50 protein-coding genes (1 of these 50 running past the window's edge) are annotated in these 57,671 nt (G+C 70.7%); 20 read left to right on the top strand and 30 right to left on the bottom strand.

Translation table 11 applies throughout. The features are described 5' to 3' along the window. The 7 genes from VMV22_07100 to VMV22_07070 form a co-directional block, all read right to left on the bottom strand. On the bottom strand, nt 1-502 hold the beginning of the coding sequence (locus tag VMV22_07100; protein ID HUY22092.1) for a histidine kinase. It extends 1,697 nt beyond the left edge of the window; only the first 502 of its 2,199 coding nucleotides appear in the window; it begins with the start codon at nt 500-502; its stop codon lies off the left edge, out of view. Beyond that, nucleotides 499-1,215 (bottom strand): ABC transporter ATP-binding protein, encoded by a 717-nt coding sequence (locus VMV22_07095; GenBank protein HUY22091.1) that lies wholly within the window; start codon nt 1,213-1,215, stop codon nt 499-501. Before VMV22_07095 ends, VMV22_07100 begins: the two co-directional genes overlap by 4 nt. A gap of 132 nt (nt 1,216-1,347) precedes the next feature. After that, on the bottom strand, nt 1,348-2,697 hold the full coding sequence (locus tag VMV22_07090; GenBank protein HUY22090.1) for an adenylate/guanylate cyclase domain-containing protein: 1,350 nt from the start codon (nt 2,695-2,697) through the stop codon (nt 1,348-1,350). A gap of 139 nt (nt 2,698-2,836) precedes the next feature. Beyond that, nucleotides 2,837-4,384, bottom strand: a complete 1,548-nt coding sequence (locus tag VMV22_07085) for an NAD(P)/FAD-dependent oxidoreductase (protein HUY22089.1) — start codon at nt 4,382-4,384, stop codon at nt 2,837-2,839. Nucleotides 4,385-4,424: 40 nt separating this feature from the next. Then, nucleotides 4,425-5,420 (bottom strand): cyclic nucleotide-binding domain-containing protein, encoded by a 996-nt coding sequence (locus VMV22_07080; protein ID HUY22088.1) that lies wholly within the window; start codon nt 5,418-5,420, stop codon nt 4,425-4,427. 165 nt (nt 5,421-5,585) lie between these two features. Further along, nucleotides 5,586-6,785, bottom strand: a complete 1,200-nt coding sequence (locus VMV22_07075) for a cytochrome P450 (protein ID HUY22087.1) — start codon at nt 6,783-6,785, stop codon at nt 5,586-5,588. 21 nt (nt 6,786-6,806) lie between these two features. Beyond that, nucleotides 6,807-7,646, bottom strand: a complete 840-nt coding sequence (locus tag VMV22_07070) for an enoyl-CoA hydratase-related protein (protein HUY22086.1) — start codon at nt 7,644-7,646, stop codon at nt 6,807-6,809. Between the two features lie 238 nt (nt 7,647-7,884). On the opposite strand from VMV22_07070, the gene VMV22_07065 reads away from it, so the two are divergent. From VMV22_07065 to VMV22_07055, 3 genes are all read left to right on the top strand, one after another. After that, nucleotides 7,885-8,862: an oxygenase MpaB family protein gene (locus VMV22_07065; GenBank protein ID HUY22085.1), complete on the top strand. Its 978-nt coding sequence runs from the start codon at nt 7,885-7,887 to the stop codon at nt 8,860-8,862. A gap of 46 nt (nt 8,863-8,908) precedes the next feature. After that, on the top strand, nt 8,909-9,358 hold the full coding sequence (locus VMV22_07060) for a hypothetical protein (protein HUY22084.1): 450 nt from the start codon (nt 8,909-8,911) through the stop codon (nt 9,356-9,358). 263 nt (nt 9,359-9,621) lie between these two features. Next, the gene (locus VMV22_07055) at nt 9,622-11,877 is read left to right on the top strand and encodes an EAL domain-containing protein (protein HUY22083.1); all 2,256 of its coding nucleotides are present in this window, start codon (nt 9,622-9,624) and stop codon (nt 11,875-11,877) included. A gap of 35 nt (nt 11,878-11,912) precedes the next feature. Here the strand turns inward: VMV22_07055 and VMV22_07050 are convergent, their stop codons facing one another. The 3 genes from VMV22_07050 to VMV22_07040 form a co-directional block, all read right to left on the bottom strand. Next, nucleotides 11,913-12,890, bottom strand: coding sequence for a hypothetical protein (locus VMV22_07050; protein HUY22082.1), 978 nt, complete (start codon nt 12,888-12,890; stop codon nt 11,913-11,915). Nucleotides 12,891-12,892: 2 nt separating this feature from the next. Further along, nucleotides 12,893-13,267 (bottom strand): S-adenosylmethionine decarboxylase, encoded by a 375-nt coding sequence (locus tag VMV22_07045; GenBank protein ID HUY22081.1) that lies wholly within the window; start codon nt 13,265-13,267, stop codon nt 12,893-12,895. A gap of 178 nt (nt 13,268-13,445) precedes the next feature. Continuing rightward, nucleotides 13,446-14,060, bottom strand: a complete 615-nt coding sequence (locus VMV22_07040) for a helix-turn-helix domain-containing protein (GenBank protein ID HUY22080.1) — start codon at nt 14,058-14,060, stop codon at nt 13,446-13,448. A 58-nt stretch (nt 14,061-14,118) separates the two neighbouring features. Between VMV22_07040 and VMV22_07035 the strand changes: the two genes are divergently transcribed. Further along, nucleotides 14,119-14,781 (top strand): maleylpyruvate isomerase family mycothiol-dependent enzyme, encoded by a 663-nt coding sequence (locus tag VMV22_07035; protein ID HUY22079.1) that lies wholly within the window; start codon nt 14,119-14,121, stop codon nt 14,779-14,781. Nucleotides 14,782-14,842: 61 nt separating this feature from the next. On the opposite strand, the gene VMV22_07030 is transcribed toward VMV22_07035, so the two are convergent. The 4 genes from VMV22_07030 to VMV22_07015 all read right to left on the bottom strand — a co-directional run bounded on the left by VMV22_07030 (nt 14,843) and on the right by VMV22_07015 (nt 17,132). After that, a complete protein-coding gene (locus VMV22_07030) occupies nt 14,843-15,007 on the bottom strand; it encodes a hypothetical protein (protein HUY22078.1) in 165 nt (54 codons plus the stop codon). A gap of 76 nt (nt 15,008-15,083) precedes the next feature. Continuing rightward, nucleotides 15,084-15,875, bottom strand: a complete 792-nt coding sequence (locus VMV22_07025) for an SDR family NAD(P)-dependent oxidoreductase (protein HUY22077.1) — start codon at nt 15,873-15,875, stop codon at nt 15,084-15,086. Nucleotides 15,876-15,894: 19 nt separating this feature from the next. Beyond that, complete coding sequence (locus VMV22_07020; GenBank protein HUY22076.1) at nt 15,895-16,455, bottom strand: sugar O-acetyltransferase; 561 nt, start codon at nt 16,453-16,455, stop codon at nt 15,895-15,897. A 398-nt stretch (nt 16,456-16,853) separates the two neighbouring features. Further along, nucleotides 16,854-17,132, bottom strand: coding sequence for a hypothetical protein (locus VMV22_07015; protein ID HUY22075.1), 279 nt, complete (start codon nt 17,130-17,132; stop codon nt 16,854-16,856). A 214-nt stretch (nt 17,133-17,346) separates the two neighbouring features. Here VMV22_07015 and VMV22_07010 point away from each other — a divergent pair, with 214 nt between their 5' ends. From VMV22_07010 to VMV22_07000, 3 genes are all read left to right on the top strand, one after another. Beyond that, nucleotides 17,347-19,809 carry a bifunctional diguanylate cyclase/phosphodiesterase gene (locus VMV22_07010; GenBank protein HUY22074.1) on the top strand — a complete coding sequence of 821 codons (2,463 nt, stop codon included), beginning with the start codon at nt 17,347-17,349 and terminating at the stop codon, nt 19,807-19,809. Between the two features lie 83 nt (nt 19,810-19,892). Continuing rightward, a complete protein-coding gene (locus VMV22_07005; GenBank protein ID HUY22073.1) occupies nt 19,893-21,092 on the top strand; it encodes a cytochrome P450 in 1,200 nt (399 codons plus the stop codon). Further along, on the top strand, nt 21,089-21,289 hold the full coding sequence (locus VMV22_07000) for a ferredoxin (GenBank protein HUY22072.1): 201 nt from the start codon (nt 21,089-21,091) through the stop codon (nt 21,287-21,289). Before VMV22_07005 ends, VMV22_07000 begins: the two co-directional genes overlap by 4 nt. Here the strand turns inward: VMV22_07000 and VMV22_06995 are convergent. From VMV22_06995 to VMV22_06975, 5 genes are all read right to left on the bottom strand, one after another. Further along, nucleotides 21,286-23,571 (bottom strand): CocE/NonD family hydrolase, encoded by a 2,286-nt coding sequence (locus VMV22_06995; protein ID HUY22071.1) that lies wholly within the window; start codon nt 23,569-23,571, stop codon nt 21,286-21,288. The genes VMV22_07000 and VMV22_06995 overlap by 4 nt on opposite strands. 153 nt (nt 23,572-23,724) lie before the next feature. Further along, nucleotides 23,725-24,465 carry a dienelactone hydrolase family protein gene (locus tag VMV22_06990; GenBank protein HUY22070.1) on the bottom strand — a complete coding sequence of 247 codons (741 nt, stop codon included), beginning with the start codon at nt 24,463-24,465 and terminating at the stop codon, nt 23,725-23,727. 89 nt (nt 24,466-24,554) lie between these two features. Further along, complete coding sequence (locus VMV22_06985; GenBank protein HUY22069.1) at nt 24,555-26,921, bottom strand: GH92 family glycosyl hydrolase; 2,367 nt, start codon at nt 26,919-26,921, stop codon at nt 24,555-24,557. A gap of 74 nt (nt 26,922-26,995) precedes the next feature. After that, nucleotides 26,996-28,267: a sigma-70 family RNA polymerase sigma factor gene (locus VMV22_06980; protein ID HUY22068.1), complete on the bottom strand. Its 1,272-nt coding sequence runs from the start codon at nt 28,265-28,267 to the stop codon at nt 26,996-26,998. Beyond that, nucleotides 28,268-28,615 (bottom strand): YciI family protein, encoded by a 348-nt coding sequence (locus tag VMV22_06975; GenBank protein HUY22067.1) that lies wholly within the window; start codon nt 28,613-28,615, stop codon nt 28,268-28,270. A gap of 292 nt (nt 28,616-28,907) precedes the next feature. On the opposite strand from VMV22_06975, the gene VMV22_06970 reads away from it, so the two are divergent. Beyond that, nucleotides 28,908-29,459, top strand: coding sequence for a hypothetical protein (locus VMV22_06970; GenBank protein HUY22066.1), 552 nt, complete (start codon nt 28,908-28,910; stop codon nt 29,457-29,459). Here VMV22_06970 and VMV22_06965 read toward each other — a convergent pair. Continuing rightward, nucleotides 29,353-30,732, bottom strand: coding sequence for an MFS transporter (locus VMV22_06965; GenBank protein ID HUY22065.1), 1,380 nt, complete (start codon nt 30,730-30,732; stop codon nt 29,353-29,355). The genes VMV22_06970 and VMV22_06965 overlap by 107 nt on opposite strands. A gap of 386 nt (nt 30,733-31,118) precedes the next feature. On the opposite strand from VMV22_06965, the gene VMV22_06960 reads away from it, so the two are divergent. The 4 genes from VMV22_06960 to VMV22_06945 all read left to right on the top strand — a co-directional run bounded on the left by VMV22_06960 (nt 31,119) and on the right by VMV22_06945 (nt 36,763). Beyond that, nucleotides 31,119-33,269 carry an acyltransferase family protein gene (locus tag VMV22_06960; GenBank protein ID HUY22064.1) on the top strand — a complete coding sequence of 717 codons (2,151 nt, stop codon included), beginning with the start codon at nt 31,119-31,121 and terminating at the stop codon, nt 33,267-33,269. A 237-nt stretch (nt 33,270-33,506) separates the two neighbouring features. Next, the gene (locus VMV22_06955; GenBank protein HUY22063.1) at nt 33,507-34,469 is read left to right on the top strand and encodes a transglycosylase family protein; all 963 of its coding nucleotides are present in this window, start codon (nt 33,507-33,509) and stop codon (nt 34,467-34,469) included. Nucleotides 34,470-34,749: 280 nt separating this feature from the next. Then, a complete protein-coding gene (locus VMV22_06950) occupies nt 34,750-35,982 on the top strand; it encodes an SGNH/GDSL hydrolase family protein (GenBank protein ID HUY22062.1) in 1,233 nt (410 codons plus the stop codon). Between the two features lie 532 nt (nt 35,983-36,514). Then, entirely contained in the window at nt 36,515-36,763 is a 249-nt protein-coding gene (locus VMV22_06945) for a transglycosylase family protein (protein HUY22061.1), read from the top strand. 100 nt (nt 36,764-36,863) lie between these two features. Here the strand turns inward: VMV22_06945 and VMV22_06940 are convergent, their stop codons facing one another. Beyond that, entirely contained in the window at nt 36,864-37,934 is a 1,071-nt protein-coding gene (locus VMV22_06940) for a GNAT family N-acetyltransferase (GenBank protein HUY22060.1), read from the bottom strand. A gap of 267 nt (nt 37,935-38,201) precedes the next feature. Between VMV22_06940 and VMV22_06935 the strand changes: the two genes are divergently transcribed. Beyond that, a complete protein-coding gene (locus VMV22_06935; protein HUY22059.1) occupies nt 38,202-38,597 on the top strand; it encodes a hypothetical protein in 396 nt (131 codons plus the stop codon). Nucleotides 38,598-38,653: 56 nt separating this feature from the next. Here VMV22_06935 and VMV22_06930 read toward each other — a convergent pair whose 3' ends face one another. From VMV22_06930 to VMV22_06890, 9 genes are all read right to left on the bottom strand, one after another. Next, on the bottom strand, nt 38,654-40,981 hold the full coding sequence (locus VMV22_06930; GenBank protein HUY22058.1) for an EAL domain-containing protein: 2,328 nt from the start codon (nt 40,979-40,981) through the stop codon (nt 38,654-38,656). A 255-nt stretch (nt 40,982-41,236) separates the two neighbouring features. Continuing rightward, nucleotides 41,237-41,455, bottom strand: coding sequence for a hypothetical protein (locus tag VMV22_06925; protein ID HUY22057.1), 219 nt, complete (start codon nt 41,453-41,455; stop codon nt 41,237-41,239). 17 nt (nt 41,456-41,472) lie between these two features. Then, nucleotides 41,473-42,294: a hypothetical protein gene (locus tag VMV22_06920; GenBank protein HUY22056.1), complete on the bottom strand. Its 822-nt coding sequence runs from the start codon at nt 42,292-42,294 to the stop codon at nt 41,473-41,475. Beyond that, the gene (locus VMV22_06915) at nt 42,291-43,484 is read right to left on the bottom strand and encodes an ABC transporter ATP-binding protein (GenBank protein HUY22055.1); all 1,194 of its coding nucleotides are present in this window, start codon (nt 43,482-43,484) and stop codon (nt 42,291-42,293) included. The genes VMV22_06920 and VMV22_06915 overlap by 4 nt, the downstream gene beginning before the upstream one ends. Continuing rightward, nucleotides 43,477-45,144 carry an ABC transporter permease subunit gene (locus tag VMV22_06910; protein HUY22054.1) on the bottom strand — a complete coding sequence of 556 codons (1,668 nt, stop codon included), beginning with the start codon at nt 45,142-45,144 and terminating at the stop codon, nt 43,477-43,479. The genes VMV22_06915 and VMV22_06910 overlap by 8 nt, the downstream gene beginning before the upstream one ends. Nucleotides 45,145-45,327: 183 nt before the next feature. Next, nucleotides 45,328-46,419 (bottom strand): extracellular solute-binding protein, encoded by a 1,092-nt coding sequence (locus VMV22_06905; protein ID HUY22053.1) that lies wholly within the window; start codon nt 46,417-46,419, stop codon nt 45,328-45,330. Between the two features lie 279 nt (nt 46,420-46,698). Then, a complete protein-coding gene (locus VMV22_06900) occupies nt 46,699-47,862 on the bottom strand; it encodes an alpha/beta hydrolase (protein HUY22052.1) in 1,164 nt (387 codons plus the stop codon). Between the two features lie 264 nt (nt 47,863-48,126). Continuing rightward, nucleotides 48,127-48,429: a helix-turn-helix transcriptional regulator gene (locus VMV22_06895; protein ID HUY22051.1), complete on the bottom strand. Its 303-nt coding sequence runs from the start codon at nt 48,427-48,429 to the stop codon at nt 48,127-48,129. Further along, the gene (locus VMV22_06890) at nt 48,426-48,665 is read right to left on the bottom strand and encodes a type II toxin-antitoxin system RelE/ParE family toxin (GenBank protein HUY22050.1); all 240 of its coding nucleotides are present in this window, start codon (nt 48,663-48,665) and stop codon (nt 48,426-48,428) included. Before VMV22_06890 ends, VMV22_06895 begins: the two co-directional genes overlap by 4 nt. Nucleotides 48,666-49,524: 859 nt before the next feature. Between VMV22_06890 and VMV22_06885 the strand changes: the two genes are divergently transcribed. The 7 genes from VMV22_06885 (at nt 49,525) to VMV22_06855 (ending at nt 57,656) form a co-directional block, all read left to right on the top strand. Beyond that, on the top strand, nt 49,525-51,234 hold the full coding sequence (locus VMV22_06885) for an NAD(P)/FAD-dependent oxidoreductase (GenBank protein ID HUY22049.1): 1,710 nt from the start codon (nt 49,525-49,527) through the stop codon (nt 51,232-51,234). Beyond that, a complete protein-coding gene (locus tag VMV22_06880; protein ID HUY22048.1) occupies nt 51,234-52,895 on the top strand; it encodes an NAD(P)/FAD-dependent oxidoreductase in 1,662 nt (553 codons plus the stop codon). The genes VMV22_06885 and VMV22_06880 overlap by 1 nt, the downstream gene beginning before the upstream one ends. 38 nt (nt 52,896-52,933) lie before the next feature. Next, nucleotides 52,934-53,455 carry a hypothetical protein gene (locus tag VMV22_06875; GenBank protein HUY22047.1) on the top strand — a complete coding sequence of 174 codons (522 nt, stop codon included), beginning with the start codon at nt 52,934-52,936 and terminating at the stop codon, nt 53,453-53,455. Nucleotides 53,456-53,475: 20 nt separating this feature from the next. Then, nucleotides 53,476-55,053, top strand: coding sequence for an NAD(P)/FAD-dependent oxidoreductase (locus VMV22_06870; protein HUY22046.1), 1,578 nt, complete (start codon nt 53,476-53,478; stop codon nt 55,051-55,053). An 11-nt stretch (nt 55,054-55,064) separates the two neighbouring features. Continuing rightward, entirely contained in the window at nt 55,065-55,538 is a 474-nt protein-coding gene (locus VMV22_06865) for a hypothetical protein (protein HUY22045.1), read from the top strand. Next, nucleotides 55,531-57,126, top strand: a complete 1,596-nt coding sequence (locus tag VMV22_06860; protein HUY22044.1) for an NAD(P)/FAD-dependent oxidoreductase — start codon at nt 55,531-55,533, stop codon at nt 57,124-57,126. Before VMV22_06865 ends, VMV22_06860 begins: the two co-directional genes overlap by 8 nt. A gap of 89 nt (nt 57,127-57,215) precedes the next feature. Next, entirely contained in the window at nt 57,216-57,656 is a 441-nt protein-coding gene (locus VMV22_06855) for a hypothetical protein (GenBank protein HUY22043.1), read from the top strand. The last annotated feature ends 15 nt before the right edge of the window (nt 57,657-57,671 follow it).

Genomic DNA, 57,671 nt, shown 5'->3' with positions numbered 1-57,671 from the left:
ACAGGGCCACGCCGATGGCCGCGCCCACCACGTAGCCGCCCACGATGGCGGCCCGGCTGAGGCGGCAGCTCCCGTCGGGCAGGCCGAGCAGGAGGTGCATGGCGGCCACCGGCAGCAGAGCGACCGCCACCGGCTCGACGAACCGGGCGATCGACAGCGCCGTGGCGCCGACGGCGGTCCCGTGGGCGTGCGCCTGCACGACGGCCGCCATGAAGCCGGCGACGGCGCCCAGGGCGGTGCCCCCGAGCACGAGCACGCCCTGTCGTTCGAAGGGCCGGCGCACCACCGCGAAGGTCCCGGCGAGGGCGAAGGCGCCCACCAGGACGGCCCGGACGGCTTCGGTGGCCACGTTGCCGTGGCGGCCGAGCACGGGCGCGTAGACCCCGGCGGCGACGGCGACGACCGCCAGGACGGCGGCGGCCAGCGACGTGACGGGACGGCGCGCGGCCGCGACGTCCGCCACCACGCGCGGCCGGTCGGCGGCCACCTCCACGTGCGTCATGTGCCCGAGGGAGACCCCGCCGCCGCCGGCACACTGCTCACGGTGCCGGTCCCGTCGTCCTCGACGCGGCCGTCGCGCATCCGCACGATCCGGGTGGCGGCCTCGGCGACGGTGTCGTCGTGGGTGACGAGGAGGATCGCCTGCCCGCCCGCGTGCAGCCGGCGGAACAGCTCGAGCACTTCGAGCCCGCCCTCGGAGTCGAGCGCCCCGGTGGGCTCGTCGGCCAGCAGGAGGGTGGGCTTGTTGGCCAGCGCACGCGCGATGGCGAGGCGCTGGCGCTGGCCGCCCGACAGCACGCCCGGCGCGGCGCCGTGCTTGTCGGCGAGGCCCAGCATGTCGAGCAGGTCCCGGGCCCGGCTCTCGGCCTGACGACGCTTGGCGCCGGCGATCACCGCCGGGAGCGTGACGTTCTCGAGCACGCTCATCCCTTCGAGCAGGTTGAAGAACTGGAAGACGATCCCGATGTGGGCGCGTCGCATGCGGGCGAGGGCGTTTTCGTCCTTGTCGGCGAGCGACTCGCCGGCGACGAGGATCTCCCCCTCCGTCGGGGTGTCGAGCCCCGCGACCAGGTTGAGCAGTGTGGACTTGCCGCACCCCGACGGGCCCATGACGGCCACGAACTCGGTGTCGTCCATGGTGAGGTCGACGCCCCGGAGGGCCCGGACCGGGGCGCCGTCCGCCTCGTAGGTCTTGCGGACCCCTCGTGCCTCCATCACATGCATGCCTGTACTCCCTTGTCGGTGTCCGTGGTGTCCGTGGTGTCCGTGGTGTCGGTGTCCGTGGTGTCCGTGGTGTCCGTGGTGTCGTGGTGTCCGTTGGCCCGTTGGCGTGGTGCGCGTCGCGCCCTACGCCGTCCCCGCGTCGCCGGCCACCGCTTCCGGTGCCCTCGTGCCGGCGGCCACCTTCCACGCCGAGACCGGCGCCTCGCGCCCCTTCACCAGCGCCGGCGGGATGGCCACCGCCGGCGGCGGGTCGTCGAGCGCCTGGTAGGTGGCCTCGCTGAGCACCGTCTCCCCGGGCTCCGCCCACTGCTGCAGGCGCTGGGACAGGTTGACGGTGTCGCCGACCAGTGTGTACTCGAGGCGCTCCTCGGACCCGAGCAGCGCCGCCGCTGCCGGCCCCGTCGTGACGCCGATGCCGAGCTCGAAGGCGGGGAGGCCGGCCTCGGCCCACCGCTCGTTCACCTTCTCCTGGGCGAGGTGCATCCGCAGGGCGGCCTGCACGGCGCGCGCCGGGTGGTCGGGCAACGGCACCGGCGCGCCGAACACCGCCATGACGGCGTCGCCCACGAACTGCATCACCGTGCCGTCGGCGTCGAGGATGGCACGGTTCATCTCGGCGCGATGGGTGTTCAGCTGGCCGGCCAGCGCACTGGGGTCGGCGCGCTCGGCGATGGTGGAGTAGCCGCGGATGTCGGACATGAGCACGCTCACCACCAGCGAGGCCGTCTCGCCCACGCGCGCACCCTGGCGGACGAGGAGGTCGGCCACGCCGCCGGGGAGCAGACGGCTGAGCGTCTCGCCCTGCTCCTCGCGGTTGACGATGGCCTCGTGGAGCATGCGCAGGCGGCGCAGCGAGTTCTGCCCGCCCGCGCTGGCCTGCTGGGCGATGCGGAGGAAGAGCTTCTCCACGGCGTCGCCGGCGGCCGCCGGGGTGGTGCCCTGGGCCACGGCGATGGCCTTGATCGGACGACCCTCGGCCACCAGGCGCAGGAGGTCCTCCTCGACCTCGGTCAGCTCGCCGGTGTCGGTGACGGGGTGCACCATGGACTCGACGATGGTGGGGTCGAGCACCGAGCCCCCCGTGGCCACGGCCCGCACGGCCCGGATGAGCTGGTCCCCCTCGGCGATGTGGTCCTTCAGGAGGTACGCGCAGCCCGCCGCGCCCTCGTCGAGCAACGAGATGGCGTACTCGGGGTCGTCGAACTGCGACAGGATCACGATCCCGGTGCCGGGGTGCCGCTTGCGGATCTCGTGGGCGGCCTCGATGCCCTCCTGCTGGAAGGTCGGGGGCATGCGGATGTCGGTGACGACCACCTGGGGGGCGAGCTTGCCCGCGCCCGTGACGAGCTCGTCGTAGTCGGCGGCGGTGCCGACCACCTCCACGTCCGGCTCCAGGGCGAGCAGGGCACGCACGCCCTCGCGCACGATCAGGTTGTCGTCGGCCAGGAACACGCTGATGGCGCCCTCGGGCATGCCCCCTATTTGGCCGGACGGGACGGGGAGGGTCAAGGGTGCGCGCCCCCGGCGTGAGGGGGTGCCAGCCGGTGTGTCCCCGGGGTGCCGGCCCGGTCGGGCGCCGACCCGGTCACCCCGGCCCGGCGCCGGCCCGGCGTCAGATCCGGCGCCGGCGACGGTCGGACAGCACCCGGTGGGCGCAGTTGCGACCCACCATGCCGTGCACGCCGCCCCCGGGGTGGGCCGAGGCCGAGCACAGGTAGAGGCCCTTCACCGGCGTGGCATAGCGGAACCACCCCGGCACGGGCCGGAACACGAGCTGCTGGTCGAGCGCGGACGACCCCGCCCCGAGGTCGCCGCCCACCAGGTTGGGGTTCTCGTGCTCGAGGTCCTCGGGCGTGCGCACGGCCGTCCCCACCACCCGGGGCCCGAGCCCCGGGGCATGGTCCTCGAGCCGCGCCAGCACGACGTCGAGGAAGGCGTCGCGCGCCGCCGCCCACGACCCCGACGAGCGCGGCACCGGCGGCACGTGGGTCTCGATCCACAGGGTGTGGCCCCCGGCCGGGGCCCGGCTCGGGTCGGCCACCGACTGCTGGCCCACGATGAGCATCGGCCGGCCCGGGACGATGCCGTGCCGCGCCTCGTAGGCGGCCCGGGCCATGTCGTCGAGGTCGCCGGTGAGGTGGACCACGCCGCAGGCCGCCAGCTCGGGCGCGGACCACGGGGCGGGGCCGTCGAGGGCCAGGTCGATTTTGAACACCCCGGTGCCGTAGCGGAAGCGGCGCACCCCGTCGAGGTAGCGCGCCGGGAGCGCGTCGGCTCCCACCAGGCCGGTGAAGAGCGCGCCCGGCCCCGTGTCGGCGAGCACGGCCCGCCGGGCCCGCACGAGGCCGCCGTCGCGCGTCTCCACGCCGGTGGCGCGGTTGCGCTCGACCACCACCTTGGACACCTCGGCGCCGCAGCGCACCACCCCGCCGGCCTCCTCCACGGCGCCCACCAGCGCGGCGGCCAGCCGGCCGGCACCGCCGACGGGCACGGGCATGCCCACCTGCTGCGCGGCCATGGCCAGGATGAGCGCGGCGGGGACGCTCCCGGGGCTGTCGACGGCCACGTCGGCGTGGGAGGCGCCCGCGGCCAGCAGGGCCCGGGCCGCGGGGTCGGTGAAGCGCCCGGTGGCGAGCGCCTCCATCGGCGCCAGCATCAGCTGGGTCGTGTCGAACAGGCCGCGGCGACGCGCCCGGCGGGCGAAAGCGAGGCCGGGCCCCGGCGCGCCCACGGGGCCGAGCATCTGCCGCAGGAAGGCCGTGCCGACGCCCTGCCACCAGCCGTAGAGCTCCCGCCAGGCGGCGCCGTCGGCCGGGGCCCGCCGGGCCAGCCCCTCGGCGGTGCGGGCCACGTCGGCGTGCACCGTGGCGACGTGGTCGGGCGAGACCGCGGCGGCCACCGGCACGGAGAAGTGCGCCCACTCGACGGCGCGGTCGAGCCCCAGCTCGTGCAGGACGGGCGAACTGTGCAGCAGGCCGTAGAAGGCGGAGTAGGTGTCGTGCACGTAGCCCGGCACGCTGAGCGCGCCACTGTGCACGGCCCCGCCGGCGACCGCCGAGCGTTCGAGGACGGTCACGCGCCACCCGGCGCGGGCCAGGAGCGCGGCGGCCACCAGGCCGTTGGGCCCGGAGCCGATGACCACGGCGTCGACGTCGTCCACTGCGGGCCTGCCTAGGCGCGCCCGCAGGGCGAGGGCAACCTCAGCGCTGCTCCTCGCGCCGGTGCCCTGCGCTCAGCTCGGCCAGCGCCGCCCGGTCGATGCGGTCTGCGGGGGCGACGGCGAGCTTGCACGCCGTGACGGCGCGCACCGTCGACGTGCGGCGGCCGCCTTCGAGCACGGCGCGCTCGCCGTGCATCGACCCCGGCCCGTACTCCGCCAGGCGCTCGCCGTCGACCTCGATCCGCACCACGCCGTCGAGCACGAGGAACACGTCGTCCTCCTCGGCGCCCTGCTCGGTGACGGCGGCGCCCGCCTTGACCGTGCGGACCTTGGGCTTGGCGCCCCCCTGCATGAGCGTCAGCGACAACTGGCGCTCGAGCGCCGACTCCACCTCGGTGGTGAGCGCCTCGGAGTCCTGGTCGCCCCAGGGGCTGTGCTTGCCGAAGGCGCGCCGGTACCAGTTGGAGAAGTCGATCATCCCCGACTTGGCTGCCAGCTTGCCGCCGCCGTCGTACACCCAGTGGCGCGGGAAGCTGCTGGCGCCCGTCAGCGTGAACGACGACGTCCCGTCGGCACGGACCGTGAGGGCGAGCGTGGTCCACGCCAGCGGCGCCGCGAACTGCACGTAGGGCGCCCGACGCACCCGGCGCGGGGCGGGCACACCGGTGCGACCTCCCGCCGTCTGGAAGAACGTGACCTCGGTGGCACCGACCTCGGGACCGGGGTGCAGGTCGGGGAGGGCCACCGCCTCGAAGGCGACCTCCTTCTTCCCGAGGCGCAGCAGCGTCGAGCAGATGAGCCCCCCGCCCGACTGGCCGTGGCCCACGATGCGCCCGCCCTCGACCTCGATCCAGCCCTGGAGCCGGTTGGCGAACCGGAAGCGGCCCTCGCGCCGGAGCGTGTCCAGGTCCTCGATGACGTCGGGCGGCGGCTGGTCGTAGTGGGCCACGCCCGTCTCGAAGGGGAGCTTGGTGGCACCCCCGATGGCCTCCGAGGGGATCCACGAGATGGACGTCACAGAGGATTCGATGCGCATGGTGCCTCCCTGCCCGGCTTCCTGCTGGCACCATACCGAGCGGCGGCCGCCGACCCAAGGGTGAGGGCCGGTGTCCGCCGGGGGGGTTGGCACCACCGGGGCCCAGGCTTCGGGTCGGGCCTCTCCGTCAGGCTGCCGGTCAAGCCTCCCCGTCAAGGCTGCCGGTCAGGCGGGCAGGAAGCGCAGCTCGGCCCGGCGCATGCCGCTCACCACCGAGGAGGGGGTCCGCTCGACGGTGCCGGCCCGCTCCACGCCGGCGAAGCGGTCGAGCAGCTCCTCGAGGACGACCCGGCCCTCGAGCCGGGCGAGGGCGGCACCCAGGCAGAAGTGGTTCCCCTGTCCGAAGGCGAGATGGGGGTTCGGGGCCCGGCCCACGTCGAACACCGACGCCGTGGGCCCGAAGGCGTCCTCGTCGCGGTTGGCCGAGGCGAAGAGCATGAGGACCGGCTCCCCTTCGGCCACGGGCACGCCGCCCACCGTGGTGTCGCGCGTGGCGGTGCGCATGAACGACACCACCGGGGAGGTCCAGCGCAGCATCTCCTCGACGGCGCCGGGGACGAGCGAACGGTCGGCCCGCAGGCGCGGCCACTGGCCGGGATGGTCGGCGAAGGCCACGAGGCCCGAGTTGACGAGGTCGCGCGTCGTCTCGTTGCCGGCCACGAGGAGCTGCACGAGGAACATGCCGAGCTCGTCGTCGCTCAGCTGCTCGCCGTCGACTTCGGCCTGGGCCAACTGGGTCAGCACGTCGTCGCGCGGACGGGCCCGACGGTCCTTGGCCGCGCCCACGAGGTACGCCACCATCTCCGCCATGAGCTGCGCCCGACGCTCCTCGGGCCAGTCCGTCGCTCCGGGGATGACCGCCTCGGACCACTCGTAGCACCGCTCCCATTCGTCGTCGGGCACGCCCAGGATCTCGCTGATCACCTGGAGGGGCAGTGGCACGCCGAGCAGGGCGACGACGTCGGCGGGGGTGCCGGCGTCGAGCCGGTCGACGAGCGCGGCGGTGCGTGCCCGCACCACGGGCTCGAGGCCCCGCACGACCGACGGCTTGAACCCGGGCTGCACGAGCCGCCGGTAGCGGGTGTGGACCGGCGGGTCCGAGTGCATGATCGTGGGCGGCGACGCGTACGTCGTGCCGATCTCCTCGACCAGGATGCCGCGCCCGGCGCAGAAGGTGGCGTGGTCGCTCTCGATGGCGGACACGGCGGCATGGGTGGCGACGGCCCAGAAGCCGCGCTCGTCGTTCCACGACACGGGCGCCTCGGCCCGCAGCCGGGCGTAGAGCGGGTGCGGGTCGGTGACGTAGAGCTCGGGGTCGAGCAGCCCGGCCGCCAGCGCCGTCCCCGGTCGTCGCCACTCGGACACGGCGACACCCTATCGAGCGGGCTATGGAGCGGCCGGGTCGGCGAACCGCGGCGGGCGGCGCTCGGCGAGTGCGGCGACCCCCTCGGCGAAGTCTGCGCCGGTCATCATGGAGCGCAGGAGGGCTTCGGCGTCGCCCACGGCCGTGGCGGCGTCGCGGTGGAGGTCGGTGTACATCTGCAGCTTGGTGGCCGCCAGCGACGCGGGTGAGACCTCGGTCGCCAGGGTGCGGGCATACGCGACCACCGCCTCCATGAGCTCGTCCGGCGGCAGGACGCGGTTGACGAGCCCGATCTCGAACGCCTCCTCCGCCAGCAGCACCCTGCTCGAGAACAGCACGTCGGCGGCGCGGGTCAGGCCCACCAGGCGCGGCAGCAGCCACGACAGCCCGAACTCCGCCGGCAGGCCCAGCCGCCCGTGGGCGGTGGTCAGCTTGGCTCCCGCCGCTGCGAAGCGAAGGTCGCAGTAGCACGCCAGGGCGAACCCGACGCCCGCGGCGGGCCCGTTGACGGCGGCGATGATCGGCTTGGGCACCCCGAAGTGGTACGCCAGCTCGGCGTCGAATTCGGGCCGGACCCCGTAGCCGGGCGCGGCCAGGCCCGGCCCCGTCCCCGGGTCGTAGGCGCCCCGTTCGACGTGGCCCTCCAGCGCGCGCGTGTCGGCCCCGGCACAGAAACCCCGGCCGGCCCCCGTGACCACCACCACCCGGACCGACGGGTCGGCGGCGGCGCGCGCCACCAGGGCCCGGTACTCGGTGTTCATCCGCCCCGTCCAGGCGTTGAGACGCTCGGGACGGTGGAGGGTGATGGTGGCGACGGCGTCGGCCACCTCGTAGCGCGTCACCTTCAGGTCGCTCAGCTCCACGCGCCCATTCCTATCGGACTTCGCTCCGGTTCCGGTCGTCCGGTCGGACCGGCCGTTGTCGGAATGTTGGGCGCTGCGGGCCTCAAGTTCCGGCCGGGCCGGCCGATGTTGTTGTCGGACACCTTCAGTTCCAACCCCACACTCCAGCAATCCCCAAAGTCGAGAACCCCCACCGAACGGTGGGGGTTCTCGCGTGGGGGGCCCGGGCGCACGGCGGCCCTCGCGTACCATCGCGGCGATGCCCGGCCCGCCGCCCGTGCTCGGAACGCTGGACCCGAGCGCACCCTCGCCGTTCGGGCGCGACAGCATCGTGCGGACGGTGGTCGCCCAGCCCGTCACGGCCCTGCTCGTCCAGCGCGCGCTGGTGATGGAGGTGGCCCACCCCGCCGTCGCCGCCGGGGTCGAGCACCACAGCCGCTTCCAGGCGCGCCCGCTGCGCCGGGCCTGGGCCACCGCCGACGCCGCCGTGCGCCTCGTCTTCGGGGACGACCGGGTGGCCCGGGGCGCGGCGCGCCAGATCTACCGGGTCCACGACCACATCCACGGGAGCCTGGCCGTCCCGGCCGGTCCGGGGCAGGCCGGTCCGGGGCAGGCCGGTCCGGGGCAGGCCGGTCCGGGGCAGGCCGGCGTCTACGGGGACCCTGCCGATGTCTACACGGCGCATGACGCCTCCCTGCTGACATGGGTGTGGGCCACGCTCGTGGACACGGCCGAGACCGCGTTCACTCGCTGGGTGCGCCCGTTCACCGCGGCCGAAGCCGAGTCCTTCCACGCCGAGATGCGGGCCTTCGCGCTCTTCCTCGGTATCCCCGACGTGCTCGTTCCCGGCGACCGGGCGGCGTTCGCGGCCTACCTCTCGGGCATGCTCGCCGACGAGCGGCTCGGCACGAGCGCCCGCAGCCGGGAGGTCGCCCGTCAGGTGTTGTGGTTCCGCCACTGGAGCGTGCCGCCACCCGTCGTGCGCCTCGAGCGGGCGCTCGCCCTGGCGACCCTCGACGCCCGCCTCGGCGACCGCCTCGGCCTCGACCCCGGTGTCGACCTCGCGCTCGGGCGTCGACTCGATGCCCTGCTGACCGAGCACTACCGGCGCCTCCCCCGGTTCCCTTCGGTGCTGCCCGGCCTCTACGTGGGGTTGCGCCGGCCCAGCATCGGGCTCACCCAGCGGCTCCGTACCGGCCACCGGCGGGTCGTGCGGGCCGAGTTGGACGAGGGTTGAGGCCCCGTTGGCCTCTGGCTGAGATGAGGCGCCCACTATGGGTGGCATGTGCCGCCTCGCCGCCTCGGGTGTCTCGTTGGCCGTGTTGACCGTCGGTGTCGTGGTCGGAGCGGTGTCGGGCGTCTCCGGAGCCTCGGCGTCCACGGTGGGATCGAAGACCCAGGCCGTCGTGTGCCCCGGCAGCGGCCTCGTCCTGACGCTGCGCTCGTCGTCTCGCTCCCGGGCCCACTCCTCGGGCCCCGGCGGGCCGGGGTGGGTGTCCGGGCAGGTGCTCGTCACCGCGGCCGACCACCGCTCGACCCGGTTCGTCACCCGCTACCGGCGCCAGGGCGCTCCGGCAGGCGGGGAGGGCACAGTGGTGACGGGCCAGTCCGTGCAGATCTCCCCTGGTGGGGGACCATTCTGGGTGAACGGGACGGCCTATCTCGCCCCCGATGGGCTCCTCGGCCGCACCACCGGCTCGACGACCTCCATCTGCGCCGCCCTCGGCGGTTGACCTGAAGGCGAGGCCGCCGGCAGGAAATTGCCACTCTGCACGGTTATCTACCCACTACAAGCAGTGATAGTGCCGAGTTTCTCTTGTAATACCGTGTCAACGTGGCAATATTCCCACTGATGCCACATGCGCCGGCACTAAGAGTGATTCCCGGGGGAGCGGCTTTACCGGAGGCCGGCGACGCCCCGACCTCCAGACGCACCCGCGCACCGGACCCGTGGCGCCCGGCGGCGTGGCGATGGTTCCTGGGCGGGGGGCTCGTCGTGCTCCTCCTCGGCTCCACCGGGCTTCTCGGCGCGGCGGAGCCCACCTCGGTGTTCGCCCTGGGGGCGGCCACCCTGCTCGCCCTGGTCCTGTCGGTCCGCCACAACCACCCGGCCCTGCCCTGGCCCTGGTGGGCGATCGCCGCATCGGTGGGTCTCTTCCTCGTCGGCGGCGCCGCCCGCATGGACCTCCACACCCTCGGCAACCTCTCCTCGAGCCGGTCGCTCGTCCCCGACCTCGTCGCCCTGCCCGGCTACGCGCTGGGTGCAGCCGGCCTGCTCGGCTTCTCGCGCGCCCGGCACCAGGGCCGGCAGCGCCACTTCGGCGTCGTGCTCGACGGCGTGATCGCCGCGCTGGCGATCCTGGCTGTGGCATGGGTGTACGTCATCGACCCCGTGCTGTTGCACCGCCAGGTGCCGATGGCGGTGCGCCTGGTGCTCGTGTGCTACCCCGCGATGTCGATCTTCCTGGTCGTCGTCACCGTCCGGATCGCCTTCAGCCCCGAACAGGAGCGGGTCCCGTCGTACTGGTTCCTGCTTGCCGCCATGACGTGCATGTTCGCCGGCGACACGCTCTACATGTTCGCCGACATCGACCTCGTGAACGTGGCCGGCAGGTTCCTGGACCTGCCCTACGGCCTCGCCTTCGTGGCGACCGGCTCCATGGCGTTGCACCCCTCGATGCGCGCCCTCACCGAGTCCGCCGGGCACCGTCCCCAGGCGTCGTCGCCGGGCCGCATCATCCTGGTGGCGGTGGGGCTGCTCGTCCCCGCGGTGCTCACGCTCCAGCACCCCTACAGCTCCATCCGCGACCGGGTGGCGCTGTTCCTCATCATCATCATGCTGACCGCCGCAGCGGTGATGCGCATCGTCCAGGCGCTGCACCTCGCCGAGCGCTCCGAGGCCCGCCTCGCCTACCAGGCCATGCACGACAGCCTGACGGGGCTGCCGAACCGGCGGATGATGCAGGAGCACCTCAAGCACGTGCTGCGCCGGGCCTCGGTCGACGAGACCCACGTGGCGCTGCTCTTCCTCGACCTCGACCGTTTCAAGCTCGTCAACGACACCCTCGGCCACACGCACGGCGACGAGCTGCTCGTCGCCGTGGCGCGCCGCCTGCAGGAGCACGTGCGGCCGACCGACCTCGTCACGCGCATCGGCGGCGACGAGTTCATGATCGTGCTCGGCGAGGTGGTCGGCGTCTCCCAGGCGCTCGAGCTGGCCAACCGGCTGCGTTCGTGCCTGCGGGCCCCGTTCGTCGTGAACGAGATGGAGTTCTACGTCTCCGCCAGCATCGGCCTCGCCTTCGCGTCGGGCGACGACCCCGAGGCCGATGCCGAGATCCTCGTGCGCGACGCCGACACCGCCATGTACCAGGCCAAGGACGCCGGCCGCGACGCCGTGGCGGTGTTCGACGAGTCGATGCGGACGAAGGTGTCCGAACGCGTCGAGCTGGAGCACGACCTCCGCCGCGCCGTCGAGCTCGGGCAGCTGCATCTCGTGTACCAGCCCATCGTCCGGATCCCCCACGGCCCGATCGAGGGGGTCGAGGCGCTCGTCCGCTGGGCCCATCCGACCCTGGGGGTCATCCCGCCGCTGAAGTTCATCCCGCTGGCCGAGGAGAGCGGGCTGATCATGGGCATCGGGGAGTGGGTGCTCGAGGAGGCCGTCCGGCAGCTGGCCTCGTGGCGCCACCAGGCGCCCGGGTTGGAGGACCTCTACGTGGCCGTCAACCTCTCGGCCGCACAGCTCCACGACGAGAAGTTGGTCCGGCGGGTGCGGACCGCGCTCGAGAGCCACGGGCTCGAGGGCAGCGCCCTGTGCCTCGAGCTCACCGAGTCGGTCGTGATGGAAGAGCCCATGGCCGCGGCGGTGGTCCTCACCGACCTCCGCCAACTCGGCGTCCGCCTGGCCATCGACGACTTCGGCACCGAGTACTCGTCGCTCGCCTACCTGAAGCGGTTCCCGGTGACGAGCCTCAAGATCGACAAGTCGTTCGTGGACAGTCTCAACGACGAGGACAGCTCCGACGCCACGCTCATCGCGGCCGTCGTCGCCATGGCGCACGCGCTGGGCATCTCCACCATCGCCGAAGGTGTCGAGACCCCCTCGCAGGCGCAGCGGCTGGTGGAGTTGGGCTGCGACGCCGTGCAGGGATACCTGTTCTCGAGGCCGGTGCGGGCCGAGCAGCTGCCGTACGTGGTCAACACGCTGTGGAAGCAGGGCAACGACGTCCTGCAAGGGTCGGCGTCCTAGCCACCAGCCGGCCAACGCGCCGTCGAGCGGCTCCGTCAGGCGACGAGGTCGACGGCGGTGCTGACGTCGAGCGGCCGGACGGCGGGCTCCAGCCCGACGCCCTTGAAGTAGAGCGCGTGCAGGGCGGGGTCCGAGGCGGCGATGCGGCGCTCGGTGTCCGACACGTTGCACCACACGGGCATGCTCGCCGGTGACCCCAGGTAGGGCTGCGCGGGGACATCCTTGAAGCCGGCCATGGGCATGCGCAGCTTCCAGCGGATCATCCGGAACACCGGCACGTCGAGGATGGCCACCAGCCATTCGATGCCGCACGGCGGGGTGGCGAGCGCCAGGGCCTGGTACAGGCCCATGCTCACCAGGCCCATCGTCGCCTTCCCCCGGTAGTCGGGGGCGACGGCCAGGGTGGCGATGTCCCACGTCCTCGCCAGGTCGATGTCGAGGCCGGTGCGCGTCGCCATGTCCCGGAGCGGTTCCCCCCACAGCGGCTCCACGTCGTCGGACGACTTGAACCCGGCCTTCGACGGCAGCAGCACCCGCATGGTGCCGGCCGGCACCATGCGGCGGTGGTCGATGACGCAGAAGAAGATGCTCGAGTCCTCGTAGGGCCCGTACTCCTTGGCGAGGAGCTCGGCGGTGTTGCCGAAGGTCTCCAGGAACACGACACGCTCGACATGCCGGGCGAGCTCGGCGCCGGGGTCGGCGGAGCGGAACAGGTAGACCCCGAGCGGTGCGGTCGCCCCGGGGGCGGCCACCCGGCGTGCCAACCGTCGTAGGTCGCCCTCGCCCGGTTCCGACGTCCGCGCATCGTGCGCATCGTGCGCATCGTGCGCATCGTCCATGTCGTCGAGCGGTGCGGCGCACCCGGTGCCCACTCGCTCGTGGCGCCGCCCCGCGCCGAGGTCGTCGAGCACGTCGTCGCGCACGTCGCCCCGCACGTCGTCGCGCACGTCGTCGCGCACGTCAGGGTGGAGGGCGACGCCGGGCCCGGTGCGCACGGCGGGGTGGGCGACCATCGTCAGAACGCCTTGGCGACGATCCGGTGGGCGCCGAAGAACTCGCGGGTGTACTCCACGGCGCGCGGCATGTCGAAGGGCTTGCACGTGTACACGTCGACGCTGAAGAACAGCACGGGCGTGTCCCAGGCGTAGAGGTGTGCCCCGGAGTTCTCCCAGTGGATCCAGCCGGCCCACCCGAAGCGGTCCGAGCGGTGGGTGACCGGTTCGAGGAGGACCGTCATGTCGCACACCTCGGACAGCCCCATCAGGTACCGCTGGATGGCGCCGTCGGAGATGGGGTCGGCGCAGGTTCCCTCGATGACCAGCCGCTGCCGGCAGATCATCGGCGCGAGGTCGGGCATGGCGTGGGCGAAGACCGACGAGGGGAGTCCCATGGGGAAAAGCGTACGGATTGCCGACGGAAATGGGCAAGGGGCGTTCGGCCTCTCACATAGGGTGACGACTTAGCGCACAGTGTGGTTGGAGAGGCTGATGTGAAAGTCGGCTCGGCATCGACGTGTCCCGGGAGGGTATGCCCGCGACCAGGCACGCGACGCGCGTCGCCGACGCGCGTCAGAGCGTCGCCAGGAGGTGCTCGACCTCCGTGCCGACGAGGGCGCGCGTCTGCACCGGGTCGTCCGCGTTCGCCACGAGCATGGCGGCTTCGTTGAGCGCGGCCAGGAGGAGGTGCGCCAGCGGTTGGACCTGGCGGCGGGGGATGAGCCCGGCGTCCATGCACTGCTCGAGCGCCTCGGACACGAGGCCCAGGCCGTACACGGTGTCCATGTCGCGCCACGCCTGCCACCCGAGCACCGCCGGGGCGTCGAGCAGCACGATGCGGCGCACGGCGGGATCGAGCGCGGCGTCGAGGAACGCCAGGCATCCGGACCGGAGGTGCTCGACGGGGGTGTCCCCCTGCATGGCGGCGACGGCGATCCGCTCGGTGAGGTCGCGCTCGACCGACTCCACGACGGCGTGGAACAGCCCCTGCTTGGTGCCGAAGTGATGCGAGAGCGCGCCGCGCGTCACTCCGGCACGCTCGACGATCTCCTCCTGGCCGGCCCCGGCGAAGCCGCGCTCGGCGAACAGCTGCCGCCCCGCGTCGAGGAGGGCCCGGCGGGTGGCCGCCCGACGCTCGGCCTGGCTGCGCCGCCGGTGTGCCGCCGTGGGCTCCCCGTTGACATCCATCCTGCCTCTCAGTATAAATGCGGGTAACCTGCATGTAAGTGATCCCAGGAGGGAACCCATGACGCTGCCCCGTACCGAGGTGACATCGGGACTCGTGACCGAGCTGGAGTCCTTCGGGGACCTCATCCGCCCGCTCGACGCGGAGTCGTGGGCGGCCCCGACCCGCTGCGAAGGGTGGGCGGTCTGCGACGTCGCCGCGCATGTCGTCGGGTCGATCGCCGACGTGGTGTCGGGGCAGATGGAGGGCCTCGGCTCGCCCGAGGTCACTGCCCGCGAGGTCGCCGAGCGCAAGGGCCGCACATCCGGTGAGCTGGCCGACGAGCTGGACAGCGTCACCAAGCAGGCTGCCGACCTGGCCGCCGTCTTCGACGACACCACCTGGGAGCTGGCTGCACCCGGCGGCTACGACGGCACCTTGGGCCAGGGGGTCGAGGCCCTGTGGTTCGACACCTACCTCCACGCCGACGACATCCGCGCCGCGCTCGGCCGCCCGTCTCTGCGCGGGACGGGCCTGCGGGCGAGCGTTCACCACGTCGCCTTCGAGCTCGGGAAGCTGGGGTGGGGGCCGGCGACGCTCGCCTTCGACGGCGTCGAGGAGGTCGAGGTGAATGCCGGCGGCGCCACGCACTCCGGGGACGCCCTGCAGTTCGTGCTGGTCGCCACGGGCCGCGCCGACCCGGCGGCGCTGGGCCCGGAGGGCCCGATCGACATCTACGCGTGACACGCGGTGCGGTGCGGTGCGGTGCGCGCCCCCGGCGACGGGGCGCCGCACGCCGCACGCCTCAGCGGCGTCGGCCGCCCCCGTGGCGCTGGCCCCGGGCGAAGGCGAACCCGGCCAGCCAGCACACGAAGAACACAAGGGCTGCGATCCACAACAGGTGGACGGCGAACCCCGCGCCGGCGAAGACGAGGGCCAGCAGAAGAAAGACCAGGACGAGGCACCCCATGGCTGCACGGTAGCGGTCCGCGGGGGCGCCGCCACCGCGGGCCGCGGCGCGCGCCGACGCGCCGGTACCCGCCCCTCTACGGGCGCCGGTAGCGGTCGGGGAGCTCCGTCGCCCGGGAGGCGCCCAGGAGCTCGGCACCGGCGGCGTCGAGGTGCTCGAGCGGGCCCGGCCCCGCCAACCCGGGGATCGACACCACCACGCCCGCCGCCAGGTCGGCCAGGCTGGCGGCGACGACGGCGTCGGGCTCCATGCGCGGGACCTGGCTCAGGTCGAGGCCCTGGCGGCTGTGGAACTCGGAGCGCACGACGCCGGGACAGACGACCTGGACGTCGACGCCGCCGGGTCGCACCTCCGCCGCCAGGATCCGGCTGAACGTGACCAGGAACGACTTGGTGGCCGCGTACACCGCCCGCTGGGGCAGGTGCGGCGCGTCGGCCGCCGCGCTGAACGCCAGCAGGGACGCCACGTTGACGATCGCCCCGTGGCCACGCGCCAGCATGCCCGGGACCGCGGCCCGGCTGAGCAGGACGGGGGCCAGTGCGTTGACGTCGACGAGCTCGCGTGCCCGCGCCGCCGGGAGCTCGCCGAACGGCATGTAGTGCGCCAGGCCGGCGTTGTTGACGAGCATGTCCGGGGCGCGCTCCTCGACGACGGCGCACAGCACGTCGACGTCGTCGGCGTCGCCGAGGTCGGCGGTGACCGGCCGCACCCGCACGCCGTGCGCGGTGCCGAGCTCGTCCGCCAGGGCGTCGAGGCGCTCTGACCGCCTCGCCGTCAGGACGAGGTCCCAGCCGTCGGCGGCCAGCCGTCGGGCATAGGCCGCACCGATCCCCGACGACGCGCCGGTCACGATCGCCGATCCGGCCATGGTGCGCTCCCTTCCCCGATCAGGCGCCCGTGCCGTGGCGATCCCCGGCGTCGAGCGTCCGGAGCACTCGGCACGGGTTGCCGGCGGCGACGACACCGGCGGGCACGTCGCGCACCACCACACTGCCCGCGCCGATCGTCGTCCCGTCCCCGATGACCACGCCGGGGCACACCACCGTCCCGCCCCCGATCCACACGTCGGGCCCGATGGTCACGGGCGCGGCGCGCTCGAGACCGCTCCGGCGCTCCGTCGCGTCGAGGGGGTGCGTGGCGGCATAGAGGTGGACGCCCGGGCCGATCTGCACGTCGTCGCCGATCTCGACGCGGGCGCAGTCGAGGATCACGCAGTTGGTGTTGAGGAACACCCGAGACCCCACATAGATGTTCCTGCCGTAGTCGCAGAAGAACGGCGGCACGATCTCCACCCCGCTGCCCACGGCGCCCAGCAGCTCCAGCAGGACGTCGTCGCCTTCCGACAGCCGTCGCGCCAGCAGGCGGGCCCGGGCGCGCTTGGCCACGAGCTCGGGGTCGGCGGCGCGGTAGGGCGCTCCCGCCAGCATCTTGTCCTCTTCGCGTTCCACGGCCGACCTCACGCTATCCGGGGCCGGGCCGGGGACGCAGGCGCTACTCCGGCCAGAACCCCAGGTCAGGGGCCTTTCACCCTTCCGAGAGAGAAATATCGGGAAACCGCTCAAGTCGGGGCGTCCCCGTGCCGATACACAACGGGGAGGTGGCGGCGTCCGCGCCGGCTGGTTCCCGGGCCGGGTCGGCGACGGTGCGGGCCGTCCGGCGACCGCACTCCCAGGACTGCCCCCGTGGCCGTGTCGGGTCTCTTGACGTGGGGGCTAATGGCGGCGGCAGCTTGTGTCGATGTTCCTGCCATGTGGTCACGCCGCAAGTCCGATGTTCCCGACGCGCCCGGAGCGACCCCTACGCCAGGGTCGGAGGACACGTTCTTCGCGGTAGCGGCACAGAGCCCTCATGACACCGTCGCCGAGGCCGGGCACCCGGCGGGCGCCAGCACCCTTTTCGTGAACGCATCGCGCGAGGCCATCGACCCCTCCGGGGCCGGTACGTCCGAGGACGCCGGCAGTACGGCCGTCACCCACGCACCGGACTCGACCGGCTCGACCGGCTCGACCGGCTCGACCGACGCGTCCAACGCAGTGCGCAGGTTCGTGGCCGGGGCCAGGGCCAGGGCCAGGGCCCAGGCGACCGCCTCGTCCACGGCGACAGGTGGGTCCGAGGCGATGCGCACGCCCGACTCGACCCCCGGGCTCGAGGCCTCGCACCCACCCCAGCCGGAGCCCGCGCCGAAGGCTGTGGTCCCGTTCGAGGGCGCTGACGGCGCCGGGCCCACACCGGCGGCGTCGATCCCGGCGGCAGAGCCAGAGCCAGAGCCAGAGCGGGAGCCAGAGCCCGGTGGGCCCGGGCGCGTCCGACAGGACGAGGAGCAGCCCGGCGGCGTCCGGTTGCCGCGGCGCGGCACGGCGCGGGCACTGCTGGCGTTGTTCCTCGTGATCGGGCTGGCGACGGCCGCCGGCGCCGGTTGGCAGTGGAGTCGCACCGTCGACCGACAGACCCGACAGACCTTCCACCACCAGGCGTCCACGGTGGCCGCCGCCGTGACCACCGCAATCAAGCGCGACGCGGACCTCACGGTCACGACGCGTGCCGTCATCGAGCAGAACCCGCTGATGACCAACGCCGGGCTGGCCCGGTGGTTCTCGGCGCTCACCTCCTCGCGGCACCCCGACGCCCTGGGGACCGCCTATATCCAGACGGTGTCCCACGCCGAGCTCTACTACTTCCTGTTGGCGATGGCGGCCGATCCCACCAGCGCGCTCGAGGCAGACGGGCCGTTCGCCGTCACCCCGGCCTCGGCGCGGGCCCCATACTGCTTCACCCGGCTCCTGGCCCTGAGCAGTGCGGTGCAGAGCGCCGGTGACGCCGCCATGCCCCCCGGGCTCGACTGGTGCGCGACGGCGGCGGCCGGTGCGCTGACGGCGGCGCGCGACTCGGGCCAGCCCTCCGTGGCCCGCGTCCTCGTTCCCGACGAGAGCGCCCTGCTCGGCCTGCACCCCTCGGGGGGCGCCGCGCCGGGCACGCAGGTCGAGAGCCTGAAGTCGATCGACCAGGCGCTCGGGTCGGCGATCGTGGTCTTCACCCCGCAGTACAACAGCCCGTCCACCCCGACGACCGTGACGGCCCGGCGTGCCGCCTTCGAGGGGTGGGTGGCCGGCATCTTCGACACCGGCAGGATCCTCACCGCCGCGGTGGGATCGCATCGCGACTTCCAGGTCGTGCTGGCCCGGCAGACGCCCGGGACGGCGCCGCTCGTCGTCGCCACCCACGACACCACGGGCAAGGCCGCCGGCCTCACCGCCACCATCCCCGCCCCGGCCGACGGGCTGTGGAAGGTGACCGTGCGCCGTCCGGCCGTCACCGGATGGGCCACGGGCCGCATGCAGGGTCTGGCCGTCGCCGGCGCGGTGGTCCTCGGCACGCTGCTCCTCTTCTTCGTGCTGCGGTCGCTCGTCGCCTCGCGCCGTCGGGCACTGGTGCTGGCGGCGGCCCAGGACGACGAGCTGAACCACATGGCGATGCACGACGTGCTCACCGGCCTGCCCAACCGCATGCTGGTCGTCGACCGCGCCGAGCAGATGCTGGTCCGCAGCCGTCGCAGCCAGATGCCCTCGGCGGCGCTGGCCCTCGGCCTCGACGACTTCCGGAAGTTCAACGACCTCCACGGCCGGCAGGCCGCGGACGAGCTGCTGAGAGCGGTCGCCGACCGCCTCACCACGCTGCTGCGCGAGGCGGACACCGTGGGCCGCCTCGGCGGTGACGAGTTCGTGGTCCTGACCGACGGCGCCTCCCTGGCGGCGGGGCCCGAGCTCGTGGCGGAGCGGATCCTCGACGTCATGGGAGAGCCCTTCTACCTGGGGGAGGGCCACCCCAACCCCTACACCGTGACGGCGTGCGTCGGGATCGCGCTCGGCCCGCGCATCGAGGCCGAGGACCTGCTGCGCGACGCCGACGCGGCCCTGACCCAGGCCAAAGCGGCGGGCAAGGCCCGCTTCGCGCTGTTCGGGCAGGACATGCCGCAGGCCATCGAGAGCCGACTGGCGTTCGAGACCGAGCTGCGCACGGCGGTGGCGGCCAACCAGTTCTTCCTGCGGTACCAGCCCATCTTCGACATCGAGTCCCGCACCACCACCGGCGTGGAGGCCCTGCTGCGCTGGCAGCACCCCACCCGCCGCGTCATCCCGCCCGACCACTTCCTCCCCCTGCTCGAGGAGAGCGGGCTGATCGTTCCCGTGGGGCGGTGGGTCCTGCGCGAGGCGTGCCGGCAGGGATCGCTCCTGCACGGGAACGGCTACCGGATCGCCATGTCGGTCAACGTCTCGGCGTGCCAGCTCGAGTCCGACATGCTGGTGAACGACGTCAGCGACGCCCTGACGGCGTCGGGCTTCGACCCGCACGCCCTGGTGATCGAGATCACCGAGACCACGCTCACGCGCGACACGGCGCTCATGGTGGAGCGCCTCGTCGCTCTGAAGGCGCTCGGCGTGCGCATCGCCATCGACGACTTCGGCACGGGCTATTCGTCGCTGGCCTACCTGCGCCAGTTCCCGATCGACATCCTCAAGATCGACCGGTCGTTCATCAGCTCGATGGCCACGACGCGTGACTCGTCGATGCTGATCCACACGCTCGTGCAGTTCGGCAAGACCCTCGGGCTCGAGACCATCGCCGAGGGGATCGAGGAGGAGGGACAGCTCGACCCGCTCCTGGCCGAGCAGTGCGACACGGGTCAGGGGTTCCTCTACGGACGACCCCTGTCGCCGACCCAGCTGGACATCTTCCTCCGGACGCACATCACCCAGGAGCCTCCGCTCTGGGTCGTCACCCCCAAGCTGCGGGCCAAGAGCTGAGCGCCCGTCCTCCCGGCGCGATGGTGCCATGATTGGCGCCTGACGCCGGTCGCGGCCGGCGGCGGTGACGGAGGGGGAGAGCAGTGGCACGGACACCGGTCAGCCTGTGGGCGAGCGATTTCGACGTCCTCGCCCCCGAGTACGTCGCCGACCCCTTCAGCGTGTGGGACGAGCTGCGCACGACGTGCCCGATCGCTCACACCGACCGGCGGGGCAGCACGTGGCTGCCGACCCGCTACGAGGACGTCACCGCGATCGCGCACGACATCGAGCACTTCAGCTCCCTCGAGGTGGCGGTCATCCCGTTCGAGGGAGAGGAGCCCGAGGAGCCGATCCTCCCCTACGGGCTCCCGCCCATCTCCGCCGACCCACCCCTGCACACGTGGACGAGGCGGTTGCTCCTGCCGTGGTTCTCGCATCGCCGCGTCGAGGGCTACGAGGCGATGACGCGCTCGCTGTGCTCGTCGCTCATCGACGGCTTCATCGACGACGGCACGGCGGACGCCGCCTCCGACTACTCCCAGCAGATCCCCGTGCGAGTGATCGCCCACATCCTCGGGGTGAGCCCCGACCTGGCAGACACCTTCACCGGGTGGGTGCGCGACGTGCTCGAGTTCGCCGACGACCCCGAGCGCCGCGCCCACGGGGTGCACGGCTTGCTCAACTACTTCGTCGAGGAGATCGGCACGCGCCGGGATCATCCCGGGGAGGACCTGCTGAGCGCACTCCTGCACACCGAGGTGGACGGCGCCCCGCTCGAGACGAGCCTGGTGCTCGGCTCGGCCGCGCTGGTGCTCATCGCCGGCGTCGACACGACGTGGAGCGCCATCGGCTCGTCGCTCTGGCACCTGGCGACGCACCCGGCGGACCGCACGCGCATGGTCGAGGACCCCGAGGTCATGGCGCTCGCCGTCGAGGAGCTGCTGCGGGCCTACTCGCCGGTGACGATGGCCCGCGTGGTCACCTCGGACGTGGAGTTCGCCGGGTGCCCCATGCGCGCCGGCGACAAGATCCTGATGAACTTCCCGGCCGCCAACCGCGACCCCGAGGTGTTCCCCGACGCCGACACCGTCGTGCTGGACCGGGCCCACAACCGCCACGTGGCGTTTGGCTCGGGCATCCACCGGTGCGCAGGCTCCAACCTGGCCCGGATGGAGCTGCGCGTCGCGCTGGAGGAATGGCTGCGGCGTATCCCCGAGTTCCGCCTGGCCGACGGCCGGGAGGTCACGTGGGCGGGCGGCCAGGTCCGTGGGCCCCGGCTGCTCCCGGTCGTGTTCCCATGAGGATCCGCGTCGACCCCGACAAGTGCCAGGGCCACGCCCGCTGCTACGGGCTCGCCCCCGAGCTCTTCGAGATCGACGACTACGGCTTGTCCACGGTGGTCGGCGACGGGACCGTGCCTCCGGGCCTGGAGGACAAAGCCCGACTGGCCATCGCCAACTGCCCCGAGTTCGCCATCGAGGAGGACGCCGGCGGCTAGTGCTGGTTGCCCAGGGCGGCGTAGGGGCGGCACGGCTCCCCCCGCAGGGCCCCGCAGGCGGGCATCGCCGCCGTGGGCACGACGCCGCTCACGACGTTGACGGCGAGCGACGACGCCTGGGCGCCGCGGAGCGACACCGTGTCGGTCACCGACCCGTGCGTGGCGGGGGTCTCGAACGCCCACGACGGCCGGTCACCGCCGGGCGCCGAGATCACGACTCGTAGCCGGGTGCCCGCCCGGAAGGTGTGCGCGATGGGGTCGATCGGGATGCGCACCAGCGTGAAGCGCCCGGCCGGCAGGTCCCGCTCGTCCTTGCCGCGATAGGTCGGCACGGGGTCGAGGGTCGTCGACGCGGCGGTGAGCGTGCGGTCGCGGCTGCGCAGGAACCCCGAGGTGACGTACTCCTCCTCGGTCGAGCCCGGGCGCACCTCGGTCACCGTGGCCTGCAGGTCGGTGCTGTGCGCCGCCGACTCGAGCCACAGGTCGAGGCTGGCGGGCCCCACGATCGTCGTGGGGCCCGTGAACGCCGGCGTCTCGAAGGCGATGCCGTTGGCGGCCGGGACCGGCGCCCACCGGTAGGGCGGCTGGGCGGCCCAGGCGTTCCCCGACGGCAGGTCGGTCGTCGGTCGCACCGAGGGGTCGGGTCGGAACGACACGGGGGCGCCGCCGCCGCGGGTGGGGGAGAGGGTGCCGCCGGCGCCGAGGAACCAGCGGGTGACGGCCCCGCGTGGCGGCCACGACGCGTAGTCGGCCTCGAAGGCGGGCTGGAGCGCCCCGGCGCCCAGGTCCCCGCCCCCGTTGTCGAAGAGCACCCGGACCCGGGGGTCCTGGGAGGCGAAGGACGCCTTGGCGTCCTTGACCGACGACGCCGTCATGAAGCGCAGGGCCGGCGGGGCCATGGACGCCGCCCCGCCGGTGGCGTTGGCGTACACCGCCGGCGCCAGCAGCGACAGGAACGGCGCCGGTGTCGGCACCCTCCCGGCGACGAAGATGTCGAGGAACTCGAGCCAGCGCGAGACCGTGTCGGGGCCGAGCGAGTCGATATGCGTCCCGTTGAGCATGGTGGCGTAGACGTTCTTGTCGCGGCGCAGGGCGGTGATGAGGGCGGGCCACTGCGGGCCCGTCTGCTCGTCCTGGAGTGCGCCCACCAGGAACACGGGCACGGTGATGTGCGACGCCCACACCGCCGGGGAGCGGCGGTCGAACAGCGCGGGGTCGCGTGCCAGCCCTGGGCCCACCAGCGCGGCGAGCTTCTGGGCCTCCAAGTGCAGGCGCTGGTTGGCGAGACACGTGGTGTCACCGGCGTCGATCTCGGCCGCGGCCCACGGTTGGCCGCCGTGCGGTGCGGCCTGGGCGTCGTGGATGCGCTCGGCGATCCAGCTCTTGGCGAACCCGTTGTTGTAGATGCCCCCCGGGTAGCCGGTGGAGAACAGGTCGTCGGTGGCGCTGAGCGGGGCGATGGCCGCCAGATCGGGCGGGTCGGTGCCCGCCACCTCGAGCTGCGAGATGCCCGAGTACGAGATTCCGACCATGCCCACCTTGTGGTGCAGGGCCCAGGGCTGGGCCCCGACCGTCTGGATCACGTCGTAACCGTCGTAGTCCGAGGGCAGCCCGAAAAGGTCGAAGGCGCCCCCCGAGCAGCCCGTCCCGCGCATCTGCACGCTGACCGAGGCGAAGCCGAGCAGGGGGGCGATGGCCCCACCGACGATGGTGGCGGAGTCGGGGACCAGGGGGTCGTTCGCTTGGCCCTGGCCCTCGAGCGAGGCGATGAGGCTGTGGGGCGCGGCCGTGGCGTAGCCGGAGTACTCGATCACCGTCGGGAACGGCCCATCGGCCAGGGTCTTGCCCGGCGGGAGGCGCACCGTGGCGGCGATGGTGATGCCGTCGCGCATGCGCACGTAGTTCAACCCCGCCTCGAGGTGCTGCGACGAGTAGAACGACGCCGGCGGCGTCGACTTCGTCGACAGGACCGAGAACGGTGCCGTGGCGCGACGCTTCCCGTTCGACTCCTCGAACCGGAACCCGCCGCCGGGCGTCAGGTTGCGGACGATGAGGCTCCCGAGGCGGTCCACGACGCCCGAGCCCACGGTGGAGCCGGCACCGTTCACCAGGGTGAGGTGGGCCCCGGGTGTGGCCCCGAGCACGTACGCCTCCTCGATCGACCCGTGGCCCTTGAACGGTGCGAGGCCCGAGGCCCCCGACGCACCGGTGGTGCCCACGCCCGTCACACCGAGCGCCACCGCGCCCGCCAGCAGTGCAGCCGCGAGTCGCGTCGTGGTCAACCCTCGCACCGCACACCCCCGTCGCGCCCGCCACCCGCCCTGGGCGGCGCGAATCGCTCGGCCAGGGTAGTCGTGGTGCGGACCCGGAGCCGATCACGGGCACCCGGGTGGCGAGGCCGCCCCCGCGGGCACCGCGCTCGGGCGCCGGGACCTTCAGGTGCTCGTCGGGACCTTCAGGTGCTTGCCGAAGAATTCGACGATCCGCCGGCGGGCGTCGACGGCGGAGGGCTCGTGGTAGCCGGCGGCCATGAACTTCCCGGTCACCACGAACAGCGCCGGCGTGCGGTCGCCGGCGGCGTCGTGGTCGTTGAGGAAGGAGTGCCCCGCGTCGGGGTACTCCTTCACGTCGTGGTCGACCCCCACGGCCGAGAGGGCCTGCTCGAGCCGCCCGGCGGCGCCGCGCAGCGAGCGGTCCTTCGCCCCGTAGCTCCCGACGATCGGGCACGCCCCGGCCAGGAAGCGCTCGGTGTATGCGTCCTTGGGGGCGGCGCCGTAGTTCACGCTCGACGCCGCGAAGCCGTGGTCGGGGGCGAGCAACAGGGCGAACCCGCCGCCCATGCAGTACCCGATGACGCCGATCGTCCCGGTGCAGCGCTCCTGGCCGGCCAGCCACGCGCGCGCCGCCTCGATGTCGTCGAAGGTCCGGCCGCGCCGGTTGCGCACGTCGCGCATGACCGTCCGGAGGCAGGCCATCATCCCTCCCCAGTAGAAGAGGTCGGGGGCCACCGTCAGGTAGCCCTCCGCCGCCAGCCAGTCGGCCTGACGCCGCAGGTCGTTGCCCATGCCCAGGGCGTCGTGGATGACGACGACACCGGGCCAGGGCCCGTCGCCCGTCGGTACCGCCAGGTAGCCCGGCATGGCGCCCTGTCCTGTCTGGATCGTCACCTCGGCCATGGCCGCCTCCCGTCGCGCCCGTCGTCGGGGGCGCCGGAGCCGGTTCTAGTCCGTGCGGCCGGACGGCGCGAGCCGGATCCCTCCGCGGTTCAGCCGCCGAACGACGGCGGCGCCTCGGCGGCCGCCGTGCCCCACGCGGTGTCGGGTGCCGGGCCCAGCGTGAAGTCGAGGCGCCCCCCGCCCGAGACGACCGACGACGGCAACCACGGGCAGGTGTAGGCGGCGGACCCCGTGCCGGCGGACGACGACGTGCACGCCTCGGGCACGCCGGTGACACCCTGCACCTGCAGCCCCTGCACGTAGCGGTCGGCGGCCGACGCGCCCGGGGCATCGATGACGATGCTGTCCCCGTTCGAGAGGGTCACCGTCACATGGGGGAAGAGGGGGCTGGCGAGCACCAGCTCGCCCCGGCCCGGCACCTCGGGGTACAGGCCCATCGCCGCCCATACGTACCACGACGCCATCGCCCCGAGGTCGTCGTTGCCCGGCTCGCCGCCCGGGCTCGCCGAGTACAGCGACGTGGCGATGCGCCGGACGACGTCCTGCGCCCGCCAGGGTGCGCCCGCGTAGTCGTACTCCCAGGGGATGCCGAGCGCGGGCTCGTTGCCCGCCCAGTCGTAGGGCTGCTTGCGGCTCGTGTCGAGCTCGGTGAAGAAGGTGTCGAGCTTGCCGACCACCGCCGCGTTGCCGCCCAGGGCGTCGAACAGCCCACGGAGGTTCTGGGGCACGCTCCACGTGTACTGGATGGCGTTGCCCTCCTCGAAGCCGTCCTGGCCGATCCCCGGCACCGGCGAGCGCTGGAAGGCGGGCCCGGGCGGGAAGCTCCCGTCGGCGCGCCGGGCGGCGAGGTAGCCGGTCGCCGGGTCGACCAGGTTCCGCCAGTCCTGGGCGCGCGCCTCGAACGTCCTGGCCGTGCCCGCCTGGCCGGTGGCCAGGGCCAGCTGGGCGAGGGCGGAGTCGTCGATGGCGTACTCCAGGGTCTCGGAGGCGCCGACGGTGTAGTCGAGCGACGTCAGGTCTCGCCGGTCGGCCGCGACGTAGCCATGGGCGAGGTACTCCGGGAGGTCCTGGCGCTCGGGGAACCGGTCGGTGGTCACGCCGGGTACCGTCGCCCCCTTGACCATGTCGCCCAGGGCGGCGGCAGCGTCGAAGGCGCGGGCGCCGAGGGCGTAGGCGGACGCGATGACGGGGTCGGCGGAGTCCCCGTTCATCTGGGCGCTCTCGACGTTGGCCATGGGCAGCTTGGGGAGGCCGCCGCCCTGTGCGGCGTCCGCCAGGAGGGACGTCACCATGTCGCTCGTCTGCGTCGGCGCGATCAGGGCCAGCAGGGGCACTTCGCTGCGGTAGATGTCCCAGTTCGAGAAGTTGGCGTACTGCGTGTACCCGCTCGACCGGTGGACCGCACCGTCGAAGCCGATGTAGTCCCCGTTGTCGTCGCCGAAGACGTTCGGATGGAGCAGGGACCGGTACAGCGCCGAGTAGAAGGTCCGCTCGTCGGCCGCGCTCCCGCCGGTGGCGGCGATCCGACCGAGGTACTGGTTCCACACGGCCGTCGCCCTGGCCCGCAGGGCGTCGATACCCCAGCCGGGCCGTTCGGCGGCCAGGTTCCCGAGGGCATCGGCGGTGCTCACGAACGAGACACCCACCTGCATGTCGACCACGCGCGTGGAGCCCGCGAACGACACGTAGGCCCCCGACCGCGGCTGTGCGCTCTTCCTGGCGCCGGGGTGCACGGCGGGGCCGTGCCACGTCCCGAACGAGCGGAAGGGGCGGTCGAACCGGGCGGCGAAGTAGAGGCGGTAGGCGCCGCCGGTGCCGCAGAAGCCCCCGCTCGTGACCGACCCCTCCACCGTGGAGTCGCCGACGACGGAGACGTCCGAGCGCGATGACCCCGCGGCACTGTTGGCCACCTTGAGCAGAACGTTGGCCGGTCCGGTCCCGGGGAAGGTGAAGCGACCCAGGCCCGTCCGGGCGGTGACAGCCAGCTCGACGCGCACCGGAGGGTCTCCCACGGTGACGGCGTAGCTGCCCGGGTTCGCCACCTCGGTGTGGTGCGAGAAGTGCAGCCGGGTGGCCGCCGGGTCGGTGCCGATGGCGCCCACGGTGGGCAGGATCGGGATGTCGCCGTACACCGGGCACCCGGGCCCGCTCATGTGGGTGAGGCTGAAGCCGCTGACAGAGGAGTCCCGATAGGAGTAGCCCCCGCCGGGCGCCCGGTCGGGGGAGGTGTCCGGGCTCCACTGCAGCATCCCGAACGGGACGTCGGCACCGGGGAAGGTGTCGATGTTCCCCACACTGGGGCCGCCGACGCCGGTGCCCATGAACGGGTCCACCAGCGCGCTCGGGCCACTGGGTGGCGGCGGCGCCGCCAATGTCGGTGGCGTGGCCGCCGTCGACGAGTCCCCGCCGCATCCGGCCAACGTCGACGCCAGCGCGCCCAGGGAGGCTGCCACCACCCATGCACGCGAGCGTGTCGTCACGGTGCAGCCACCGCCCCTGGCACGCTGCGCAGTGTAGGAGCCCCGGCCCGTCAGGGCGCGGGGAGCACCTCGGCCAGGCGGCGTTCCAGGTATCGCCGCTCTGTCTCGCCCACCGCCATCGCCAGCGCCCGGCGGTAGGCGGCGGCGGCCTCGTCACGCCGGTCGAGCCGGCGGAGAAGGTCGGCGCGCGTCGCCGGCAGCAGGTGGTAGTGGCCCAGGGCGCCGGAGGACTCGATCCGTTCGACGAGCGCCAGGCCGGCCGCCGGCCCGTCGGCCATGGCGACCGCCACGGCGCGGTTGAGCTCGACCACGGGGGACGGGGCCAGCCGCCCCAGCTCGCGATAGAGGCGGGCGATCTGCCCCCAGTCCGTGGCCGCGGGGTCGGGGGCCGTGGCGTGGCAGGCGGCGATGGCGGCCTGTACCTGATAGGGCCCGTGCTCGCCCCGGCGCAGCGCCGACTCGAGGACGGCCACGCCGCGCTCGATGCCGGTGGCGTCCCAGCGCGACCGGTCCTGTTCGTCGAGCGGCACGAGGTCACCGGCGGCGTCGACGCGCGAGGTCCGACGGGCGTCGTGCAGCATCATGAGCGCCAGCAGGCCGAGCGCCTCGGGCTCGTCGGGCATCAGCTCCGCCATCGTCGATGCCAGGCGGAGGGCCTCGGCGCACAGGCCGGAGCGCACCAGGTCCGCGCCCGAAGAGGCGGCGTAACCCTCGTTGAACAACAGGTACAGCACGGCGAGCACGGCCGACGTCCGGTCGGGCAGCAGGTGCGCAGGTGGTACGCGATAGGGGATGGCGGCGTTGCGGATCTTGCGCTTGGCCCGGACCAGCCGCTGCGCCATGGTGGCTTCGGGGACCAGGAACGCCCGGGCGATCTCGGCCGTGGTCAGGCCGGCCAGGGTCCGCAGGGTGAGCGCCACCCGGGCCTCCAGCGACAGCGCCGGGTGGCAGCACGTGAAGATGAGCCGGAGCCGCTCGTCGACGATGCCGCTGTCGTCGTCGTCGTTGTTGCCGTCGTTGTCGCCGTCGCCGTCCGTGAGCCCGCCGGGCGGTGCCGTCACCGCGGCCTCCCGTGCCTTGGCGGCGCCAACCGCCTGGCGGCGCAAACGGTCGACGGCCCGGTGGCGCGCCGTGGTCGTGAGCCACGCGCCGGGGTTGTCCGGGATGCCCGCCCGGGGCCAGTGGGCCAGCGCCCGGGCGAAGGCATCCTGGGCGCACTCCTCGGCCAGGTCCCAGTCCCCCGTCGTCCGGATGAGCGTGGCGACGACACGGCCCCACTCGTCTCGGAAGGCCCCAGCCACCGCGGCCTCGACGTCGTCCAACTACATCTCCCAGATGGGCCGGACCTCGATGGTCCCGATGCGCGCCGAGGGGATCTTCGAGGCCACCTCGATGGCCTCGTCGAGGTCCTTGCAGTCGACGACGTAGTAGCCGCCGATCTGCTCCTTGGTCTCGGCGAAGGGGCCGTCGGCGGTGAGCACCTCGCCGTCGCGCACGCGCACGGTGGTGGCGTCGCTGGTGGGGCGCAGCCGGTTCCCGTCGCGCAGCACGCCGCGAGCGGTCATCTCCTCGCCGAAGGCGCCGTACTCGCCCAGGAACTCGGCGTTCTCCTCCGGTCTGCGGGCCAGCAGGGCGGCCTCGTCGTCGCAGATCATCAGCACGTAGCGCATGGTGTCTCCTCGGTCGGTGTGCCCGTACGACGGACGGCACCCCGCCGGATCGACAGGTTGCCGCGAAATTCTCCCCTCTCCGGGCGCCGATGGTCGAGCCGGGTCGGCGATGCGCCCCGGGACGGCCCGCCGGCGCGAGATCTTTCCCGAGGCGCGCACCCCTTGTCACCTGCGAACTCTCCGGATGGTGCGACGACCTCGATCCTCACGTTCACCGGGCGTCACCGCGTGCGCCAGCGCCTCGTCTCCGATCACCTGCGTCGGCAACGTCGCCAGCTCGATCAAGGCGAACGTGCCCACACTGACCCAGGACCTGCGCACCGCGCTCCTGACCGGGGGCAAGGCGGGCAAGAAGGTGCCCGTCATCGGGCTGACCTACCCCGACGTCCTGCTCGGGGACTGGGTCGATCTCGGCGGCACACCGGCGTTCCCGCCCAGCACGGCCAGTCAGACGCTGGTGAACGAGTCGCCGGTGGCGTTCAAGGTCATCATCAACCCGTACCTGAAGACGGCGAACAAGGTCGGCGGGAAGGGCAAGTTCATCGACGTCACCAAGAAGACGGGCGCGTACACCGCCTTCAAGAAGACGGCGACGATCACGCTGGCGCCCTTCGGGTCGATCACCGTCCCGGAGGCCGTCGCCCAGGTGTGCAACCTGACGTGGTACTGCCAGCTCGGCAACATCCACGCCAACACCACCGGCTACGACCTGATCGCCACCTTGATCGACAAGATGGTCAAGGAGGACCGGACCCCCGGGTCCCTGCCGGTCGTCCCCTTGGCGCCCCGTCCCGGCCGGGGATCGCCGGTCCGGTGTCACCGACGCCTTCGGCCGGAGCCCTGACGTCGGCGTACCCCGCCAGGAGCAGGGCGACACCGGCACCGAAGAGCAGGACGGCCGTGATCCCGACGCCGGCCACGACCGGGCCGATGATCAGGTTGCCGAGCGCCACGGTCCCACCGAACCCCATGATCCACAGGGCCATGACGCGGCCGCGCACGGCGTCGCTCAACCGGGTCTGCAGGGCCGTGTTCAGCGCGGTGATGAAGGCGAAGTAGAAGGCGCCGACGACCGCCACCACGAAGTAGGCGGGCAGCGCGGCGCGCAGCAGGGCGAACGCCGCCAACGATGCCGAGTAGCACAGCAGGCAGATCCGCACGATCATCGCCTTGGAGGTGCCGGCGAACACGGTGCCGATCGAGATGGCGCCGACGAGGGCGCCCACGCCGAACGAGGCGTAGAGGATGCCGTAGTCTGCGGACCGGGGGTCGATCCCGAGGTTGTGCGCCGCCACGACGGGCATCTGGCCGATGAAGGCCAGCGCCAGCAGTGAGAAGGCGAAGACGGTGACCAGGCACCGCCCGACGACCCGGTCCCGGCGGGCGGTGGTGATGCCCGCGGTGAGCTCGCGCCAGTGGCTGGCGTGCTGCGACCGGGGCAACACGGGCAGTCGCACGGCCATCAGGGCACCCACCACGAAGAGGTAGGTCACGGCATTGCCGGCGAAGACCCACGCCGGACCGGCCGCGTGGAAGACGACGCCCCCGACGGCGGGGCCGATGACGCGTGACGCGTTCATCTGGGCCGAGTTCAGCGAGATGGCCCCCCCGAGGTCGCTGCGGGGAACGAGGCCGGGGAGGATGGCCGAGTAGGCGGGACCGAACATGGCGCTGCCGACGCCGACCATGACCACCATCGCCACCAGCAGGACGTGGGACGGTGACGCGGCGCGGACCACCTGGGCCAGGACGAGCGAGAAGACCAGCTGCTCGAGCGACAGGACGATGAGCAGCTTCTTCCGGTCGACCCTGTCGGCCACGAGGCCACCGACCATGGCGAGCAGCAGCGCGGGGCCGAGCTGGGCGAAGATGATCACCCCGACGAAGGTGCTCGACCGGGTGATGTCGTAGGCGTAGGCGCCGAGGACGACGTTCTGCATCCAGGTGCCGATGTTGGAGGCGAAGGCCCCGAGGAAGACCACCCGGAAGGTGCGGTTGCGCAACGCCGAGATCGCCGTCCCCGCGGCCAGCGGGCGGTCACCGTCGACGACGGCGTCCTCGATCTCCTCGATGGAGGGGACCGCCCGGTCAGGCTCGTCCGCCGACTCGGATCGCACCCGTGCATAGTACGGGGGCCGTCCCTCCCCGGACCCGGGCCTCCCGTCCACGAGTCCGACCCGGCATGGCCGCAGGGCCCGTGGAGGTGGTCGACTGGCGGACGGGCGCGGTCCTGTGGCGCAGCGCCGCCGTCGTGGGTGGCGGGCCCTGGGCGAGCGCCTTCGACGAGCCCGGTGGGGACGGTCTCGTGCTCACCGTCACCGTGAACACGTCCCTCGCACGGGGGCCGCCAACGGCTGGTTCGTGCGGCCCGGGTCCCCGCCCGTCCACCTCGCCGGGACGGTGGACCAGGGAGTGGAGTAGTCCGGTCCGTCACGCTGGGCCGGGGTGTCCTGTGGGATCAGGCGGCGTAATCTTGCGCCTCTCGATGGGGGGTCGACAGGGCATGACAGGCACCGACGCGCGCGTCGCCGACGCAGAGCGCTCTGCCGACGCGGCGCGCCTTCGATTCCTGGCGTCTGGCGACGAGGCGGGCACCGCGCCCGAGGACCGCGCCTTCCGTCCCGACGTCGAAGGCCTGCGGGCCGTCGCCGTGCTGCTCGTGGTGCTCTATCACGTGGGCATCCCGCACCTCGGGGGAGGGTACGTCGGGGTCGACGTCTTCTTCGTCATCTCGGGCTACGTCATCACCGGCCTGTTGCTGCGGGAACGGACCGCCACGGGCCGCACCAGCCTGCTGGCGTTCTACGGCCGGCGCGCCCGGCGCATCATCCCGGCCGCGGCCCTGGTCATCGTGGTGAGCGTCCTGGCCACCCGCCTCCTCCTCGGCGTGGTGGCGACCAGCCAGGTCGTGGGTGATGCCCGCTGGGCGTCGGTGTTCCTGGCCAACTTCCACTTCACAGCCACCGGGACCGACTACTTCCTCTCGCAACGCCCCCCGTCCCCGTTGCAGAGCTTCTGGTCGTTGGCCGTGGAGGAGCAGTTCTACGTCGTCTACCCGACGATCTTCCTCCTGGTGGCGACGGTGGGCCGTCGCCTGTCGCTGCGGGCCAAGCTCGGCGCGTTCCTCACCCTGGCCGTGGTGACGTCGTTCGTGTGGTCGGTCGCCCAGACGTCCTCGGATGCGACGGCGGCGTACTTCTCGCCCTTCACCCGGGCATGGGAGCTGGCGCTGGGGGCGCTCGTGGCCGTGGCCGCAGGGAAGCTCCGGCGCCTCCCACCGCCCCTGGCCGCCGCGATGACGTGGGTGGGCCTGGCCGGCATCGTGGGCGCCGCCGTCGGGTTCACGAACACCACGCCGTACCCGGGCTCGTGGGTGGCCGTCCCCGTGGTGGCCGCCGCCCTCGTGATCGCCGGGGGGACGGCCGCCCCGCGGGCGGGGGCCGAGGCGCTGCTGTCGTTGGGGGCGTTCCGATGGCTGGGGCGCTGGTCGTACTCCTTGTACCTGTGGCACTGGCCGATCCTGGTGATCGCCGCCCAGTACCAGGGGCGCCGCACCCTGCCGGTGATCGACGACGTGCTCCTGGCGGTGATCGCGCTGGGGCTGTCGGTGCTCACCTACTTCATCGTGGAGAACCCGATCCGTCATGCCCGGGTGCTGGCGCGTATCCGGTGGGCGAGCGTCGGCACCGGTGTCGTCGCCAGCGCGTTGTGCATCGGTGTCGTCACGGTGATGGCACCTGCCGCCGGTGCCGGGGCGGCCGCCCAGGGAGCGGTGCCCGGCTCGGGCCTGGCGCCCGCAACGGCGGCGGCGGTACAGCGCGCCGTGGCGCGCGCCCGCCTCATCACGACGGTCCCCGCTGACGTCAGCCCCTCGGTGGCGGCCGCGCCCGACGACTGGGGAGGGTTGCCGGCCGACGCCTACGGCTGCGAGGCGCATCTGGCCGTCACCACCGTCCCCTCGTGCGTGTTCGGCGACCCGCACGGCGCCCACACCATGGTCCTCTACGGCGATTCGTCGGCGCTCATGTGGTTCGAGGCGTTCGACGCCATCGCCAAGCAGGCGGGGTGGCGACTGGTGGTGCTGGGCAAGGACTGGTGCCACGCGGCGTTGGTGGCGCGCACCAATCCGCCCGGGTTCGGGGCCCTGGGTGGCCGCTTCACGCAGTGCGACGTCTGGCACCGGTACGCCACGCAGCGCATCAACGCCATGAACCCCGACCTGTTGATCGTGACCGGGATCCCCCGGGGGCAGGTGTACCCGAGCGGCAAGCTCACCCCGGCGCTGTGGGAGCAGGGCCTGTCGCAGGCGCTGACCGCGGTGAACGCGCCGAGGACCCGCAAGGTGGTGCTCGGGGACATCCCCATCACCCCCCACATCAATCCGAATTGTCTCGCCCGCCACGTCGACAATGTGCAGGCGTGCTCCGGAGTGCCCAGTCCGTACTACCGAGCGATGGATGCGGCCGAGCAGACTGCCGCCGCCGGCGCGGGTGCGCGCTACGTGAACGTGACGCCGTGGTTCTGCTCGACGACGTGCACCGACATCATCGACAACATCGTCGTCTACAAGGACGACGACCACATCACGGCCACGTACAGCCGCTACCTGGAGAACGTCCTCGCCTCGGCGCTCGGCTTCGGGCCCGTGCGCTGAGCTCGGCCCCGCAACCGTCTCCGGAGCGTGCGCTCGGGAGCGATTTCACCGTGCATCGAATGGATGTTCGTAGTGATCCCCGTCCTGCTCGAGCATGGCCGAGCCAGCCCGAACCGGGTTTTGTCCTTCATGGGGGGGGTCAGTAGCGTTCACCTCACCGTGTTTCGCGCCCGACGCATACCCTCAGCATGCCGTCCCCGACGCTCACAACGAGGTCGCGCCGCCGCGGCCGGTTTCGTGTCGACGCTTGTCGCCGCGACCTCGCTGACCATGGTCATCGGCCCCCGGACCGCGGCGGCCAGCCAGATCTCGGATCTCCAGGCGCAGGCGGCGTCGATCTCACAGAAGCTGGTGCAGCAGCAGCTGCAGATCGGCGCCGAGCAACAGCAGTATTCGGTGGCGTCCGAGAAGGTGGCCGCCGATAACCGGGCGATCACCGCCACTGCACAACAGCTCAGCCAGGACCAACAGCAGATCGCCGTGGATACGAGCGCGGTGCGCCAGTTGGCGATCAAGTCGTACATGAACGGTGGCAAGCTGTCGGGATCGGGGACAGCGCTGTTCACCGGCAACGCCGAGCAGGCGCAGTTGGTCAACGAGTACGCAGCCATCGCAGCCGGCGGCATGGAGTCGGCTCTCGACCAGCTGCACACCGCTCAGCTCACGCTCCAGGCGCACGAGGAGACGCTGCAGCAGCAGCAGGACCAGGACAGGTCGGAGCAGGAACAGCAGGCCGCCGACCTCGCCCAGGCCCAGAGCACCGAGCACCAGATGGAGGCCGTGCAGCGTCAGGTGACCGGGCAGCTGGCAGCCGCCGTCGCCGCCCAGACCACCGCGCAGGCCACCGCGGCCGCGGCCGCCGTGGCCGCCGCCACGCGGTCGGCTCCGCAGACGGCGGTCAACGGGACGACCTCCACGCCGGCGTCAGGCGCGGACCCCGCCCTCAATCCCTACCTGCAGTGTGTCGTGCGGGCGGAGTCGGGCGGTAACTATGCAGCGGTGTCCCCCAACGGGATGTACATGGGGGCGTTCCAGTTCAGCCAGGCCACGTGGAACAGCGCGGCGCGGGCTGCCGGCCGCCCGGACCTGGTCGGCGTGCCGCCGAACCGTGCGTCCAAGGCCGATCAGGACACCGTGGCCGTCGCCCTCTACGCCCTCGACGGTCAGCAGCCGTGGCTCGGAGACCGCTGCAGCTCGTAGGCGCGGGAGCGGATGCCCCTGGTCGCGGCGTCGGAAGACCCCGCTCACCCGAAGTGTCGAGCGCGGCGAGAACAGGGTGCCCGCTCCAGGCTTCCCGGTGACTCTGGGGAACCCGAGGGACCCTTGACCGCTGTGAGCAGGCAATTCGCAGTGGTGTCGACCGGGGCCGCCGGGGGCACGGCACGAGACCGTCAGTTTTGACGAGGCAGCGTGGTCCGGAAAGGGTTAGGAAGGCAACCACCGAACCTTGGGGGCACCGATGAAGCATCGTTCCACGGCCATGACGACCCGCATGATCTTGACCGCCGCCGTGCTCAGCCTCGGCCTGGTGGTCGTGACCGGCGGCGTCGGCCATGCCGCCACCGGGTTGAAGCTGAAGGTCTCGCAGAAAGCCGGCCTGTCACTCGACCAGCAGGTGACGGTCAGCGGCAAGGCCCCGGGGGACAACGGGCATTACCTGGTCGAGTGCCTCCCGACCGCGACCGACACGTCGTCAGGCTGCGACCTGTCGACCGAGGTGGCGATCACCGTCAACGCCAAGGGCGTGATCACGCCCGTGGCCTTCACGGTCGTCGGCCCGAGCGACGGCACGTGCGCGCCCAAGAAGGCCGTACTGGCGTGCGGCATCGACCTGGTGACGAGCGGCACCACCGGGCCCGTCGCCCCGGGGACGACGGTGACCTTCCCGCGCTACTACCTCTCCCTGGGCGACTCCTACTCCGTCGGCTACCAACCGTCGCCCACGCCCGCGGCGACGTACGGCTACACGGGCTACGTGGCCAAGAAGGAGAAAATGACCCTGGTGAACTTCGGCTGCGGCGGGGCCACCAGCGACTCGATCCTCACGTTCACGGGAAGGTGTGGCGTGGACGCCTACGGCCCACCCGCCGCGTTGAACCCCGGGCCCATCGCGGCGGGCCAGAGCCAGGTGACTGCGGCCGAGGCGTTCATCGCCACCCATCCGGGCCAGATCGGCCTCATCACCGTGTCGATCGGCGGCAACGACGTCACGCCGTGTGCCGCGGCGGCTCCCGGGAACCCGGTCAACGGCGCAACCGACGCCATCACCTGCGTCAGCAACGGCAAGGCCCTTATCCAGGCCAACGTGACCACACTCGTCGGCGACCTGAGCACGTCGGCCGGCCCGACCGTGCCGATCGTCGGCCTCACCTATCCCGACGTGCTCCTCGGCCTGTGGGTGTTCCCGTCGTTCCCGGCCACCACGGCCAACCAGACCCTGGCCTCGGAGTCGACGTTGGCCTTCAACCTGCTGATCAACCCCACCCTGGCCGCCGCTTACACCGGCGTGCCCAACGGCAAGTTCGTCGACGTCACCGCCGCCACCGGCGCCTACACCCCGCTGACCAAGCTCAGCAACCTGGCGCCCTACGGCAAGATCCCCAAGGCGGTGGCCGAGGTGTGCAAGTACACCTGGTACTGCGCCCTCGGGAACATCCACGCCAACGACAAGGGCTACAAGACGATCGGTAAGCTGATCGCCGCAGCGCTGTAGGCGACGAGGCTCCGGCCAAGAGCCCAGTCGACGTTCAGTGGCTCCTCCGGGCTACCGACGAAGTGGTCGTGCACCTCGAAGAATTGGATGTCGGGCGGGATGGGGCGCGCCAACCCCTCGAAACGCGGGGATGACTCTCTCGGACCGCTGATCCTCGAACTCCTCTCGTGATTCACAGACGTCGATGATTCGAAATCCGTCGTCGGTCTTCGTGATCCATTGCAAGAGCACGCCACGCGGTCCCGGTCCTCCGGGTCGAGACCCGAGCCGTTCGATGACCTGGTCGTACTGGTCAAGGGTGGTACCCCGGAATCCATCTGCACCCCCCCCGTGTGTGAACACCGATCAGTACCGGAAATCGAACTGCACGTCGGCCTCGGCAGCAACTGCACCCGAATGGTGTGAAGCCGGACCCCTGGGTGTGCATGCGGAAACACGTCGAAGACCTGCGGTGACAGGAGGTCTGAGGAGGCAAAAGACTCCTGATTTCGACTGAGATTCCTGCCGTCATAGAGAGTTCCCTACCTGCAGTGTGTCGTGCGGGCGGAGTCGGGCGGAGTCGGGCGGAAACTATGCAGCGGTGTCCCCCAACGGGATGTACATGGGGGCGTTCCAGTTCAGCCAGGCCACGTGGAACAGCGCGGCGCGGGCTGCCGGCCGCCCGGACCTGGTCGGCGTGCCGCCGGACCGTGCGTCCAAGGCCGATCAGGACACCGTGGCCGTCGCCCTCTACGCCCTCGACGGTCAGCAGCCGTGGCTCGGAGACCGCTGCAGCTCGTGACGGGGTCGACATCGACCCGATCCTTTCTGGACCTTTCCCTCAGGCCTTCGCCCACGATGAGGTGCCCATAGGATCGGGCTGACACCACATGTGGGTGGCCTCAGTCAAGGTCGCTGTCGGCGGAAGTGATGAACCAGTCCGAAGGATTGAGGATGACCGGTTTCAAGGACTCGTCGCTCGTGTAGGCGAGGAAGCGAATGCCCTGATTGCGACGTTGGAAGAACCCGCTCGTCCGAAATGCGTTCTCAGCTTGCACGTTCAGCGTGTTGCACAGCACGGCAGTCGCACCGAGTGCGCGAGCCACCCGGAGGCTCGACGACAGCAATCGGGCGACGTCACCGGGCGCCGCGAGGTAGTCGACGAGCGCGAGAACCGGGCGCCCGCTCCACGTCGTCCAACGAAGCACAAGGTACCCGATCAGTCGTTCGCGATGGAGGACGTAGTAGCGAAGGTATTCGCTCCGATGCGGGCAGTCGTCGAACCTCCATCGGAGCCACGGGGCGTCGCGGTGGGAGATGGCGCGGTAGAGGACCGACACTTCCTGCCAGAGGACGTCGGCACGCTGATCGAAGGCGCTGATGGAAAGGAGGTCGGTGCGGGCATTGCGGATGCGGTCCACCCCGCCCAATAGCCACAGTGCCGGCGCGATCAGTGGAAGCGCCAGATAGCGCACGAGCATGGGTGCGCCTTCCCAGCGAAGGATGGCTCGGGGATCGAGCAGGCGGAGGTACATGGGGACACGTCCCATGTCGGTCGAGCGCCTGCGCAATAAGGACCGATATGCGGCGTGGGAGACGCTCAGACCGGCCGAGACGAGACACGACCGCCGGTGGGCTTCGGACAGGGCAGGGCCGATTCCGCTTCCCCGCCACTCCGGGTCCACCATGAGCTCGACCGCCCATGAGCCCCGGCAACGTCCGTCCTCGACGGTGAGGTCAAAGGGGATCCCAGCCTCGGTGCCGACGATCTGGCCGCCGCGACGGCAGACCCAGATCGTCAGCCCCTCGTCCGGCCGCAAGGGATGGCGCGAGAACAGCCAGTCAGCTCGGCTGTGGTCGAGCACTCGGCTGCCCGCTTCGTACATGTGAGCCTGGAATGCCCGCAGCTCACCGAGGTCGTCCTCCGTGCACCGGGAAACCCCGTCTGCTTCATCCGGGACCTCCGGGCTCATCCGGGGATCGCTCCTTTCGCCGGCCTGCTGGAGAGGTACCGGCTCCAGGAGCCTAAACGCCGAGCAGCCAGCAAGTCCGGTCGCTCGCTGACCTTGTTGCCCTGGCCGAGGGCGGAACGATCAAGCAGTATCGCTCGGTTAGACCGCGGTTCGTGCCAGGAAGTGTGGCACACTCGCGATCTCCGAAGCTGTGCGGTCTTTCTGCGTCACACTGAACGGTCGGGCCAACCCTCGGCTCCCTGCGGATGTCGACTGGAGGGAATCGTCATGACGACACTGCACGCCATCGGGAACTGGCTGTACCACTTCTTCGGCGTCGGCGGCTCGGGCCCCTACTACGGCTTCTGGTCAGGGGCAGGATCCGATATCGGCGAGGTCACGTTGATCGGTGCTGTCATCGTCGGGATGCGTCACGTGAACTGCCATGACAAAGGCTGCTGGAGGATCATCACACACAGAGTCGACGGCACGCCCTTCAAAGCCTGCCGCAAGCACCACCCCATATTGTCGAAACAGCCTCGCATTACTGCGGAGCTCATGGCGAAGGCGCACGAGGAGATTCAAGCGCAGCGCCGAGCGGATGCAGCCAGGATCGAGGACATCCACAAGCACTTTGCCACGCTGACAACGGACGCCGAGAGCGCTGCTGGCGACAATCCATAGACATCGGACCTCGCCTTACGCCGTAGAGATGTTGACTCGAGCACTCCTGCTGTCTCTCAACCCACGACTCGAACAGCCTCGGACGTACCGGCCGAGATTCTCAGGAGTTGGTCGACAGCACCCACATCGAGCGGCCGAGCGAAGAGGAATCCCTGACCGGTATCGACCCCCTCCGCTCTGAGCCGCATCAGCTGCTCGTCATGCTCGACACCCTCGGCGACGGTTTCGAGCCCGAGCACCTTGCCGAGTCGGACCAGCGTGTGGACGATGGCGGCAGAGTCTGACGAGTCGGCAATCCCTGAGACGAAGGACTGGTCGATCTTCAAGACATCAATGGGGAATTGCTGTAGGTACGCGAGCGACGAGTAGCCGGTGCCGAAGTCGTCGATGGCGAGCCGCACCCCAATCGCCTTCAGCTGTGCAAGTCGGGCCAGGGTGCACTGGACGTCGTTCATCAAGGTGGTCTCAGTGAGCTCCAACGTCAACATGCCGGGATCGAAGCCGGACGCCGCGAGGGCGCCATGGACATCGTCGACGATCCGGTCCCGTCCGAGCTGAACAGCCGAGATGTTGACTGACACAAACAATGGATGACCCTGATTCTCCCATACCGCACCCTGTCGGCACGCGACCTCGAGCACCCACTGACCGACCGGAATGATGAGGCCGCTCGATTCGAGGAGGGGGATGAATACGTCGGGCTGAAGGACGCCCCGTTCCGGATGGTGCCAGCGCAAGAGTGCCTCAACGCCGGTAACCGCTCCGGAGGCGAGGTTGATGGTGGGTTGGTAGACCAGGAAGAGCTCGTCGGCTTTGAGGGCGCGATGTAGATCCACGTCGAGGTTTCGGAAATCGTCGACGGCTTTGCGCATCGATGGGGAGAAGGGCACGGCGCGCCGCTTGCCGGTGGCCTTGGCCCGGTAGAGGGCGATGTCGGCATCTTGCAGCAGCTCGTCAGGTGTCGCCCGGACGTCCTCGGCGATGCCGATGCTGGCAGTGACTGCCAACGGAGTGTCGTGGCCCGGTATCTCGAATGGGGTCGCCAGTACGTCAAGGATCCGATCCGCCACCACCTGGGCACCTGCTGCCAGTGAGGTGCCCTCGAGCAGCACGACGAACTCGTCACCACCCAAACGTCCAACCGTGTCCACTTCACGAAGCGCACTCGTCATTCTGGTTCCGACCGCGAGGAGCAGCTGATCGCCTGCTGCGTGGCCCAAGGTGTCGTTGATGTCCTTGAAATCGTCGAGGTCGAGGAACAGTACGGCCAAAGGGGTGCGCTGTCGTCGAGCACGCGCCAGCATCTGACCAGCCCGATCGAGGATCAAGGCCCGATTGGGGAGTCCGGTGAGCGAGTCGTGGAAAGCCTGGTGGTGGAGCTCGTCGGTGCGTTCATGCACCAGAAGCAGCGCCCGAGAACGGCTGGTGCCGAGCACATAGATCAAGGTTGCGAACAACAGACTGAGCATGATCCCACCCAACAACAGGGTAAGGGCGTCCGCGTTGGAGAGCATTCCAGCGCCGGTCGACGCACCGAAGACCCGGACATGCCATCCGTTGTGCAGGTCGATCGTCGTCGACTGCGCTCGGATAGGTGTCGAGCCGGCCTTGAAGATCGCCTTGGGAGAATCCTGGCCGTAGTTGAATGTCACCGCGGTGAATGGATGGTGTTCCAGGGCGGCCTTCAAGAAGACACTCGGGAGGACCTCCGTGCCGGTCCAACCGATCAACGCGCTACGGCGAGCTTGGGTCGTCGTCGGCACGACGCCGCCACGGTAGATGGCGGTCCCCACTACCAGCATTGCGTTCTTTCCCTGTCCGTAGGGAAAGTACGCGGCCCGGCCCGAGTCCCGAGTCTCAACCAGCGCCGGGCCTAGCGGGCTGTCGCAGTAGTCGATGCCGGCGGGAAGGTTCTGTTGCGTGCCCCGTGATCGCTCTACTGTCTGGAAGCAGTAGTAGGGACGCCGTCCCGCCGGAGTGACCTGGAAGGTGCCATCGGCAGCCAGCGGACCTGAGGGGTCGGCGGCTTCTCGGGCGGCAAAAGCACTCAGCTGTGATGCCGGGACAAGTGTGACCTCGCCGATATTCATGACTTCTGGGTATTGCGCGAACACCCGAATGGAGTTGGTCCACTGTACGAACTGAGACTGGGTGGCATTGGGATTGCCGATCAAGAAGGCTCCGGCACCTAGTGCGAGGTCTTGTTGGTGTTGGATGGTCTCCGTCAGCGACGAGGCGATCTCCGCAGAGGTCGCGGCAAAGGCCTGATGCGACTTCTGGTCCTGCTCCCGTCCCAGCGCATTGGCCCCCATGATCGAGCTGGCAGAGCCCACAAGGACCAACAGCGCTGTCGTCGCTGACCAAACAGACCGTCGCGCGATCATCGGCCTCGATCCCCTCCTCCTCGTGCTCGCCAGATCATCCGTCGAGCACAGTCGGGGTCGGCAGGAGTCGCCTGGGTAATGGTTGCGTCGAGCGTTCAGAATCCGGGGACTCGACCGTTGGCGCTACCGTTGTCTTTGAGGATCGGCACAATTGGGGTGGACCCTTAGCCCGTGCCCATGATGATTCCGAGCGCCGATACCAATGTCTGTGGTTACCTACCAACCAAGAATGGGCGGTCGGCCCACGTTCGACCCCTACGAGGAGTCGTCGGCGCCTTCCGGCGACGAGCGGCTCGCCCGCCACACCCCGAATCCGAGGCCGGCGATGGCCAGCAGGGGCAGCACGACGACAGCCCCGGCACGCTCGTGGCGCAGCGCAAAGGCGGCGACCACGATGACGAGGGCGGCCACCAGGACCTCGGGGGTGTCGTCGACGAAGAACGACCACAGGAACCGACCGGTGGTCCGGACCACCCGACGCAGGGCGCCTCTCACCTCGCCATGTCCTCCACCACCACCCGGGGCGCCTCGACGGAACGGCTGCGCCCCGGCTCGGTGCGACGGAGCGCCGCCACCATCACCGCGGCGGTGACGGCGAACACCCCGATGAGCACCGGGAGGGCCAGGTCGCTCCCGGGCCACCTCACCCCCGCGCCTTCACCGACCCAGAACGTCCCGAAGCTGGTGAGCATCACGCCGACGACGGTCTTCACGGCGTTCTCGGGCACGTTCGAGAGCTGCCGGGCGACAACTGCCCCGGCGACCCCCACGACGAGGGCCGCACCGCCCGCGGACAGTGCGGCGACACCGAGGCGATGGGCGCTCGTGCCCAGGCTGATGACGATGAGCACCACCTCGAAGCCCTCGAGCATCACGCCCTTGAAGGCCACGAGGAAGGCGGCCCCGTCGCGCCGGTCGGCAGGGTGGTCGGAGCCGGCAAGGCCGCCCACGGTCCGGGCGTAGATGGCGTCCTCGTCGTGCTTGGCCAACCGGCCACCCCCACGCAGGACCGCCTTGCGCAGCCAGGACATTCCCAGCAGGAGCAACAGCGCGCCAACGACGACGCGCAGCGTGTCCACGGGCAGGTAGCCGGCCAACGGGATCCCGATGGCGGCGGTCAGCACCGCCAGGGCGACGAGAGCCACCACCGTGCCTTCGAGCGCCGAGCGCCAGCTCCGGGTGCCCGCCGCCACGACCAGTGTGAGCGCCTCGACCATCTCGACGGTGCTGGCTCCGACGACCGCCAGCACCAGTGTCGCCGTCGATGTGGCACCACCCGACGTCACCAGAGAGAGAACCGGTCTCATCGTCACGCCCGCATGGGTGTGGCCGGGACGATCGGTGACGGGAACGGCGGCGGGGTCGGGGACGAGGACACGGTCGGCAACTCCGCTCCGGAGACACCCGCCCCATTCACCCTTTCGAAGGCCACACAGCCCACCTCGTCGAACCTGAGCCCGACGACCTCGCCGCGGGCCACCCGTCCGAGGGCGCTCACGTTACCCATCCGCCCCCCGCCGTGAAGATCGATGGCCAGCTCGTAGCCCCGTCCCCGGAACGCCACGTCAGCGACGGTCCCCACCGCATGGCATCCCTGGCCGCGGGCTTCGCACAACCGCACGGCGGCCGGCCGGATGAGAAGCGACGCCTCGTCGCCCCGGAGGGCGTCGGAGACGCGCGCCAGCAGGGGCCGCGACCACGCGAGCGACAGGGGCTCGACCTCGACCATGCCGTCGGCGCGAACCGGGCCCCGGACCCGGACGGCGAGCTCGCCTGAAATGCCGGTGAAGCGGGCCACGAATGGCGACACGGGGTTGGCGTAGACGTCCTCGGGTGCGCCCATCTGGACCAAGCGGCCATGCTCGAGCACCCCGACCTGGTCGGCCAGGGCGAAGGCCTCGGCCTGGTCGTGGGTGATGTACAGCGCGGTGGCTCCGCAGTCGCGCACGAGAGCCGAGATCTCGACGCGCATGCGATCTCGCAAGTCGGCGTCGAGGTTCGACAGCGGCTCGTCGCACAACACCAGTCCCGTGTCGCCGACGAGGGCACGGGCCAGGGCAACGCGCTGTTGCTCCCCTCCGGACAGCTCTCCCGGATAGCGTCGGGCCAGCCGCTCGAGACCAACGCGCGCGAGCATGTCGGCGGCGCGCTGGCGGCGCTCCGTCGTGCCGACGCCGTGACGGCGGAGGGCGAACCCCACATTGTCCTGGGCGGACAGATGCGGCCAGAGCGCGTAGTCCTGGAACACCATCGACAATCCCCGCCGCTCGGGGGGCAGGTGGACACGGCCGTCAGCAACGAGCCTGCCACCGATGGTGATCGAGCCGGTCGAGATCCGTTCGATCCCGGCCAGGCACCGCACCAGGGTCGTCTTGCCGGAGCCCGACGGCCCCAGGAGGACGATGAACGTCCCCGCCGGTGCACGGAACGACACGTCCTCGAGCGCCACCGCGCCGTTCGCGAACACCTTGCCCACCCCGTGGATCTCGAGGTCCTCAGCCACGTGCCATCGCTCCGATCCGTCGCCAGCCCCGCGGCGCCAGCAGTCGGTAGGCGCCGAGGACCGTTCCCACCACCGCCAGGGCCAGCACCACGGAGATCACCGCCTGGGCGATGCCGACGCCGTAGTGGTAGTTGCCCAGGTTGTCCTCGATGGCCACCGAAATGGGCGGCGACCCCGGGGCGTACAGCAGTTGCGAGATCGGCAGCTCGAGGAACACCGCGCAGAAGGTCAGCAGCCAGGCCATGACCAGAGGTCGTGAGATCGCCGGCAGCACGCCCCGGCACCATCCCCTGACGGGCCCGCACCCGTGAGTGCGGGCGGCATCGTGCAGGGAGGGCTGGATCTGCGAGACCGAGCCGAACAGGATGCGGGCGTTCGTGGGGAGGCTGGCGGCCACGTACGCGATGACGAGCAGCGTCGTCGTCTGGTACAGGTCGAGGCCGATCTTGGACATGAACGGCAGGTTGTACGCGAAGATGTAGCCCGCCGCGAACACGACGCTCGGCAGCGCCACCGCCGCCAGCAAGAGGAAGTCGAGGAACCTCGTGGCCCTGGTCCGTGTGCGCGCCAGCATCCGGGCGGCGACGAAGCCGGCGACCACCGTGACCGTGGCGGCGACGGCGCCGTAGAGAACCGAACGCCCGATCGGCCCCAACAGCGTGGGGTCGTGGAGGATGGTGACGTAGTTGCTGAGGGTCACGTGGAGCGACGACCCGTAGTCGCCGAGCAGCGACCCGCTGACGGCGCCGAACCCGGGGATGCCCAAAGCCACCAGCCCGAGCAGTCCGACCCCGCCGAGGGCGGCGGCGGTCCCCCGACGGGTGAGCACCGTGGGGTTCACGGGCCGAGAGCGTCCCGACAGCACAGCGTACGACCGACCCCGTAGTGCCCGGGCCTGCAGCGCCAGCGGCAGCGCCACCGCCGCCACCAGTAGCCATCCGATGGCCGCCGCCGCCGGGAAGCTCGGGGGGAAGGTGTCGATGGCAGCGTAGAGGTGATACGTGGCGAGCGGGAAATGGGCGCGGTACGCCAAGGTGGCCGCCACGCCGAAGTCGCTCACCGACTCCGCGAACCCGATGGCCAGTGCCGACCAGATGGCCGGTGCCAAGATGTGCGACACCAGGCGCAAGGTGGCGACCCGGCCGGCACCGTGCACGCGGGCGGCATCCTCGAACTCCTGGCCCAATCCCGCCAGCGCGGCGGACACGGCGAGGAAGGCAAAGGGCACGCACCGCAGCCCGAGGAGGAGCACGACGCCGGCGGGCCCGAGGACGAGATGGGTGACGGCGGGAAGGTCGAGCCCCACCCGGTACATCACCCCGTCGGGCTGCACGAGGCGGATCCACCCGAGGGCCGGCAGCCACGACGGGAGCAGCAGCACCAGCCACATGCCGCCCCACACCCACCGCCGCCCGGGCATCGACGTCCGGCAGGCCAGCCAGGCGACCGGGAACCCGATGGCCACGCCGATCGCCGCCGCCGCCACGCTGACCCACATCGAGTCGACGAGCGCCACCACGGTGGCCCCCGTGAAGGCGTGGCGCAGATAGCTGAGCGTGAACCACTGCGATCCCTGGTCGAACATGCGCGGCGAGACCGCCAGGACCATGAAGCAGAGACACGGCGCCAGGATCGCGACCACGATCACGATCCAGAACACGGGTCGGCCGCTGCGGGTGATCCGGTCCCTCCACCGGTCTGTGACCGGACGCAGCCGCCGGAGACGTGAATCCGGAGCCGTGAGCCCCGTCCCGGGCTCACGGCCGAGCGCGACGTCGCCCGGATGGGTCAGGGTCACTGCGCTACCGTTCGACCTGCGGTCCAACTCGTCGCACTGTCGGGGTCACTGCACGATGGTGCTGTCGAACCACGTGTTGATCTGCGATTCGCGCGGGCCCCACACGTACGGATCGATGCTCTGGGTCTGTACACCCGACAGCGTGGGCAGCGACGGCAGAGGCTTCTCGCCCTTCAGCACGGGGTAATAGAGCGAGTCTCCCGTCGGGTCCCCGGTCTGCATGACGCGCTGGCCTCGAGCGGACAGGACGAACTCGACGAAGCGCTTCGCTTCCGACTGCACCTGCGACGACGCCTTGGCATCGATACCGATCGCCGAGGGAAGCAGCGTGACCGGGTCGAGGTACTTGACCCGCAGGGACGGGTCCGTGGCCTGCGCACCAATGCCGGCGGAGCTCTGCACCAGGGCCACCTTGATCTGCCCGTTTGCGAGCGCCTGGAGCGTGGGGCCATTGGTGGGGTTGATGACCAGGCCGTTGGCCTTCAAGGTGCTGAAGTACTGGTCGCCCTGCGTGATCCCGTTGCTCCCGCCGAGGTAATTCATCATCCCCGCGATGAATGGGAATGTGGGACCGGACTGCGAAGGGTCGTTCATCCCCACGGCGCCCTTCCACTTCGCCTGGGTGAGCTCCTGCCACGAGCTGGGCGGGTCCGAGAGCTTCGACGAGTCGTAGACGACCGCAGCCATGAGCGTCACACCCGTAGGGACGAAGCTCTTGTCCTTCGGGACCGACTGCTGACCCACGGAGTCCCACGAGGCGGCGGGCTCCCAGCCCTTGAGCAGGAGCCCCTGGTCGTCGAGACCGGCAAAGGCGGTGGCGCCGTCGACCCACAGGAGGCCCCAGTTCGGGTTGTTCCTCGACGCTTCGATCTGGGTGAGCAGCGGGCCCGTCGAGTCGTCGTCGAGCTTCACCGGGATACCGGTGGCCTTCTGGAACGCCGTGGTCTCGGCCTTGTCGTAGCCCTGGGCGGAGTACACCACCAGGGTGACGGGCTTGACCGACCCGGTGGTGGCGGCGCCGGCGCTGCTGCAGGCGGCCAGCCCGAGCGCCGAGGCGCACAAGGCGGCCCATGCCGCCGGGGTGGGCCGGCGCTTGCGCGCCCGGACGGGCCGTGGGTCCGACAGATCCGTGAGCACGACGAGACCTCCATATCCGTCATCTGGGGTATCCAACGACGGTTAGGACCGTAGGTATCGAAGGTGAACTCGACGTCAGGCCTCCGTGACCACGAAATGAACTCTTGGGACCGGGGGGCAACCGCTGTGGCCCTGGCACGGTCTCGCAGCGCGCCAGCGCCTCCCGGGCGGCCGCCGATCCCGAGGCACCGATGTCGTCACAGGGCGGTCAACCACCGAGTCAGGGCGGGCAGGCTTGGCTGCCGCCACGACTCATCCCGGATGCCCGAAGGCTGAACTTCAGCGAACGGTCAGTGTGAAACGTTGCATCGCATTGGGTGAGCCGCCATTCGACGCGGTAATCGCGATCGGGTAAGTGCCCGTCGTCCCAGCCTGCGCTGTTCCTGCGAGTTTGGCTCGGCCGTCATGTTGGTCGACGAACGTCACGCCCATCGGCAGGGCGCCGCTCTCGGTCAACGTGGCATGAGGCGAGCCGTGCGAGCGAACGGTGAACGTCTTCATCCTCCCGATCCTGAAGGTCGCCGATGGTGACGAGGTGATCGTCGGCGCGACGAACAGGTGAGCTTCGAGGAAGGTGAGTGTGTTCGGCATCTCGACGTTTGTGTATGCAAGCGCGTGCGCACACTCGCTGTTCAGGTCGACGGTTACCGACGTGCCCACCCTCGTGAGATCGCCGGCCAGCTCGGTGGCCTGCGCCGGATCAACGATCTCGCACGTCGGGCTGAAGTCGGTCGAGTTCGCCAGCAGCGTCGGCGGGTCACCCGCCGCCACCCAGGACGTGGGAGAGGCCGACTCGGCCGTCGCCAGACAGGTCGGGTTCGACAGGTCGCTACAGCCGAGGTACTCATCGCCATAGGAGACCTGCAGCGGGACGACGGGCTCCTCCTCGGGAAAGCCGGTGACGAAGTCGTAGGGGCCGGACCAGCCGACGACGGCCTTCACCTGAGCGGACGGCTCGTTCTGGAAGGCTTCGAGAGCGGACTCCAGGGCCAGATACGCCCCGGCCGAAGACCCCCACAGGCCCAATCGGTGCGGGTCGACGTGGAACGTGCGGGCATGGGCCCGCACGTAGCTCACGGCCGCCATGACGTCTTGGACCAGGGCCGGGAATCCCACGAACGTCGGGGTGGTCAGCCGATAGTTGACGGAGAAGGCCGCCAGGCCGTTCGCGGCGAGAGTCATCGCCTGCCTGGAGAACTCGGACTTGTCGCCGCCCACGAAGCCGCCGCCGTGGACCAGGATCACGCCCGGGGCCTTGCCCACCGCTCCGCTCGGGAGGTAGGCGTCCATCTCGTGATAGGTCCCATCGACACAGGACCGGTGGGCGCTTTGGTAACAGAGGTTGGATTCGGTGACCACCGCATACGACGCACCCGCGAGCTTCGGTGTCGCCACCGCCTCTGTCAACGTCGCCGTTCCCACAAGCGCAGCAATCGTCGTCACGCTGAGCACTCTCCGCACAGAGGCGACGACACCGGATCGAGCTGTCCTGCGAACTGCTTGGGCATCACGCGGACGACAGCGATCCATGACACTCCTCAGCGCGGCTTGACAGATCGCCGGTCAGACTAGCGGGAAAGGTTTCCGCGTTCCATCGATTCCCCGGCCGTTCGCGCCCGAAATTGCGGATGCCAGACCGCTGCGCGACCAGCTCAGCCAGCTCATCGACGCACGATAAACGCCGACCAGCTCGGAATCCGCGGCCGATCAGCCAGCGATCCGATCATCGAGGTCCACGAAGCTGATTACGAGCTCGACCCCGAGCTCTTCGGCGGCCTTGTCGAGGGTCGGCAGGCTGGGGGACACGTTGCCGGCCTCGAGGCGCGCGACGGCGGACTGGGTCGTGCCGAGACGCTCCGCGAGCTCGCGCTGGCTGAGCCCCCGCTTCTCCCGGAGCTCGCGGATCTCCATGGCGAGCCTGATCGTCCGCCCGGCGCGCTCGCAGCCACGGCGGCGAGCTGGCGAGTCGGCCCGCTCCTTCTTCACTTCGTCCCAGGTCTTGCGCGTCATTTGCCGTCCTCCGCGGTGTGCCCCTCGGCGATGCAGGTCTGCATTGCGCTCCATGGCCGTTGGACTTCCGGTCGCTCTCGCTGGCGCGTCTTCACGAACACGGTGAGCAGCACGATCCTGCGGCCGCCGGCGATGGAGTACGTGATCCTCGTCTGCTGGCGGCCGAGGTGGAAGCGCAACTCCCGGAGCTTCCCGCGGAGCTGTCGGGTGAAGGGCTCGGGAGCGCGAGGAGCCATGCCTTGACCTCCTGTTCCAGCTCGATCTACCCCAAGCCATAGCAGCGATGCTATGCCCGGGGTGTGACAGCACGTCCCGGCAGGGGAGGACCGCCAGCTCGCCCGCGCTCTGGGCTCGGCGTGGCCGAGCTGTTCGATTCCCGTCGACGCTGGCCTGGGCGCATTGGCCCCGGCCAGCGACGACGTTGAGCAAAGATGTGGCGGAGGCGATGGGACTATGTTCGAACCCCTCCTGGCCCGCTGACCTGGGGTTATGCGGCGTGAAAGGCTGAGCTAGGGCGGAATTCGGCTGCCGAGGGGCTCACCGCAAGATCGGCACCGGAACTGATGGGACCATGTTCAAACCCCTTCCTGAGCGCAGCCGGCGTCGAACAATCCCGCCGGTAGCCCGAGGCAACTGGGCTTGCCGACACACCGGTGTCAGCAAGGTCGGTGGGCTCAACGTCGCGAATGCTCGCGACTGTCGACTGCCCCCGATCGGCATCTACACGCTTGGGGTACCCGCCGTGGCCACGTCCACACCGACGTGAAGGCCTGGGGCGCATCCCACCTGGCGGTGTACTGCAGGTGTCTCACGTCATCCCGACAGACAGGTTCCCGTCCCGGTTCATCCTGGGGTCCGAGCCGCGGCCCCTCGGCCCCCAGCTGTCGCCTCGCCCTGGCGACCTCGCGGAGACGTCGCAGGGAACCAGGCCCCGTGCGGAGATTCACAGGGCGGGTCATCGCCACGATGGCCCGAGTCAGCAGGCCCGCGGCGGCCCCCGAATGACTTTGTACCCTAGCGGCCACACCGCCCCCGCCGTAGGGTCGTTCGAGAAGTACGGACGGCTCGCGACGTCGCAGAGGTCGGGGGGGTCTGATGCGGGAAGAAACATTTGACATCGTGGTCGTCGGCGGTGGCCACAACGGCTCGACGATCGCGGCCTATCTCGCCAAGTCGGGCCTCTCGGTCGCGGTGTGCGAAGCGCGTCCGGAATGCGGCGGTGGCCAGGAGAACACCGAGCCGCGTCCCGGGTTCCGCATCGACCCGCACGCGACCTATCTCTACGGCGGCGCAGCGCCGGGCTTCGATCAGCTCGAGCTGTGGAAGTACGGGATGCGGATGGTCTACTACCCGTCGATGTCGGGCGTCGTCACGCTCGACGGCATCGCTGCGAACTTGGGGAGCAGGTGGCGCCCAGACATCGGCGAGGAGGCCGCTCGCCGCTACTTCCCCGAGCACGCCGGCGGGATGGGCGGCCTCGGCGATGCCCTCTCGGAGCCGGCCATGCGCGAGCTGCTCCGAGCGCTGTTCTGGACGCCACCGCACCCGCGCCAGCACGAGGTCGACGAGGCCGATCTGCCTTGGTGGAAGGTCTTCCGAAAGCACGTCCCCGACATCTGGACCGACCGCCTGCTGGACATGAGCTACTGCGATTTCCTCGAGGAGTTCGTGCCGTGGGAGCCGGCTCGCGTGGTCGCAGCGATGGGCGCCTGGTACTGCGGCGCGCACCCCAACTGGGACGGAATGCTGCTCCCATCGATCGGCGGCACGCTGCTGTTCACCTACTCGGGGGGCTCGCCACGCGGGGGAATGCACACCTACGCCCACGCGATTATCCGGTGCGCGATCGCGCACGGGGCTCGGATCCTGACGAACTCGCCGGTCGAGGAGATCGTCGTCCGCAACGGCCGTGCCGTTGGCGTCCGGCTCTCCGCCGAGGCGTCGTACCCGGAGAAGACGATCTGGGCGCGCAAGGCGGTGATCTCCGGGGCCGACGTGAAGCAGACGTTCCTGCGCCTCGTCGGTCTGCAGCACACCGACGCAGGGTTCGCCCAGCGCATCGCCGACGTGTCGCTCAAGGGGGGCAGCCTCTTCGTGATGTCGGTGATCTGCCGTGAGCTCCCGAAGTATCACGGTCGCGACGACGCCTTCCCTGAGGACGTCTACCCGTCGTGCGTCGTCGGCCCCGCCGACTCGATGGAGTTCGTCTACACCCAGACCCGCGACGCGTACTCGCACAAGAAGGCCCCGGAGCACCTCACGCCGGAGCACCTCACGATGATGATCTGCTCGCATGATCAGTACGACCCGACCCGCACGGTGGAGGGCTACCACGTACTGTCGCCGATCTACCTCGAGTGCCCCCCGCCGCAGTACGACGTGGACGGGCCCGCGGCCTACAACCGCAGGAAGAAGGAGATCGTCGACGCCGCACTGGCGCTCATCGAGCGGATGGCGCCGAACATGAACTCCGACAACATCGTCGACGTCTTCGTCAACACGCCGTACGACTCGGAGTTCCGCAACGCCGGGATGTCCGGCGGCAACTGGTACGGGGCGCGCCAGTCGGCCGACCAGTGGTTTGGCACAAGACCGATCCCCGAGCTCGCCCGGTACCGCACGCCGATCGACGGGCTCTACATGTGCAGCCAGAGCATGCATCCCGGGGGGCTCTGCCTCATGGCGGTGCCGTACAACCTGATGCACATCCTCATCGAGGACGGCGTCGTCGAGCCCGCGAGCTGGTGGTATCCGTCGGACTGGTACGTGCCGGAGGCCGGTCGCCAGATCGTGGGGGTGTCGTGATGGTCAGAACTGGCTACGGCATGGAGCCGACCGAGCACATCCTCGACGAGTTTCCCGAACGCTCTGTCTTCGACGTCGCGATCGTTGGCGGCGGGCCGAACGGACTCATCGCCGCCGCCTACCTCGCTCGGGCCGGCCTGCGCACGATCGTCGTCGAGCGCCGGCACGAAGTCGGCGGCGGGCTCGCCACCGAGGAGACGCTGTTCCCCGGCTACTACACGAATCCGCACGCCATCTACCACATGATGACGGACTACATGCCCCTGTTCCGGGACTTCGATCTCGGCGCGCACGGGCTCGCGTTCGTGAAGCCGAACGCCCAGACCGCCGCGGTCTTCTCTGACAAGACGAGCGTCATGCTGTGCAACCAGGTCGAGGACACGAAGGACTCTATCGCCAAGTTCAGCCAGCGCGATGCGAACAACTTCGGGAAGGTCATGCGCCAGTGGCGGCGGCTCGTCGACGACGTGATCGCACCAGGCACCTATCTCCCGCCGATGTCACCGCTGGACATGATCGAGGCGTTCGAAAAGACCGAGGCCGGTCGCGAGGTGCTCCGGCTCACGGAGATGTCGCCGATCGAGATCGTCAACGAGCTCGTCGAGGACGACCGTGTCCGCACCCTGCTCCTGTACGCCGCGTGCATGTGGGGGCTGAACCCCCACGAGAGCGGCCTGGGCTTCCTCGTCCCGTTGTACATCGATCGCGCCGCCAACAAGGCCCAGTGCTACGGGGGATCCCACAAGCTTGCCGGGTCGCTGTCGCGCGAGATCCTCCGCAACGGGGGCGTGGTGCTCGACAACGCCGAGGTCACGTCCCTCATCGTCGAGAACGGGCGGGTGACCGGGCTCGAGGTCTTCGACGGGCGCGTGATCGAGGCGAAGGCCGTGCTGTCGAGCCTGCCACCCCCGATCACCTTCGGGAAGCTGCTGCCGAGCGGGAGCGTGCCGCGGGAGCTCCAGCGCGTGTCGAAGGAGTGGGAGTGGGACGACTGGTCCTTCTTCACCGTGGCGGTCGCGACGAACGAAGCGCCGTACTACGAGACCGACGACCCCTGGGTCAACGACACCTTCATGGTCGTGACGGGATTCGACTCGACCGAGCAGCTCCTGCGGCACTGGGACGGCGTGCTCGCAGGACGCCTCGACCTCGACTGCGTGGGAGGGCACGCCACAGTCGAGACGCGCCACGACCCGACGCTCGTCCGCGTCCCCGGGCACCACGTGAGCTTCATTCAGGCGCACGTCCCGTGGGCGATCGAGGGCGGTTGGAAGGCCCGCCAGGACGAGCTGGCCGACGTGCTCCTTTCGAGATGGGGGCGCTCGGCTCGCAACGTCTCGCCGGCGAACATCGTGCTGTCGACCGCGGAGAGTCCGCTCGACATCGAGACGCGGCTCCCGAACATGGTGCGCGGGTCGATCAAGCACGGCGCTTACAACGCGCTGCAGATGGGCGTGTTCCGGCCGCACGACTCGTGCGTCGCGGGCCGCACACCGCTCGAGGGGCTCTATCTGTGCGGCGCGTCGTCGTACCCCGGAGGGCTCGTCATCGGCGGGTCCGGCTACATCGCGGCGAACTCGGTCGCCGAGGACCTGGGTGTGCAGAAGTGGTGGACTCCGCCGGACTACGTGCGACGGTATCGCGTGACGTATCTGTCGTGAGGCTCAGGTCTCGGGGACTCGGCCGCAAGGAGCTCGTGATGGACTTTCGCGAGTACGACGTCACCCGCGAGGGCAACGACGTGATTGTGACGGGGACGATCCGCGAGCCCGTCAACTGGGACTTCACCATCCGCATCACGGGCGACGACATCCCGGGGATGCTGCGGCTCGGGCTGCACCGCTACACGCTCGCGATGGCTGCGCACTGGCTGTTCCGCCGCCGGTCGAGGTCGTCGGCAACCCCGGAGTCGGCTCCCGCGGCGAAGCCCGAGCCGATGGTTTCGCCCCGAGCCGTCCGCAAGGCGCCGCGGGCAATCGGCTCGCCTCGACCGGCTCAGTCGGGGGTCGACACCGAGGAACCCGAGGTCGAGGAACTCGAGGCCGGAGAACCCGACGAGGTCGCAGCGGTCGCAGCGGTCGACGTGGCGCCGCAGCATCCCGCCGAGGAGCGGGTGCCGGCCCGCACGACGGCCGACTTCGGGACGCCCCGCCGACGGGGCGAGCCTGCCGGCGGGCCCAAGGTGGCGACGGACACCGTCGCGGGAGGAGCAGCAACTTGAGTCGGACCTACGAGGCAATCGTGATCGGCTCAGGCCACAACGGCCTGTGCCTGGCCGCCTACCTGCAACGCGCCGGCCTCTCCACGGTCGTGCTAGAGCGTCGGCACGAGGAGGGGGGCGGCACGAACACCGAGGAGCCCGTCCTGCCCGGCTTCCGGCACAACATGCACGCCCAGTTCATGGAGTTCTTCGACATCATGCCGATGATCCAGGATTTCGGACTGGAGGACCTCGGCCTTCGCACCGTGATGCCCGAGGCCCAGGCCGGCATCACGTTCGCGGACGGACGCCCTCCGGTGATCCTCCACCGTCCCGACCTCCTCGACCGCACGCACGAGAGCATCGCTCGCTACTCGCGTGCAGACGCGGACAGGTACGTCGAGCTCAAGCACCGCGCAGCCTCGCTCGAGCAGATGCTCGCCGCCAACCTCTACACGATCCCGCAGCCCGTCAGCCTCGACGAGCAGGGCGAGATGATCACGAGCGGGTTCGGCGACATGGGCGTAGGGCCCCAGTTCCTCATGAAGTCCCCCAAGAACGTCATCGACGAGCTCTTCGAGACGCCTGAGCTCCGAGCCCTGCTCTACCGGGCATGCGTGGAGTGGGGCTACCCGATCGACGGGCAGGGCACCGGCGCGGGCTTCTTGCTCTTCGTGATGTGGACGCTCGGCAACTGGAAGCTCGTCTGCGGCGGCACGCACGGCCTCGCCAAGGCGATGACCCAGGCGTGCTACCGCGAGGGCGTGGACCTCGTCGAGAACGTCATGGTGGACCAGGTCATCGTGGAGGACGGCCGTGCGGTCGGGGTCAGGACCCGGCTCGGCGAGTTCCGCGCCACCAAGATCGTGGCGTCGAATGCGGACCTACGACAGACCCTCCTCGACCTGGTCGGTGAGGAGCACCTCAGCGCGCTGTGGGTGCAGCGTGCGCGCGCGTACCGGTACGGACCCAGCCACGTCCTCGGGACGCCGTGCTTCTGCCTCTACGAGCCGCCCCACTACAAGTCCGCCCGCTGGGACCCGGCCATCGACCGGTGCTTCTACACCATGGTCGGCTTCGACGGGCCGGACGACACGGTCCGCTACATCCGCGACGCTTACTCGGGCCAGGTGCCCAAGCCGGCGGCGGGCACCTGGGTCAACAGCCTGTGGGACGCGTCACAGGCGCCGCCCGGGCGACATGCCGCCACCGGGTGGTACTTCCTGCCGTGCGCGAGCGAGCTCACGGCCCAAGAGTGGGCCGAGGTGCGGGCGACCTTCAACGAGCAGTTCCTCGACGTCTGGCACGAGTCGGCGCCCAACATGAACCGGGACAACGTGATCGCCCACAAGCTCTACACGCCCGACCAGATGGAGCGCAAGAACCTGATGCGGGAGGGCGACTTCTCCAACGGGGAGTTCTCGGCAGACCAGATCGGCGCGAACCGGCCCTTTCCGGAGGCCTCCAACTACCGCACCGAGATCGATGCGCTGTACCTCTGTGGCCCCTCGGCGTACCCCGGCGGCGGGGTCCATGCGGCGTGTGGCTACAACGCCTACAAGGCGATCGCTGAGGACCTCGGGCTGCCCAGCCCGGCGCTCGCCGAGCGCGGGTACTGAGAGGGGTCCGGATGGCAGACATCTACACGCCCGAGTGGTACGCCGAGGTCCGCGACGCCATGAACGCGCGGATCGCGACGATGAGCGAGCTGCCGACGGGCGAGATCCTGATCAAGGTGGAGATCGTCGGCGACGGCGTCTCGCCGTACGTTGCGGCAGCCGCGGAGCGCCACTTCCTCGTGAAGATCGAGGACGGTCGGTGCGCCTGGTACCGAGAGGTCGAAGGCGACGACCCCGCCCTCACCTTGAACTACAGGTTCCGCGGCTCCGCGACGACGTTCGACGAGATCGCTGCGGGCCTGCAGGACCCGATCAACGCCGCGCTCCAAGGTGCGATCACGGTCCGCGGGGACATGCGGTTCCTCATGCGCCAGGCCGAGCAGGTCAAGGTCCTGCTCGAGGCCTACGCGACCGGGGTGCAGACGTCCTGGCCGAAGGGCCGTCCCCCCTATGCCCCGACCGAACAGGAGCAGGTCCGTGCGTGACGCCTACGACGCCGTCATCATCGGGGCCGGGCACAACGGGCTCACGCTCGGTGCCTACCTGGCCCGCAGCGGCCTCGAGGTGCTGGTGCTCGAGCGCCGGCACGAGGAGGGCGGGGGACTGTGCACCGAGGAGCTCACCCAGCCCGGGTTCCTCCACAACGTGCATGCCAACTACCACACGTTCGTCGACCTCGCGCCGCCCGTGCACGACCTCGACCTGCGCGGACACGGCGTCGAGTACGTCCGACCCGACGTGCAGATGGCGTCGATCTACGACGACGGCACCGCGCTCACGATCCACACGGACCTCGACAAGACATGTGGATCGATCGCCAGGTTCTCCGAGCAGGACGCCGAGACCTTCCGCCGCCTCTACACCGAGGCACACGGCTACGTCGACCTGCTCCTCGGCACGCTCATGTACCAGCCGCCGATGTCGGTCAAGGAGCTGACGAAGGCGCTGTCGATCTTCGGCGTGGAGGGCCGGTCCGAGTTCCTCTCGGTCAAGCTGCGTCGCGAGACCATCAACCAATTCCTCGACCAGCACTTCACGCATCCCAAGGTGAAGGCGCACCTCGCCTTCCACGGTGCGGTGTGCGCCTACACTAACGACGTGCCGGGGCTCGCGATCGGCTTTCCGCTCCTCGTCGGCAAGATCGACAACTGGCACCTGTGCGTCGGCGGCTCGCACCGCCTCGCCCATGCGCTGTGGCGCGACCTCGCGCAGCACGACGGCGTGATGGTCAGCGACGCCGACGTCCGGGCGATCGTCGTCGACGATGGCCGCGCCGTGGGGGTCCGCCTCGCGGACGGCGCCGAGATCGCGGCGCGCAGGCTCGTCGCGTCGACCGTGTCGGTGGAGCAGACCTTCCTCGAGTTCCTCGAGCCAGCGGCGCTGCCGGCGGAACTGCCCGAGCGCGTGCGGAAGGACATCAAGCACAAGGACTGGTCGCTGTTCTCGGTGCACCTCGCGATGTCCGCACTGCCGCGGTACGAGGCTGCCGCATTCGATCCCGACGTGGACCGGGCGTGGGTTGTCAACCTCGGCTACGGGTCGCTCCAGGAGTTGAACGCCGACTTCGCCGCGGTGCGCGCGGGACGGCTCCCCGAGCCGAAGCCGAACGCGGCGGTCAACTCGCTCTACGATCCGACCGACGCGCCCGCGGGGTGCGTCACCGGCCTGCTTCGCCAGTTCGCACCGTTCTCGATCGCCCAGGGAGGCGAGGGCGAGTGGGAGAGCCTCGGTCGGTGGTACGGGCACCGCTGCATCGAGGCGTGGCGTCGCTACGCGCCGAACCTCACCGACGCCTCGATCATCGACTGGGTGCCCTACACTCCGCTCGAGATCACCCAGAAGCTCCCGAACATGGTCCGCGGGGACTGGATGATGGGCGAGGTGAGCCTCGCGAACATGCTCGACCAGCGTCCCCTGCCCGAGCTCGGCCAGTACCGCACGCCGGTCGATGCCCTCTACATGGCCGGCTCGACCCAGCACCCGCACGGCTTCATCACGTTCGCCCCCGCGTACAACGCGCTGCAGGTGATCGCCGACGACCTCGGTATCGACGCGTGGTGGCGGCAAGTGTGACCTGGGCTGTGGGGTCCACCGGCGGCCAGGGGCGCGGCCCTACCCGGGTTCGCCTCGCTGCGGGGGTGGAGGCATCCGGGCTTGCGAGCATGCTCGCGAGCCTCCTCGAGGACAACCTTCGCGACTTCCCAACACGTGCGTTGGCCGCCCGCCTCGCCCGCGGCGACGTCGTGCTGCTCGCCTCGGATCGCGACATGGCGGTGACGCTCTCGTTCCGGTCCGACGAGGTCGTGATCGACGAGGGGGCGCTGTCCGGCGTCCCGACCCTGGCGGGCGCGTGGCTCGACCTCGCAAAGCTGTGCAGCGGGCAGCGCTCCGCGTTCGCCTCGATGCGCTCCGGCGACCTTCGGATAACCCCGGGACGGGGCATGCGGGCGGCTGCGGGGGCCGGCCTCGCCCTGTCTGTCCCGAGGTCCTTCTACGACGAGGATCAGGGACGAGGCTGGCGTCGACGGACGCTCATGGCGCTGGTGGTGCTGGGCGCCGTCGTACTCGTCGCACTTGTCGTGCATCGGGAGGGTGAGACATGACCCACGTCCTGCTCG

The sequence above is a fragment of the Acidimicrobiales bacterium genome (genome assembly GCA_035531755.1).
GTDB lineage: Bacteria > Actinomycetota > Acidimicrobiia > Acidimicrobiales > UBA8190 > DATKSK01.
This window is presented reverse-complemented; position numbering and strand designations above follow the sequence as displayed.

Excerpts from the sequence above, each read along its gene's own strand:
- VMV22_07095 (HUY22091.1), bottom strand. The coding sequence starts at position 1,215 with ATGGAGGCACGAGGGGTCCGCAAGACCTACGAGGCGGACGGCGCCCCG.
- VMV22_07090 (HUY22090.1), bottom strand. The coding sequence starts at position 2,697 with ATGCCCGAGGGCGCCATCAGCGTGTTCCTGGCCGACGACAACCTGATC.
- VMV22_07080 (HUY22088.1), bottom strand. The coding sequence starts at position 5,420 with ATGCGCATCGAATCCTCTGTGACGTCCATCTCGTGGATCCCCTCGGAG.
- VMV22_07065 (HUY22085.1), top strand. The coding sequence starts at position 7,885 with ATGCCCGGCCCGCCGCCCGTGCTCGGAACGCTGGACCCGAGCGCACCC.
- VMV22_07060 (HUY22084.1), top strand. The coding sequence starts at position 8,909 with ATGTGCCGCCTCGCCGCCTCGGGTGTCTCGTTGGCCGTGTTGACCGTC.
- VMV22_07050 (HUY22082.1), bottom strand. The coding sequence starts at position 12,890 with ATGGTCGCCCACCCCGCCGTGCGCACCGGGCCCGGCGTCGCCCTCCAC.
- VMV22_07045 (HUY22081.1), bottom strand. The coding sequence starts at position 13,267 with ATGGGACTCCCCTCGTCGGTCTTCGCCCACGCCATGCCCGACCTCGCG.
- VMV22_07040 (HUY22080.1), bottom strand. The coding sequence starts at position 14,060 with ATGGATGTCAACGGGGAGCCCACGGCGGCACACCGGCGGCGCAGCCAG.
- VMV22_07035 (HUY22079.1), top strand. The coding sequence starts at position 14,119 with ATGACGCTGCCCCGTACCGAGGTGACATCGGGACTCGTGACCGAGCTG.
- VMV22_07030 (HUY22078.1), bottom strand. The coding sequence starts at position 15,007 with ATGGGGTGCCTCGTCCTGGTCTTTCTTCTGCTGGCCCTCGTCTTCGCC.
- VMV22_07025 (HUY22077.1), bottom strand. The coding sequence starts at position 15,875 with ATGGCCGGATCGGCGATCGTGACCGGCGCGTCGTCGGGGATCGGTGCG.
- VMV22_07000 (HUY22072.1), top strand. The coding sequence starts at position 21,089 with ATGAGGATCCGCGTCGACCCCGACAAGTGCCAGGGCCACGCCCGCTGC.
- VMV22_06990 (HUY22070.1), bottom strand. The coding sequence starts at position 24,465 with ATGGCCGAGGTGACGATCCAGACAGGACAGGGCGCCATGCCGGGCTAC.
- VMV22_06975 (HUY22067.1), bottom strand. The coding sequence starts at position 28,615 with ATGCGCTACGTGCTGATGATCTGCGACGACGAGGCCGCCCTGCTGGCC.
- VMV22_06960 (HUY22064.1), top strand. The coding sequence starts at position 31,119 with ATGACAGGCACCGACGCGCGCGTCGCCGACGCAGAGCGCTCTGCCGAC.
- VMV22_06950 (HUY22062.1), top strand. The coding sequence starts at position 34,750 with ATGACGACCCGCATGATCTTGACCGCCGCCGTGCTCAGCCTCGGCCTG.
- VMV22_06940 (HUY22060.1), bottom strand. The coding sequence starts at position 37,934 with ATGAGCCCGGAGGTCCCGGATGAAGCAGACGGGGTTTCCCGGTGCACG.
- VMV22_06935 (HUY22059.1), top strand. The coding sequence starts at position 38,202 with ATGACGACACTGCACGCCATCGGGAACTGGCTGTACCACTTCTTCGGC.
- VMV22_06930 (HUY22058.1), bottom strand. The coding sequence starts at position 40,981 with ATGATCGCGCGACGGTCTGTTTGGTCAGCGACGACAGCGCTGTTGGTC.
- VMV22_06895 (HUY22051.1), bottom strand. The coding sequence starts at position 48,429 with ATGACGCGCAAGACCTGGGACGAAGTGAAGAAGGAGCGGGCCGACTCG.
- VMV22_06890 (HUY22050.1), bottom strand. The coding sequence starts at position 48,665 with ATGGCTCCTCGCGCTCCCGAGCCCTTCACCCGACAGCTCCGCGGGAAG.
- VMV22_06885 (HUY22049.1), top strand. The coding sequence starts at position 49,525 with ATGCGGGAAGAAACATTTGACATCGTGGTCGTCGGCGGTGGCCACAAC.
- VMV22_06880 (HUY22048.1), top strand. The coding sequence starts at position 51,234 with ATGGTCAGAACTGGCTACGGCATGGAGCCGACCGAGCACATCCTCGAC.
- VMV22_06875 (HUY22047.1), top strand. The coding sequence starts at position 52,934 with ATGGACTTTCGCGAGTACGACGTCACCCGCGAGGGCAACGACGTGATT.
- VMV22_06865 (HUY22045.1), top strand. The coding sequence starts at position 55,065 with ATGGCAGACATCTACACGCCCGAGTGGTACGCCGAGGTCCGCGACGCC.
- VMV22_06855 (HUY22043.1), top strand. The coding sequence starts at position 57,216 with ATGCTCGCGAGCCTCCTCGAGGACAACCTTCGCGACTTCCCAACACGT.